General features: G+C 70.2%; 39 protein-coding genes and 2 pseudogenes. 27 read left to right on the top strand and 14 right to left on the bottom strand.

Features of this window, described 5'->3' with window-relative positions:
- Positions 1–571 precede the first annotated feature (571 nt).
- From ACIA8D_RS30265 to ACIA8D_RS30250, 4 genes are all read left to right on the top strand, one after another.
- Complete coding sequence (locus ACIA8D_RS30265; protein ID WP_399237261.1) at positions 572–2977, top strand: Helicase associated domain protein; 2406 nt, start codon at positions 572–574, stop codon at positions 2975–2977.
- Positions 2978–3034: 57 nt separating this feature from the next.
- Positions 3035–5125 carry a telomere-associated protein Tap gene (tap, locus tag ACIA8D_RS30260; protein WP_399237260.1) on the top strand — a complete coding sequence of 697 codons (2091 nt, stop codon included), beginning with the start codon at positions 3035–3037 and terminating at the stop codon, positions 5123–5125.
- Between the two features lie 3 nt (positions 5126–5128).
- Positions 5129–5689 (top strand): telomere-protecting terminal protein Tpg, encoded by a 561-nt coding sequence (tpg, locus tag ACIA8D_RS30255; protein WP_399237258.1) that lies wholly within the window; start codon positions 5129–5131, stop codon positions 5687–5689.
- Between the two features lie 70 nt (positions 5690–5759).
- Positions 5760–8984, top strand: a complete 3225-nt coding sequence (locus tag ACIA8D_RS30250; RefSeq protein ID WP_399237256.1) for a Helicase associated domain protein — start codon at positions 5760–5762, stop codon at positions 8982–8984.
- Between the two features lie 108 nt (positions 8985–9092).
- Here the strand turns inward: ACIA8D_RS30250 and ACIA8D_RS30245 are convergent, their stop codons facing one another.
- Entirely contained in the window at positions 9093–9833 is a 741-nt protein-coding gene (locus ACIA8D_RS30245; RefSeq protein WP_399237254.1) for a TIGR02391 family protein, read from the bottom strand.
- 152 nt (positions 9834–9985) lie between these two features.
- On the opposite strand from ACIA8D_RS30245, the gene ACIA8D_RS30240 reads away from it, so the two are divergent.
- The 11 genes and pseudogenes from ACIA8D_RS30240 to ACIA8D_RS30190 all read left to right on the top strand — a co-directional run bounded on the left by ACIA8D_RS30240 (position 9986) and on the right by ACIA8D_RS30190 (position 23574).
- Complete coding sequence (locus tag ACIA8D_RS30240) at positions 9986–12388, top strand: hypothetical protein (protein ID WP_399237252.1); 2403 nt, start codon at positions 9986–9988, stop codon at positions 12386–12388.
- A gap of 194 nt (positions 12389–12582) precedes the next feature.
- The gene (locus tag ACIA8D_RS30235) at positions 12583–14007 is read left to right on the top strand and encodes a DNA-binding protein (protein ID WP_399237250.1); all 1425 of its coding nucleotides are present in this window, start codon (positions 12583–12585) and stop codon (positions 14005–14007) included.
- A 155-nt stretch (positions 14008–14162) separates the two neighbouring features.
- Complete coding sequence (locus ACIA8D_RS30230; protein WP_399237248.1) at positions 14163–14927, top strand: TnsA-like heteromeric transposase endonuclease subunit; 765 nt, start codon at positions 14163–14165, stop codon at positions 14925–14927.
- Positions 14924–17026 carry a Mu transposase C-terminal domain-containing protein gene (locus ACIA8D_RS30225; RefSeq protein WP_399237246.1) on the top strand — a complete coding sequence of 701 codons (2103 nt, stop codon included), beginning with the start codon at positions 14924–14926 and terminating at the stop codon, positions 17024–17026. The genes ACIA8D_RS30230 and ACIA8D_RS30225 overlap by 4 nt, the downstream gene beginning before the upstream one ends.
- A 74-nt stretch (positions 17027–17100) precedes the next feature.
- The gene (locus ACIA8D_RS30220) at positions 17101–18069 is read left to right on the top strand and encodes a TniB family NTP-binding protein (protein ID WP_399237269.1); all 969 of its coding nucleotides are present in this window, start codon (positions 17101–17103) and stop codon (positions 18067–18069) included.
- A 183-nt stretch (positions 18070–18252) separates the two neighbouring features.
- Positions 18253–19104: pseudogene (locus tag ACIA8D_RS30215) on the top strand (P-loop NTPase fold protein); the annotation flags it as partial.
- 121 nt (positions 19105–19225) lie between these two features.
- Positions 19226–20242: a hypothetical protein gene (locus ACIA8D_RS30210; protein ID WP_399237271.1), complete on the top strand. Its 1017-nt coding sequence runs from the start codon at positions 19226–19228 to the stop codon at positions 20240–20242.
- Positions 20243–20956 carry a hypothetical protein gene (locus tag ACIA8D_RS30205; protein WP_399237244.1) on the top strand — a complete coding sequence of 238 codons (714 nt, stop codon included), beginning with the start codon at positions 20243–20245 and terminating at the stop codon, positions 20954–20956.
- On the top strand, positions 20953–22293 hold the full coding sequence (gene qatC, locus ACIA8D_RS30200; RefSeq protein WP_399237242.1) for a Qat anti-phage system QueC-like protein QatC: 1341 nt from the start codon (positions 20953–20955) through the stop codon (positions 22291–22293). Before ACIA8D_RS30205 ends, qatC begins: the two co-directional genes overlap by 4 nt.
- Positions 22290–23036: a TatD family hydrolase gene (locus ACIA8D_RS30195; protein WP_399237240.1), complete on the top strand. Its 747-nt coding sequence runs from the start codon at positions 22290–22292 to the stop codon at positions 23034–23036. Before qatC ends, ACIA8D_RS30195 begins: the two co-directional genes overlap by 4 nt.
- A 391-nt stretch (positions 23037–23427) precedes the next feature.
- A complete protein-coding gene (locus tag ACIA8D_RS30190; RefSeq protein ID WP_399237238.1) occupies positions 23428–23574 on the top strand; it encodes a hypothetical protein in 147 nt (48 codons plus the stop codon).
- Positions 23575–23727: 153 nt separating this feature from the next.
- Here the strand turns inward: ACIA8D_RS30190 and ACIA8D_RS30185 are convergent, their stop codons facing one another.
- Entirely contained in the window at positions 23728–24834 is a 1107-nt protein-coding gene (locus tag ACIA8D_RS30185; protein ID WP_399237236.1) for a DUF2993 domain-containing protein, read from the bottom strand.
- 311 nt (positions 24835–25145) lie between these two features.
- Here ACIA8D_RS30185 and ACIA8D_RS30180 point away from each other — a divergent pair, with 311 nt between their 5' ends.
- Positions 25146–25460 (top strand): hypothetical protein, encoded by a 315-nt coding sequence (locus ACIA8D_RS30180; protein WP_399237234.1) that lies wholly within the window; start codon positions 25146–25148, stop codon positions 25458–25460.
- A 22-nt stretch (positions 25461–25482) separates the two neighbouring features.
- Here ACIA8D_RS30180 and ACIA8D_RS30175 read toward each other — a convergent pair whose 3' ends face one another.
- The 4 genes from ACIA8D_RS30175 to ACIA8D_RS30160 form a co-directional block, all read right to left on the bottom strand.
- Positions 25483–26943 carry an MFS transporter gene (locus ACIA8D_RS30175; protein ID WP_399237232.1) on the bottom strand — a complete coding sequence of 487 codons (1461 nt, stop codon included), beginning with the start codon at positions 26941–26943 and terminating at the stop codon, positions 25483–25485.
- 190 nt (positions 26944–27133) lie between these two features.
- Entirely contained in the window at positions 27134–27595 is a 462-nt protein-coding gene (locus ACIA8D_RS30170) for a hypothetical protein (protein WP_399237230.1), read from the bottom strand.
- Positions 27596–27698: 103 nt separating this feature from the next.
- Entirely contained in the window at positions 27699–28802 is a 1104-nt protein-coding gene (locus ACIA8D_RS30165; protein ID WP_399237228.1) for a DUF4037 domain-containing protein, read from the bottom strand.
- A gap of 148 nt (positions 28803–28950) precedes the next feature.
- Positions 28951–29367, bottom strand: coding sequence for a hypothetical protein (locus ACIA8D_RS30160; protein ID WP_399237226.1), 417 nt, complete (start codon positions 29365–29367; stop codon positions 28951–28953).
- Between the two features lie 333 nt (positions 29368–29700).
- On the opposite strand from ACIA8D_RS30160, the gene ACIA8D_RS30155 reads away from it, so the two are divergent.
- Both ACIA8D_RS30155 and ACIA8D_RS30150 read left to right on the top strand, forming a co-directional pair.
- Positions 29701–30810 (top strand): twin-arginine translocation signal domain-containing protein, encoded by a 1110-nt coding sequence (locus tag ACIA8D_RS30155; RefSeq protein ID WP_399237224.1) that lies wholly within the window; start codon positions 29701–29703, stop codon positions 30808–30810.
- Positions 30811–30954: 144 nt separating this feature from the next.
- Positions 30955–31107 (top strand): hypothetical protein, encoded by a 153-nt coding sequence (locus tag ACIA8D_RS30150; protein ID WP_399237223.1) that lies wholly within the window; start codon positions 30955–30957, stop codon positions 31105–31107.
- Between the two features lie 18 nt (positions 31108–31125).
- On the opposite strand, the gene ACIA8D_RS30145 is transcribed toward ACIA8D_RS30150, so the two are convergent.
- The 4 genes and pseudogenes from ACIA8D_RS30145 to ACIA8D_RS30130 form a co-directional block, all read right to left on the bottom strand.
- Positions 31126–31323 carry a hypothetical protein gene (locus ACIA8D_RS30145; protein WP_399237222.1) on the bottom strand — a complete coding sequence of 66 codons (198 nt, stop codon included), beginning with the start codon at positions 31321–31323 and terminating at the stop codon, positions 31126–31128.
- Between the two features lie 126 nt (positions 31324–31449).
- The gene (locus ACIA8D_RS30140; protein ID WP_399237220.1) at positions 31450–32652 is read right to left on the bottom strand and encodes a Gfo/Idh/MocA family protein; all 1203 of its coding nucleotides are present in this window, start codon (positions 32650–32652) and stop codon (positions 31450–31452) included.
- Between the two features lie 32 nt (positions 32653–32684).
- Positions 32685–32831: pseudogene (locus ACIA8D_RS30135) on the bottom strand (sugar ABC transporter substrate-binding protein); the annotation flags it as partial.
- A gap of 30 nt (positions 32832–32861) precedes the next feature.
- Entirely contained in the window at positions 32862–33806 is a 945-nt protein-coding gene (locus ACIA8D_RS30130; RefSeq protein ID WP_399237218.1) for a carbohydrate ABC transporter permease, read from the bottom strand.
- Between the two features lie 166 nt (positions 33807–33972).
- On the opposite strand from ACIA8D_RS30130, the gene ACIA8D_RS30125 reads away from it, so the two are divergent.
- The 4 genes from ACIA8D_RS30125 (at position 33973) to ACIA8D_RS30110 (ending at position 38149) form a co-directional block, all read left to right on the top strand.
- Entirely contained in the window at positions 33973–35181 is a 1209-nt protein-coding gene (locus ACIA8D_RS30125) for an ROK family protein (RefSeq protein WP_399237216.1), read from the top strand.
- Between the two features lie 30 nt (positions 35182–35211).
- Positions 35212–36777 (top strand): purine-cytosine permease family protein, encoded by a 1566-nt coding sequence (locus ACIA8D_RS30120; RefSeq protein ID WP_399237214.1) that lies wholly within the window; start codon positions 35212–35214, stop codon positions 36775–36777.
- Positions 36778–36822: 45 nt separating this feature from the next.
- Positions 36823–37608, top strand: coding sequence for an SAM-dependent methyltransferase (locus ACIA8D_RS30115; RefSeq protein WP_399237212.1), 786 nt, complete (start codon positions 36823–36825; stop codon positions 37606–37608).
- A gap of 64 nt (positions 37609–37672) precedes the next feature.
- The gene (locus ACIA8D_RS30110) at positions 37673–38149 is read left to right on the top strand and encodes a nucleoside deaminase (RefSeq protein WP_399237210.1); all 477 of its coding nucleotides are present in this window, start codon (positions 37673–37675) and stop codon (positions 38147–38149) included.
- 18 nt (positions 38150–38167) lie between these two features.
- Here ACIA8D_RS30110 and ACIA8D_RS30105 read toward each other — a convergent pair whose 3' ends face one another.
- Complete coding sequence (locus ACIA8D_RS30105) at positions 38168–39214, bottom strand: enoyl-CoA hydratase/isomerase family protein (protein ID WP_399237208.1); 1047 nt, start codon at positions 39212–39214, stop codon at positions 38168–38170.
- A 170-nt stretch (positions 39215–39384) separates the two neighbouring features.
- Between ACIA8D_RS30105 and ACIA8D_RS30100 the strand changes: the two genes are divergently transcribed.
- From ACIA8D_RS30100 to ACIA8D_RS30080, 5 genes are all read left to right on the top strand, one after another.
- Complete coding sequence (locus ACIA8D_RS30100) at positions 39385–40257, top strand: MurR/RpiR family transcriptional regulator (protein ID WP_399237206.1); 873 nt, start codon at positions 39385–39387, stop codon at positions 40255–40257.
- Between the two features lie 62 nt (positions 40258–40319).
- Positions 40320–41189: an NAD(P)-dependent oxidoreductase gene (locus ACIA8D_RS30095; protein WP_399237204.1), complete on the top strand. Its 870-nt coding sequence runs from the start codon at positions 40320–40322 to the stop codon at positions 41187–41189.
- 13 nt (positions 41190–41202) lie between these two features.
- Complete coding sequence (locus ACIA8D_RS30090) at positions 41203–42759, top strand: aldehyde dehydrogenase family protein (RefSeq protein ID WP_399237202.1); 1557 nt, start codon at positions 41203–41205, stop codon at positions 42757–42759.
- 10 nt (positions 42760–42769) lie between these two features.
- Positions 42770–43987, top strand: a complete 1218-nt coding sequence (locus ACIA8D_RS30085) for a M20 family metallopeptidase (protein WP_399237200.1) — start codon at positions 42770–42772, stop codon at positions 43985–43987.
- 4 nt (positions 43988–43991) lie between these two features.
- The gene (locus ACIA8D_RS30080) at positions 43992–45338 is read left to right on the top strand and encodes a DUF3100 domain-containing protein (RefSeq protein WP_399237198.1); all 1347 of its coding nucleotides are present in this window, start codon (positions 43992–43994) and stop codon (positions 45336–45338) included.
- A 6-nt stretch (positions 45339–45344) separates the two neighbouring features.
- On the opposite strand, the gene ACIA8D_RS30075 is transcribed toward ACIA8D_RS30080, so the two are convergent.
- The 3 genes from ACIA8D_RS30075 to ACIA8D_RS30065 all read right to left on the bottom strand — a co-directional run bounded on the left by ACIA8D_RS30075 (position 45345) and on the right by ACIA8D_RS30065 (position 49011).
- A complete protein-coding gene (locus ACIA8D_RS30075; RefSeq protein WP_399237196.1) occupies positions 45345–45671 on the bottom strand; it encodes a WhiB family transcriptional regulator in 327 nt (108 codons plus the stop codon).
- A gap of 187 nt (positions 45672–45858) precedes the next feature.
- Positions 45859–47577 (bottom strand): adenine deaminase C-terminal domain-containing protein, encoded by a 1719-nt coding sequence (locus ACIA8D_RS30070; RefSeq protein ID WP_399237194.1) that lies wholly within the window; start codon positions 47575–47577, stop codon positions 45859–45861.
- 66 nt (positions 47578–47643) lie between these two features.
- Positions 47644–49011: an NCS2 family permease gene (locus ACIA8D_RS30065; RefSeq protein ID WP_399237192.1), complete on the bottom strand. Its 1368-nt coding sequence runs from the start codon at positions 49009–49011 to the stop codon at positions 47644–47646.
- Between the last annotated feature and the right edge of the window lie 50 nt (positions 49012–49061).

Raw genomic sequence — 49061 nt, 5'->3', positions numbered from 1 at the left:
CCCGCGGAGCGGGTAATGCTCCGGCAAGCCGGAGCATAGAACGGCGCGGTGCGCAAGCGCACCGCGGATTCCCGCGCAAGCGCGGGAATGAATTCCGCAAGCGGAATTCTGTAAGCGGCACTATTCGCGCAAGCGCGAATAGTGGGTGATCGCGCAAGCGCGATCACTGAAGGCTGGCTACAGGAACAGGTGCATCACGTGCGGATCTGTGTAGGGTTTGGGGTTCCCAGCCAGTGCCCGGGCACGAGGCTTGACGAGTCATCAGGTTCAAAGGGTGCCGACCCCTGCAGTGACGGGTTCCGCTGCGCTCCACCCGCTCCTCTCCCCCGGTTCGTGTAGCACCGTTACAGAGTTCCTGGAGCACTCGGATAGTGTATACGGTGAAGCGTCTCTGCGGGCGCTATTCGGCAATATGCTACCCAGTAGTGCACATCTTCAGTCGAGGCTGATGCATCGTAGTGATGCACTGTGTAGAGTCTAGGGTCAGACACCACACCCCGAGCTGCTAGTACGGATCGGGGAAATCCCTTTCAGATTTCGCGTCGGTTCTGCGAAAAGGAGAGTCCGGGAAATGGCCGTCAAGCTGCGAGACCATCAGATAGAAGCGGTTGCCGCCATCGTACGCGGCCTCGATATCCCGCCGGGAGGAATTCCCGCGGACGGCTTGCGCGGGCAGGTCCACGCGGCGTGCGGGACCGGAAAGACCATCATTGCCGCCGCGGCGGCCCACCGGCTTGTGCCCAAGGGTCGCGTCCTGGTGCTTGTCCCGACGCTCGATCTCCTGGCCCAGACGATCAAGGCGTGGGCCGCAGTGGGGCACAAGGGGCCGGCGGTCGCGGTGTGCGGGCCGCTGGATGACCCGGAGTTGTGGGACCTGGGTGTGCGGGGCACCACGAACCCGGTGCAGCTGGCGCTGTGGCACGGTACGGGACCGGTCACCCTCTACGCGACGTACGCCTCGCTCGGTGTGCTGGCGGAGGCCTTCGAGGGCCTCTACGGCCAGCAACTCGCCCCGCTCGACCTGGCTGTGGTCGACGAGGCGCACCGCACCTCGGGGTCGATGGGCAAGGCGTGGGCCGCGATCCACGATCAGGCGGTGATTCCGGCGCGGCGCCGGCTGTATATGACGGCGACGCCGCGCATCTGGCAGGAGCGGCCGCCGAGTTGGGAGGTGTCGGAGGGGGTTCGGGATCCGCTCCCCGAGGAGATGGCGGCCTCCATGGACGATGAGACCGTGTTCGGGCCGGTGCTGTACAAGCTGACGCTGGCCTCGGCGGTCTCCCGGGGGTTGCTGGCTCGCTACCAGATCATCGTGCTGGAGCTGCGGGACCCTCAGGTCACCCCGGAGCGGCTGATGGGTGAGGACCGGCATGGCGAGGAGGTGCGCGGGCAGCGCCTCGGGGCCCTGCAGGCGGCGCTGTTGCACACGATGGCGCAGAACGACTTGAACACCTGCATCACCTTCCATCACCGCACGATGGAGGCCGAGGCGTACGCGAAGGGTCTGGGCAAGGTCGCAAACAGGCTGCACGCGGACCAGCCGGAGACGTATCCGGCGAAGATCTGGGCCGACTGGCTGTGCGGGGACCACGTCCCCGAGGAACGACGGAGAGTCCTCGGCTCGTTCGGCACCACCGCGCGGCGGGCCGTGCTCTCCAACTGCAAGGTTCTGGGCGAGGGCGTCGACATCAGAAGCGTGGACTGCGTGGCCCTCCTCGATCCGAAGGGCGCGCCGCACGACATCGTCCAGGCGATCGGACGGGCGCTGCGGCAGAAGCCCGGCGAGAAGAAGCTGGCGTCGCTGATCGTGCCGGTGTTCCTCTCGCCAGGTGAGCAGCCGGAGGACATGTTCACCTCCGGCTCGTACCGGCCGTTGGTCAAGGTATTGCAGGGGCTTAGGGCCCACGATGAAGAGGCCGTGGAACTGCTGGCCATTCCGCAGGAGCCACAGAAGGAGATCGTGGCCCCTTCTGTTCATATCGGTGACGAGGAAGAGGAAGATTCCGGGGAGGAAACTCGTCTGCTGCTCCGTTTCGCGGCACCATGTGATCCGGTGATGGTCGCGGAGTGGGTCTCCTTCAACGTGATCGACACCGAACGCCAGGACTGGGCCCGCGGCTGGGCGAAGTTGAAGACGTACGTCGAGCGGGTTGGGAACGCCAGGGTGCCCTACGGACACCGCGAGGGCGCGACACCGCTTGGGCAGTGGGTGGCGGAACAACGACGCGCCTACGCAGCCGGGCAGATGACCGGCCAGCGCGCCCAGCGCCTGGAGAGGCTCGGCATGGTGTGGAGCATTGCTGATGGACGCTTTCAAGAGAACCTGGAGGCCGTGAAGGCGTACTACGCGGACCACTGGACCCTCTGTGCTCCGAGGTCCGCCGTGGCCCTGGACAGGCCGGTAGGGCAGTGGTTGAGCAACCTCCGCCGCGCGGGCGCGCTGGAGGGTCATCCGGAGTGGGAGACCGCGCTGAGGGAGATCGACGAGGACTGGAACCCGCCATGGCCTGCGGCGTGGCAGCGGCACTACGCCGCTCTGCGCGAGCTGGTCCGCGACGAGGAGGGCCAGGCCGAGGTATTGCCCGGCGTCACGGTCCACGGCATGGACATCGGGAAGTGGCTGGCCCAGCAGCGCAAGCCGGAGGTCTGGCAGGCCCTGGCAGACGGGCAGCGTGAGCGTCTGGAGCAGCTCGGCATCGCGCCGGTGGTGCCTCAGCAGACCGCGCCTGCTAAGGCGCCCAGGGCCCCCTCTGGCGCCTTCGAGAAGGGCGCTCTGGCCCTGGCTCAGTACACGGCGCGCACGGGCTCTGTGACGGTACCCAGGGGTCACGTAGAGGCGATCGTCGTCGACGGCCAGGAGCACGAGATCAGGCTTGGGGTCTGGGTCATGAACCAGAAGAGCCGACGCGCCAAGCTCGGCGCCGGCCAGCTCGCGGCGCTCGAAGCGCTGGGGTTGAAGTGGGCACGGAAGGGTTAAGTGTTGGGGTAAGTTTATGGTTAAGCCGCTTCGATTCCTGGCATGAAGGTGCAGGTTATGGCATCTGAGGAAGAGCTGTTCGCGAACGTCGATGCGTTGCTGGAGGAGGAGCCGCATCTCCCGCCTCCGGCGGAGCGTGCCCGGCTGCGTGAGGCCGCCGGGATAACGCAGGCTCGCCTCGCCACCGCGTTGAAGACGACGACCCAGTCGGTGAAGAACTGGGAGAACGGCCGCTCGGAGCCGAAGTCGCCACGTCTGGACGCCTACCAGCGGCTGCTGGACGGGTGGGCGGCGAAGCATTCCGCATACGGTGCAGGCTCGGTTGCCGCAACGACACCGGCGGTGGCGTCGAGTGAACCGGTCGCGTGTGAGGCGGAGTTGGCGGACGCCACGCAGGTTGCCGCCGTTCCTGCACGTCCCGCCGCTCGGCCAGCTGCGGCATCGCATCGTCCGGTCGCGAGGAAAACAGCTCAGCCCGCCGTCGATCCGCGGTTCCCGCACGGTCCGCTCACTGTCCTCGACGGTGACGGCTCCGCGTACGGCGTCGACGGCATCGTCCTCGACTGCCCCGCCACCACGGTCGTGGAGCTCGTGGAGTGGACGCTGCGCGAGTCCGGCCTCGGTGCGGCGAAGCTCAACCGTTACGGCAAGGACTCCGATCCGCTGGTCGTGCTCACCGCGGCCGCGGCCGTGAAGCTGGGACTGCCGGAGCGCCTGGAGGGGCACGAGCAGCGCCGTTCCCTGCGGCTGCCCGAGGACCACCCGGTCGTGAAGCAGGTGGCAAAGGCCAAGTGGCAGCTCACGCAGCGTGGGTTCGGCCCGTGGGCGCGGATCTACCGCAAGGCCCAGGGCCGCGAGCGGCAGTGCGTGCAGCTGGCGATCCTGTCGTGGGACGCCCTCGACGAGCGCGCCTGGCCCGGAGTTGCCGAGATGCACCCGGCCGACATCGCCCGCGTCCTGGGCGTGTACGCCCAGCGGGTTATCACCCCGCGCGGGTCCACGGCCGTGTCGGGCCTGGAGCTGATGACGGCGATGCGGCCGCCGACGAAGCCGGAGCGCGATCCGCAGACCGGGAACTGGATCTCCGGCCACAACCCCGGCTCCCTGGATACGGAGCCGATGGACCCGGCGCCGCCGGAGGCCACGGCCGAGCATCCCGTCGTCGTGAACTCCGGCTGGACGGGCGGCTTCCTCAACGAAGAGGCCTATCAGTGGGTGCGGCCGGTGGACTCGCTCAGCGATGAGGAGTGCATGCTGCCCTTCGCGGTCGGCCTGGACCTCAACACGGCGTTCCTCGCGGCCGCGGCCCGCCTGGTCGTCGGCCTCAGCGCGCCGGACCACTTCCACGCCCCGACGTTCAACCCGAAGATTCCTGGCTCGTGGCTGGTCGACCTGTCCCCCATCGAGCTGGACCCGCGCCTGCCCAGCCCGTTCACTCCGGACGGCTCCCGCCCGACGGGACCTGCCTGGTACCAGACCCACACCGTCGCCTACGCCCAAGAACTCGGATGCGACGTGGCTCCGATCGAGGCGTACCTGCGCCGCGAGAGGGGCGCGTACCTGGACCCGTGGCACGACCGGCTCAAGACCGCCTACGTCGACACCCTCGCCGACCTCGGCGTCACCAAGGACCTGGACGACCAGTCGTTCCTCGCCGCGATGGAGCAGCACAAGCAGACCGACCCGGCGATGGCTGCAGTGCTCGCAGCCATCAAGGCGACCGTGAAGGGTGGCGTCGGCAAGCTGCGCGAGCGCCCGCAAGGCAAGCACTACAGGGAGGGTGAGCGGTGGCCGGCTCTGGAGCGGCCGACCTGGCGTCCCGACATTCGTGCCGCCGTGATCTCCAAGGCCCGGGTCAACATGCACCGCAAGCTGCTGAACATGTCGAGGATGACCGGGCTGTTCCCGCTCGCCGTGCTGTCCGACTGCGTCGTCTACCCGAGCCCCGGCGAGAGCCCGCTCGACTTCCTGCCGTACGCGGCGTCCGGCAAGCCCCAGCCCGGCGGCTTCCGGCTCGGGCCCACACCCGGGCTGGCGAAGCTGGAGGGCGTCCAGTCGATGCTGTGGGCCGTCGACCTGATGGAGCAGGGCCTCAACCCGGCCCGCCACATCAAGGGCGGCGACGCCGTCCTCGAGGACGGGGAGTAGACCATGGGCGAGATCGACGACGCGATCGAGCGTGCCGACCGGGAGAGCTTCACCCGCGAGCCGCCCAAGACGCTCAAGGGCCGCATCAACTACCTGCTCAAGCAGTTGGGCAGTGCCAAGGCTGTCGCCGAAGAGATCGGCGTGACCGCCGACTCCGTCAACCGCTACCGCCGCGGCGCCCGCAAGCACGCGCGCCCCGACGTCGCCGCGGCGATCGAGGACGCGGTGCGGTCCCGCTGGCAGCCGCAGGTCCGCAAGCGCCGCCAGCGCCAGGCGGCCGCCACCGGCGGCGGAATCACGGTCGAGACCCGGGCGCAGTTCGGGTACACCTCGTCGGCCGGCTCGACCGACGACGGGCGCTTCAGGCGACTCACCGTGCGCCTCCCTGAGGAGTACGCACAGCGCCTCTTCGACGCCCGCAGCGCTGGCGCCAATGATCGGGAGATGCGAAGGATCATCGCCGAGGGATTCAAGGAGATCTACTTCCAAGACGGCGGAAGCCGCGCCATGGGACTCTCCGACGTCACCCTCAACGACATCGACTACCTCGACCTCGACTACTGACCTGACGCCGGCCGCAGGCCCGGCATCTGCTTGCCGAGTCGACGTACGATCACTGTCACAAGCGGGCGGGATGGGTGGGGAATTGTCGCTGGCCGCAGGCGCCTTTCGAGCGACTCCCCTGCCGGGTGAGATGACGCTGTCGTTCCTGCAACGGGTCGCAGACAGGTACGGCCTGACAGTGCGGAGTCTGCTGTCGGCGATTACCGAAGTGGATGGCCAGCAGGACGTCAGCGGGGCTCTACGGGGCGACGGTGAGGTGTTCTTGAACGCTGCTGCCCGGGACCGCGTCGCGGTGCTGTGTCGTGTGTCGCAGGGGGACTTGCGCCGTGCGTTGCCGGCCTGGACGCGGGAGGAGCCGTTGGGCCCGGCGAAGGAGAAGCCGGCAGCGCGGCTTTGCAACGGGGTGGAGACAGTTGCTGCCTGGGGTCCAGCGTGCCCGGGCTGTGTGGCTGCGCGGACCGGTCGCGTGGCACCAGCCCGGGTGTACCTGGCGGCGCACCAGCGCGTTTGCGCACGCCACCGGTGCTGGCTGATGGGCGTGCCTGGCAGCGCGGGACGTGTCGTCGGATTGGCCAGATGTCCGGAGGTGGTCCAAGCGCAGGAGGATCACCTCAGGCTGCTGCGCCGCTCCCCCGTCGCTGGTTCGGCGTTCGAGGTTGCTGAGGCGGTCACCGCCTGGTGGTGGGCGCAGAAGTGGCCCGAGGAGCGCCTGTGGCCGATGCGGCTGGAGGCGACCATGCCCGCGGGGGAGGATGTGCAGCGGTGGCGGGTCCTGGCGCGGGATCTGGTCACCTACCCCGAGACCGTCTCCCTCGCCACGCTTCTGGCCAGCCCGGTCTGGCGGCTCCGCGTCGCTGCTGACGGTGGTGGTCACCTCCCCTACCGGTTGGCTGATGTGCCCTGCGTGCCCAGCGAGCTGGGCGATCGCTTGCGGCGACCGTGGCTCACTGAGCATCTGGCCGCCTGCACCCACGGACCGCTGTTTGCCTGGACGTGCCAGTGCATCCGTGCCCTGGGCGGCAGTGAAGACGACGAACAGCGGCTGTGGCAGGTCCCCTTGGCGCTCCGGCCCCGTCCTCTCGCCGACGTTCTCGCGGGCTACCAACGTCGGCAGACCGTGGGCGCAGAGGGTTGGCCGGCTCAGAAACGGCTGCGAGGCCACAGCGTGCACGCCGAGGCGGCCTTCGCCGCCGGCCTGGCCCACGCGCGCACCTACGCCGCCCAGCACGGCCACCTCGCCACCCAACGCGACACCCGAGTCGGTTCCTTCGCCCTGGGGAAATGGGTGCACAACCAGCAGACCCACGCCCTGACCCTGCCTGAAGAGAAAGCCGCCGCCCTCAAGGAGGTGGACCCGTGGTGGAACATCCCCTGGTCGGTGAAGTGGCAGCGCTCCTACTACCGCGCCCGCGACCACGTCAGGCGCCACGGCCCCCTCAACGCCGCCGACGGCTTCCCCGACACCCACGTACTGACCGGGGAATGGCTGTATCTGCAGTGCACCAACTACAGCTCGCTCCACCCCGAACAGCGCCGCCTGCTGGCCGACATCGGCCTCACGGCCCAGGCCGCCAGTAGCGCACGCCCGCGCCGAACGAGCCGGACAACGAGCATCGATACGGCTGTTGCCTGTGCGAGCGCCTTCGTCGCCGAACACGGATGCCTGGCCCTGGCCACCAAGAACGTCTCGTACCAGGGGTTTCCGCTCGGGAAGTGGCTCAATGCCCAGCGTGTCCTCGCCCGCCGCCAGGACGAACCAGCGCACCTTCAGGTGCTCGACGCGATCGACGTGTGGTGGAACCCGCCGTGGCCTTTGGCGTGGCAGCGCACCTGGCACCGGATCCGCGCTCATGCCCGCGACCGGCGCCACAGGGCCGCGGAAGGGGGCTGGCCGGACGGCAGTGACGGCTGGGCCACGTGGCTGTCCGTGCAGTGCACCGGCTACCAGCAGTTGCATCGGTCGCAGCAGTGTCTGCTGGCGGAGATCGGGATCACCGCCGAGGCCGCCGCCACCCGCCCCCACGAGGTCATCGCCCAGTTCTGCGGTACGGGCCCCGGGCTGGCTCACGCGCGTACGTACGCTGCTGCACACGGCCACCTCGCCGCGCCCCTGAAGGCTTGTCCTGAGGGGTTCTTGCTGGGGCGATGGCTGAGCGAACAGCGGCACCAGGCGCGGGAGCACCATCGCAGTACAGGCGAGACCTGGCCGGTCAGCACGCTCCTTGCAGCGCTCGACCCGTGGTGGAACCCGAGCTGGTCCTTGGAATGGCAACGCAATTGGAGCCGCGTACGCGAGCGGTCAGAGTCCTCGTCCATAGTCGATGGCGGTGGTAGTGCCGGCATTCCGGACCTTGAAAAGGAGCTGGCCAGCTGGCTGAGGCGTCAGTGCACCGACTACGGGACACTCCACTCCGAACAGCAGCGCCTGCTGGCCAAGATCGGCATCACCGCCGAAACAGCCCGCGCTGCCCAACCACCGGCTTCCCGCGCCGAGCTCGACCTCGTGGACACCGCGCTCACACAAGCTCGCGCCTACGCGGCCGAATACGGCAACCTCGCCGCGCCCGTCAGCACCGTCCTCGACGGGTTCCCGCTGGGGAAGTGGCTGGCTTCGCAACGACAACGCGCCCGTCAGGGGCGCCTATCTCCTGCCCGGGCCAAAGCCCTGGCCATGATCGATCCTTGGTGGAATCCGGCCTGGCCCCTGCCGTGGCAGCAGGCCTACCGCCGCCTGTGCACGGCAGCTACGGGTGCCGACGGCGTACCGCCCACGAACCTCTCTCAAGGCCTTTACCGCTGGATCCGTGTCCAGCAGGGGTCCTGGGATCGTCTCCACCCCGGCCAGCAGGATCTCCTGACCGCCCTCGGCATCACGCCCCACACTCCTGTAGGCGAACGCCCCGCCCCGGCCACACGCTCCTACCCCGTCAGCCCCGGACTCGGCCACGCGCGCGCCTACGCCGCCCAGCACGGCCACCTCACCTCGGGCAAACACACCCGACAAGACGGCTTCCCCCTCGGCATATGGCTGGGACAGCAACGCCGCAAACAACGCGCCGGCACCCTCTCCACCGCCACTGTTGAGGCGCTCACTGCCCTGGACCCGTGGTGGAACCCACCCTGGCCTTACACCTGGCACCGCACCTGGCAGCAATACCGCACCACGATCAGCGGGAACGAACCCCTCCCCGACACACTCCAACAGTGGGCCAACGCCCAACGCAGCCAATGGAGCACCCTCCACCCCGGCCAACAGCACCTATTGACCGCTGCTGGCATCACTACTGCTCCGTGACACAAGCGGAGAGCACTCGATGCGTGTGGGGCTGGAGTCAGGTTGTCGGCGTAGCGGCGCTCGCCTCTGGCGTGGAGAACGCCGCTCTCGGGGAGCATAGTTCGGCTCTCACCTGGCATTCTCCACTGCGGCGGTGTCCACCCATCTCGCCAAGATACTGAAGGCGGCCAGCTGCTCCAGTGCCTCGTTCTCTTCCAGTTCCTCATCCTCTTCGTGGGCGATGGGGTTGCGGATGGCTGAGTAGACACCCCTTGCGAAGTTTCCTGCACCGTCGTGGCGGTTTCTGAATGTGTCGCTCCCGTCGTTCTCGCTGAGACGCAAGCGGGGGTGCCCCGGGGCAGGTTGATTGGTGGAGAAAGCATCGGAGAGGAGCTTGGCCTCGGAGGCGTCTCGTCGTCCAAGCTTCGCCTGGGATTGCACATTCACTGCCCTGGCGGCAGCGCCGACCGCCTCGCGGAAGTGGCCGCTGCTCCACAGGCCCTGCACGCTGCCCCAGACCCATGGGTGCAGCGTGGCTGCGTCGAGCTGGGGCGCGCCACTGCCGAGATTCTCCTGCAATTCCTGTTCTGCCTCCAGGAAGGCGACCGCGCGGTGAGCCGCCTCCCGGTGGCGCCACATCGGTTGCCCTTTGGCTTCTTCCCAGTCTGCAGTTCGCCAGTCAGGGATCACCCGGTCCAAGATCTGCTCCGCGATGTGCGCAGCAGCCTGCGCCTCTGGCTTCGAAGCATTCTTAAACTTGAAGCTCCCAGCACTCACCATGCCGTGTGGTGGCGCAACCCACTCGACTGCTGCGGTGTGGAGGAAACCCTTGAGCTTCTCGATCGCCCACTCTCTGTTCATCTGCGTCATGCTCTGATGCTGCCTCACATCACTGACATCGCCGTCCTATACGCCAGGTCAAGCTGACAGTCGCTGGCTGGTGTCTGCGGATCCAGGCGCGACCCTGCCGTGGACCCGGCATGATCTGTTGAGGAACGCAGACGGACTTCGGGGGCCTCGGAATGCAAAACGTTCTGAACCGGATTGCCACGCAGGGAACGGTATTGGCGCGCCGCCATGTGCGACCGTTTAGACGTGCCTTTCTGATTCGCGACGACGACTACGCAGGCCTGCTGCGAGTGATCGAGCGTGCCTGCCAGGTGTGGGGCGGGGTCGGCGACCTCATTGTTCCGGTGGCTGCTGACGGTAGCGTCAGCGACTTGTACCGGACGATGCTGCTGCGCAGCGAGCTCGACTACCTTACGGTCGTCGTCCCTGATACCGAGTCACGGGCATGGCAGCAGCGATGCCGCGAACTGGGCGAGGCGATGCGGCTGCCGACGGTGCGGGGCGAAGAAATACCGGTTCTCATGATTGCCGGGGCGCGGGACGCTGAGAGTCTCCGTACGGTGACCGTGACAGACACACCGGCGGACGATCCCTGGGAGCTGGTGTACAGCGTCATGCTGGGGCGCTTGCCGCACCGGCCTGACGAGGACCTGCTTGCGTACTCAAAAGCCCGCGATGATCTGCAGTTCTCCGATGTCTTGACCCTCGAGCGGCAAACACCCGAAAGCTTGGGGGTGAATGACCTGCTGACGCGGTGCCGGCAGGTCACGCCCGTGGGACTGAGCCGGATGTCCCTGACGCCCCGTCCCGTGTGGGTGGGCACCAACGGTGTTGACGACTGGCTGCAGGAAGCCGGAGCGGCAGCCCGCGACCTGGGCCGCAACGTCTACGTCCTCTGCGAGCACAAGAGCGTCGCGGACGCCGCCCTGTTGTGGAACCTGCGGGCCCTGCACGGTTGGTCCCACATCGTGCCGATCGGCCTGCCGGTGTCGCGTACCCCGGCTGGGGAACTGGACGCCGCCGAAGCGGAAGCGAGGATCGAAACCGTCGCTCGTCAGCCGTTCTGGGTGACCGGCGCGGCGCCCATGATGGTGCTCACCTCGGCCACACTGCCGCAGGAGGAGCTTGAGGCTGTGGGGCGTGCTCTGCCCCACCGTCCGGTTTACGCCCTCAGCCCTTCCGATGTATTGGTCGCCACTCCCGCGCTCCTGGCCCGGAGTTCCAGCATGCCGCTGACCTTCGCCGCCGGCCGCGCGCTGGCGCCGACACTGACCGAGGACGACCGGGAGATACTGGCTCTGGTGAACACGGACCAGTCGGTCCGTGTCACGGTCGAGGTCGACCGGCAGCCGCTGCCTTCGTTGGTACCGCTACGCGGTGGGCGCTGGTCCGTGTACCCGGCGTACGGCGGAGGCGGCGCGATCGTCAGTGCTTCAGCGACGGGCGTTGCCGAAGTGCAGTGGCCGCAGGCGTGGTCTCTCTTGGAGGCGGCCGCGCGTGAACACGGCCTGACGGTACGGGAGTCCGTCCCCGGACAGCACGCCCTCGCGCTGGCCGAACTCGCTGGCGGTGCGCACGGGGTTCGCTGGCTGGCTCATCGCGGCCTGCTCTCACTGCTGTACTCCACTGCGGCAAGCACATCCATGAGCTGGTTCAAGGCGCGGGCGGATCGTCTGGCCAGGCAGGTAGCCGCAGCTCAGGAAGATCCCGACGCCGCAATGGCGCAGTTCTCCGAACTGCTCGCGGACATCAACGTCAGCCATGACGCCGAGACCTCGGGCGCATTCGATCTCAGCTCCCTCAGCAAAGCGCTGGGCGGGAAACGCTCGGTCGCGGAAGCCTGGCTGCGGTGGGCACTGCAGCGGCGCCTCGTCCTGCGTGTCGTCCAGCTCATCTGTGATCACTGCGGCTTCAAAGTCCTGCGCCCGGTGGAGCAGACCGGCAACGCCGGCTGCCCACGATGCGGCCGCACCATGGTGGACCCGTTCGCCCTGACGTCGCTGACGTTCCGATACCGCCTGGCCGAACCCCTGCGACGGTCCATCGACGACGATTCCGTCTACCACGCCTTGATCATGCGCTGGCTGATCGCGGCCCTGGCGAACCGGCCCGGCTACCTGGTGGGCGCGCACCCCGGAGTCGAGTTCTACCGCGGGAAGCAGCAGATCGGTGAGGCCGACATCGCCCTGCTCATGGCGGACGGCACCATCATTCCCGCCGAGGTGAAACGGCACGGCCGCCAGCTGACCGAGGGCGAGGTGGACAAGGTCCGCTCGATCGCCGACGCGCTGCAGTCCCCCACCGTGCTGCTTGGCGCGGGTGACAGCAGCGACGACTGCCCTCAGGCCCTCACACATGACCGCGACGACGGCACCGCCCGCGTCATCACCAGCGACTACTGGCTCACCCCGATCCCCCGGCCCGCCATCGACGGCTCAGGCCTGCCCCGCTGGAACAGAGACAACAACCGTCCCCCCGGCACCCTGCACGACCACGAAGAAGCCTTCTGCACACTCATCGAGGACGCCAGCGCCCGCGCCTTCGGCACATACGACCCCGTCCGAGACCTGTTCTGACACTGCGATGTGTCCCAGGAACATGCTGGTCAGAAAGCGACGTCGATCCAGGGGCATCGGCTTTCGTCTGCATCTGCGTCAGCCACCGCGCGGTCTCCAGCACAGACCCGAGCGCCGCGCCCACCCAGACCTGCGGCGCAGCGGCTGCGGACAGCCGGATCCGCCAAGAACAGAGAGCGAGGAATGAAGCCGCCATGGCTAACACCGACGGGGCTGTCCCGGGCGGCAGTCTCCCGCCCGGGATCTTCCGTGTCGCGCCCTTCGCCGGAGAGACAACGGCGTCGCTGATATGCCGCACCGCCAGCCGCTACGGGATGGAGGCGAAGGTGCTGCGGGCCTGCTGGAAGTGGCGCAACTACCCGGCCCGGCACGAGGGCGGGGGCGCGCGGGCCGATACCGAGGTGCTGCTGAACGCGGCTGGACGGCAGGTCTTGGCAGGCCTGTGCGGCGTGGAGGAAGACGTCCTGGCGCGGGCGTTGCCGTCCTGGGCGCAAGAGAGTGCCAAGCTCCGCGCCGAGGCCGGCGATCCGGTGGGGCTGTGGCGCATCGGTGGCGAGGTCGCCGGGCCGGTGGCTTTCGGCTGCCGTCTGTGCACGGTCCGGCGTACAGGGGCGGCCGTGCGGGTGGTGCGGTACACGCCGCGGTGGGAGCGGGTGTGCGCGCGGCATGGGCGGTGGCTGTTGGACGCGGACGCCAACCAGCCGCTGGAACACCTCGACGTGCGCGGCCTGCCCGAGGTCGTCGCGGCGCAGCGGCGGTGGACGGGTGTGGCGCGGCGGGCGGTACGGGCCGGGGCCGAGCCGGAGCGGGTGTTCGCCTTGGCGCATGCGGTGGTGGCCCGGTGGTGGGAGCAGGCTCTGCAGTGGGAGCGGGAGACGATCTGGCCGCGGCGGCTGCACCGGGTCGCGGGCGGGGATGCCGGGGGCGATCTGGAGCGGTGGCGGATCGTGGGGCGGGACGCGGTCGTCTTCCCCGAGGTGGTGGCGGTCGCCGACGCGCTGCTGGATCCGCGCATGGCCGAGCTGGTGTGGACGGACAGTGGTGCAGGGCGGCCGCGGCCGCTGCCCGCCGACGGCATGTTCTGCCACCGGCTCGGCCAGCGGGTGGGGCGCACGTGGCTAGGTCCGCCTGCGGCGACGGACCACGGCGGTCCGCTGATCGCCTGGATGGGCAGCGTCATCAGCCGGCGCCGCGGAGCCGGCGGCCCGCCGGGGTACGCAAACGATCCCTGGTGGGTGCGCCAGGAACATCAGCCGGCCACCATGGCCGGGCAGTTGCGGGTGCTCGGCAAGGAAAGACGGGCGCCGGGCTCGGGGACGATGTGGCGGACGGTGGTCCCGCCCGAGCAGCGGACACGGATCGGCCATCTCATCGACAGCACGCAGGAACAGCTGCTGCAGCTGCGCGGCGTGCAGAGCGGCGCGACCGCCGACGTCGCCCGGCAACTGCTGCGCGGTCTCGGGCACAGTGCCGGTCAGATCGAGCATGCGCGCAAGCGGACCGCAGTGGCGGCAATCAACGGCGGAGTACCGCTTGAGGAAGTGGCCCAGTGGGCGGGCCTGCCCGCCCAGGAGCTCGCCGGGATGCTGTTGGCAGGCGAGCAGGAGGACGGCATCTGAGTGCGGCAGAGCCGGGCAGGACGTCAGTAGTTAGCTGACAGAGCACTCGTTTGTGGCAGGAATCCTGAAAGTGGCAGCCTCTGTGGGCTTCGGCGGCTTGGCTGACGCAGGTGAACAGCGCAGGAGCAGTACGGCCCGGGGGCCGGGCAGGGCGAGTGGCCGAGGATCGTGGGAGCGGGTTCGAGGCAGTGTTCCTCGACCCGGTGGGGCAGGCGGTCCAGCAGCGGTGGGCGGATGCCGCCATGACCGTGGCGTTCGAGGAGTTGCCGCCGGTGTCGGCGTTCCCGGCGGTCCCGGGGCGGCGCTGGGGGCCAGGCCTGTGGTGGTCGGCGACGACCGGGCGGCACGTGGTGGCGGCGTCGAACGCGATGCGTACCCAGCTGATGGTCCTGGACCGCGATGCGCGGGTGACGGGGCTGGCGGGGCGGCCGGTACGGCTGCTGTGGCGCAATCCCCGGGGGCAGGTCCGCTCGTGGGTGCCGCAGCTGTTCGCCCGCTACAGCGACGGCGCCGCCCTGCTGGCCGACTGCCCCAGCCATGCGGGCGCCGGCGGCGAGCGCGCCCTCAGCGCCGCGGACGCGGTAGCCCAGGCCTGCGCGCACATCGGCTGGACCTACCGGCGCCTGGAACCGCTCGATGACGTGCCGGCCGCCAACCTGAAGTGGCTGGCCGGTTACCGTCATCCGCGCAACGCGGGCCGCCCGGGGCTGACGGCGGCCGTCCTGGAGGCGTTCGCCACGCCCCGGCCGCTGATCGCGGGTGCCGAAGCGGTCGGCGATCCGATCGAGGTTCTTCCCGTCGTCTTCCATGCCCTGTGGCACGGGCAGTTGACGGCCGATCTGGATGCGGCCCTGCACGAGCGCGTTCTTGTCGGCCCGCCCGGCTGGAGCGGCCCCGGGAAAACGGGAGGGGACAAGTGAGCGCGCGGCGTCCGGCCCGGCCGGCGGTGAAGGTCGGCTGCCATGTCCGCTTCCGGGGCGTGAGCTGGCAGGTGGTCGCCCTGTCGGGGCAGGACATCCGTCTCGTCGGCCCGGACGGCGGCGGCCAGTCGGTGCTCGCCGGGCACCTGTTCGCCGACCCGGACTTCCGCGTGATTGGCGCCGACGTGCCCCAGGCGGCCCCGCAGTGGGGCCTGTTCGAGACCGCGCCCGCCGCGGCGCGGGAGAAGGCGCTGGCCTGGCAGCGCCATGTCCGGGAGGTCGAGTGCGGCCTGCCCGACGGCCCCGGCAGCGAAGGGGGCGTGCGGCCGCAGTACGACCCGCAGGCGCACACGCTGGCCGAGCGGGAGCAGGCCAAGGCGGTGGAGTTGACCGCGCTCGGCTTCGGGCGGGTGTCGCGCACCACGGTGCAGCGCATGCGCCTGGCCTACCGCAAACAGGGGCTGTGGGGGCTGCTCGACCATCGCACCACCCGCGCCGCCAGCCCCACCGGGCGGGCCGACGACCGGGTCGTCGCCGCCGTCCGCGACGCGCTGCGCCGTCGGCGCGGACGCTCCAAGGGCACCATCAGCGGCCTGTTCCCGCTGATCAACCAGATCCTCACCGACCGGCACGGCCCTGGTGCGGTGCCGGTGCCGTCGCAGGCCACGCTGTACCGTCTGGTCACCTCACTGGCCCGCCCCGGCGAACTGCCCACCGGACCCGTGAGGCAGGTGCCGGCGAGCTTCGAGGGGCGGGCCTTCACCCCCGCCACGGCGCTGCGGCCCGGCGAGCAGGTCCAGGTCGACACCACCCGCCTGGACGTCCTGGCCCTCTTCGACGACGGCCGTCTGGCCCGGCCCGAACTCACCATCGCCATCGATGTCGCCACCCGCGCCATCCTGGCCGCCGTGCTGTGCCCGAGCGCGACCAAGGCCGTGGACGCGGCCCTGCTGCTGGCGGAGATGGCCGTCCCGCACCCCGCCCGGCCCGCCTGGCCGGACATCCTGCGCATGGACCGTGCCCGCGCCCTCCCCCACCACCGGCTGGCAACGCTGGACGAGCGCCTCGCCGGCGCCGCGGCCCGGCCCGTCGTCCTGCCCGAAACGATCGTCGTCGACCGGGGCAAGGTCTTCGTCTCCGCCGCGTTCACCGCCGCCTGCGAGACCCTCGGCATCAGCGTCCAGCCCGCGCCGCCCCACGCCCCCACCGCCAAAGGCATCGTCGAGCGGACCTTCGGTTCGATCAACGCGCTGTTCTGCCAGCACCTGCCCGGCTACACCGGACCCGACGTCACCCGCCGCGGCCCCGACGCCGAGAAAGAGGCCTGCTACAGCGTCGCCCAGCTGCAGGACCTCCTGGACGAATGGCTGGTGCACTACCACCACCGGCCCCACGAAGGCCTGCGCCACCCGATGATGCCGAAGAAGGCCCTCGCCCCGAACCAGATGTGGGCCGCGCTCGTCGCCATCACCGGACACGTCCCCGTCCCGCTGACCGGCCGCGACTACCTCGAACTGCTGCCCGTGCGCTGGCAGGCCATCACCGCCGCCGGCATCCGCATCCACCACCGCACCTACGACACCGACCTCCTGGCCCCCTACCGCGGCCAGCCCTCCCCCGTCGCCGGACGCGGCGGGAAATGGGAAATCCACTACAACCCCCACGACGTACGCCAGATCTGGATTCGGCTGCCCGACGGAGAACTCACCGAAATCCCGTGGATCCACCGCGACCACGTCCACCAGCCGTTCAACGACCGCACCTGGCAGCACATCCGCACCCTCGCCGTGCACAGCAACCACCACGACGCCGACAGCCATGAAGCCGACCTCGCCGACGCCCTCGACCAGCTCATGCGCCGCGTCCACGCCGGCCACGCCACCCAGACCGAACAGACCCTCATGGCCCGCACTCCGATCCCCACAGCCCGGCAGGCAGGCCACGACACCGAAGCACCCGCCGACCACCCGGCACACCCGGCCCCCGACGCGGACGACAGCATCGACGACCTCGACGACCTGCCCGACGACGCCTCAAGCCCCGCCCCGGCCACCGGATTCGGGCTCTACGACGCACACGAGGAAGCCGGCCACTGGTGACCTTGAACCCGCCAGAAGCGAGCAGCACACCCCACGACGCCGAGGGCAGCTATGCGGGCGAGCCGTCCTGGCCCCTGACCACCTGGCAGGGCTGGCACCGCTTCGCCGCCACCGCCCCGCCCACACCGCCCCAGCCCGGCGACCCACCCCGCACAACAGAACAACGCCTGGCCTACCACTCCGCGTTCGTCACCATCCGCACCCCCGCCATCAGCCAACTCGCCACCCAGATCCGCACCCTGATGATCCTCGGCCGCCACCAACAGACCACCGCCCGGCCCTCACTGATCGTCACCGGCCCCGCCGCCGCCGGAAAAACAACCGCCCTCCTGAACGTCGGCCGCACCTGCCACCTCGCCCACACCCGCAAAAACCCGCCACCACCCGGAACAGCCCACACAGCCGTCCCCGTCGCCTACGTCCTCGTCCCGCCCGGCGCCACCGCGAAAACCCTCGTCACCGAATTCGCCCGCTACCTCGGCATCCCCGTCACCACCCGCATGACCCAGACCCAGATCACCGACGCCGTCTGCCACACCTACACCACCGCCGGCATCCAACTCGTCCTCATCGACGAAATCCACCGCCTCAACCCCCGCACCACCACCGGCGCCCAAACCGCCGACCTCCTCAAAGACCTCACCGAACGCCTCCCCGCCACCTTCGTCTACGCCGGCATCAACGTCACCGACACCCCCCTGTTCAGCGGGGTGCGCGGCGCCCAACTCGCCGGACGCGCCACCCTCGTCGACTGCGGCCCCCTCCCCGCCCGCCACGGCACCCGCCACCCCTTCCGCGAGGTCATCACCGACATCGAAAACGCCCTCGACCTCCCCCACCACACACCCGGCACCCTGAACCGCCACGCCCCCTACCTCCACCAACGCACCGCCGGCCGCATCGGATCCCTCGCCCGACTCATCCGCCAAGCCGCCATCACCGCCATCTGCGACGGCACCGAACGCATCACCAAGCAATCACTCGACGCCATCCGCCTCGACCACCTCGCCGAGCAACACAGCCGCCCCCACCAGCACAAATAGCCCCACCAGCCGCCAACACAAACAGACCCGCCCCGTCGGGTACGCGCGCCTTGAGAGAAAATGCGCGTTCCGTGAAGGGAGTCTCGGTGGGGGCTCGTATGCTCAACGCACGGGTCTCACTCGGGCCCCTGGCACAGTGGCGTGCCCGGGGCCGGGAGCGGTCGGAAGTTGAGGTAGCGCGGCATGTGGTCGGACAACGAAGCCGATGTGGATCTCCTCGGTTTCGACTTCCTCGTGGACGAGTTGATGGTGGCGCTGACGCGGCCTCGGCTGCTGCCTTTGACGGTGGGCCTGCTCGGTGAATGGGGATCAGGTAAGAGCAGCCTTCTCAAGATCGTGGCGGCTCGCATCGAAGCGGAGCCGCCTGTGGACGGCGGGCACTACGTGGTGGTGCCGTTTAGCCCGTGGCAGTTCGAGGGCTATGACGACATCAAGATCGCCTTGATGGACGCTGTCCTGAAACGGCTCCAGGACGAGGCTGCGTCCAACGTCCCGGCATCACAGGAGATCGGGGTCCTGCGAAGGTGCCTCAACCGGCTTCGGCGTCCGGCGGTCTTCGCCGGACGAGCCGCCCTCTCGGGCGTGGGGCCTGCCGCCCAACTGGCCGCGACCCATTACCAACCGGATCTGGCTCCCCTTGCCCAAGCCGTCGCCCAGCAGACAGCCGTCATGGGAAACGCGGCCCTCGACCGTGCGGAGCAGGCGACGTCCGCAGCAGCTGCCGCTCCGGCGACCGACGGCGACGTCCTGGCCGATGTCGCATCTTTCCGGTCCCGCTTCGAGGCGCTCGTGGAGACGCTGGAAGATGTGACGGCGGTCGTCGTCCTCGTCGACGACCTCGACCGCTGCCTGCCAGGCACGATTGTCGACACCTTCGAAGGCATCCGGATCTTCCTTCACACAAAGAAGAGCGCTTACGTTATCGCCGCGCACCCTCAAGTGGTCCAGGCGGCGATCGACAGGTTCTATCCCAGCACGGACCAGCCCGGCGCGACCGGTCTGGGCGCCGAGTACCTGGAAAAAATGCTGCAGGTCAAAATCACGATTCCCGCGCTCTCCGCCCCGGAGGCGGAGACCTACATGCAGCTCCTTCTCGCCCAACTACACCTAGGGAATGACGAGTTCACGACTGTCCTGAACGATGGTGCAGCGCCGGATGCGCAGTGCCCTGGCGGTCTCGCTCAACCAAGGGCTGGCCGTGGACAGTCTGGGCCGCGAGCGCATGCCGTCGACCCTGTTCACCGACATGGGTTGGGCTGGCTCCATCGCGCCGATCCTCGGTACCGCCCTGCGCGGCAACCCGCGCCAGCTGAAGCGCTTCATGAACTCGGTGATCATGCGCCAGGGCAGCGCGCAGCGCCGAGGAACAGACCTGGACGCGGCCGTGCTGGCCAAGCTCATGGTCCTGGAGGAGCTGCACCTGACCGACTTCCAACGTTTGTTCGATTGGCAGGTGCGAGGTGAGGGCGGCACGGTTGCCGAGCTGGCGGCGGCGGAGCAGCGCGCACTCGCCGCGGCCTTCCCTCGGCCCGCGCCCGGACGGGGGCGGCGGCGCGCTTCCTCGGACTCGGGTGGAGCTGGCGGCCGCGCGGAGGAGACCGAGTCGGCCGAGGAGAGCGAGCTTCCGGATCCGGAGGTCGTGTCCTGGGCCGACCAGCCGCACATCGCCCGATGGCTACGGCTGGAGCCTGCGCTGGGTGGAACCGACCTGGGCCCGTACTTCACCTACGCACGCGCGAAGCTGACCGTCACCGCCGGTGCTGCGCGCCTCCCGGCCGCGCTGCAGGATCTTCTGATCCGATTGCAGTCCGACGTCGTCGGCACTCGACGCCCCGCGGCTCAGTCCGTTGGCGAAACAGTGCAGGCCGAGAATCTGCCGTTGCTGATGGACCAGTTGCTCGCACGTGTACTGCGCGACCCGGACAGCGGCGCATGGGACAGCGCAGTGGAGATCGCCGAGAGGGTACCGGACACGGTGGCCGCGGTGTGCCACACGCTGAGCAGTATTCCGTTGGACGGGATCCCTCGGGCGAAGCTGTCGTCCGCCGTGCGTAGGCTTCCCCGGGACCGCCAGGAGGTCGCGGCCCTTCTGGACGGCTGGCAGAGCAGCGGCCACGGCATCAGCCCCGTCGTCGCCAGGCTTCGCGCCTTTGGCAGAGGGCGGTCGGTGTAGGTGGGGACCTCGACCGACCGCACCAGCGGCACCGGCGGCGCGTGGACTGACCTCAAGTACGCCGCCACCTCGTACTTCCGCGGCACCGGGCAAGGAGGCACAGGCTCCGGATCCGCCAAGTTGCTGCTGGCCCGGCATGTCCCGGTCCTCGGCGGAGCAGCTGCCGCGGCCACGGGTGCCGTAGCAGGCCGCACCAGCGTCCAACGGCTCGGTGGTCTGCTCGCCGGTATCGGCACGAACGGGCTGGGCGAGGCGCTGCGCGAGGCGTCGCTCGGCGACCTAGTGGGCCGGGACCGGTTCGAAATCGTCGACGAGCTGGTCACCACGCTGTCCGGTGACGGCAGCGGCCTGGACGCTGCAGCGGCCCGCGACGCGATGTGTGACGTGCTGGAAGAACTGTTCGGCGAAGCCGACACATGGGAGGAACTGCAGCAGGCCCGGGCAACTCGCGACGACATCGAACGGTTGCTGCACCTGTTCCTGACGAACTACCTCTACAACCGCATCCCAGTGATCGCCGAACGGCTCGGGCGCATCACCGACCCGGCAGCCGCGCTCCGCGCGGACCGGCAGATGCGTCAGGTCATCGAGGACTGTGTCGTCATCAACCTGCCGTCCGACCCCCTGTCCGTTGACTGGAACGGCCCGCAGGGCCGCGACATCGCCGACCAGGCCATGCAGGTCGCCTACGCCACATTGGAGAGCCTGGCATGAGCGTGTTCCGTGTACGCCTTCTGCCGTCCGCCGACGCCCCGACGCCCGGGGAGACGCTCCTGGACTTCGCCCCCGGCTCCGCCGCGGCTACCGTGCAGGCGAACGCCACCTTCTTCTCCAACGTCGCTCCCCCGTCGCCGGCGGCCGACCTGCTGCTGCTGGGCATCGCCGCCTATTGCGCCGACCGCGTCACCCCTCGGCGCGAGACCGTCGACGCGTGGACCCGGGACATCAGCCTCCGGCTGCCGGTCCACGCCCCCGATACCTGGCCAAGCGAAGACGCCGAGCGGACACTGGTCTTCCTGACCGGCGACCGGTGGGACATCCGCACCCGCCCCCGCTCCGGGACGCGAACGAACGCGCCGTACAGTCCGGTGGAGCGCGAGTCGCCGCAAGCGGACGCCGTATGTCTGTTCTCCGGCGGGCTGGATTCACTGTGCGGGGCCATCGACCTCCTCGAGGGGGACTCCGAACGGCGCCTGCTGCTGCTGTCCCACTACGAAGGCGGACAGACACCCAACGCACAGGCCCGGCTGTTCCAACGACTGCGTGCGCACTACGGGCACAGGGTGCGGCGCCAGCCCCTGTTCCTGAGGCCGGCTCCGCACCACCTCGCCCAGGATCAGCCGCTGCCTCCCGAGCGTGAGACCACCAGCCGCTCGCGGTCACTGCTCTTCCTGACCTCCGCGCTGGCCCTGGCATCGTCCATTGGCCCCGCCGTCCCGGTCTACCTACCCGAAAACGGCTACATCGGGGTCAACGTCCCACTCACCCCAGCACGTTCGGGAAGCTTCAGCACCCGCACCACCCACCCCCACTTCCTGTCGCTGCTCCAACAAACCGCCCGGGCCGTCGGCATCAACAACCCGCTGGTCAACCCCTACCGGCTCATGACCAAGGGCGAGATGCTGGAGTCCAGCCGCAACCCGGAACTGCTGCGCGATCTGTCCCGCCTGAGCGTCTCCTGCTCCCACCCGGAAGTCGCCCGCTACGCCCGCCGCCCACAGGGCAACTGCGGCTACTGCTTCCCCTGCCTCATCCGCAGGGCATCCATGGCCCGTACCGGATGGGACAGCGCGGACGACTATTCATGGGACGCGCTGAGCGATCCCGCCCTGCTCGATACGGATTCCGATCGCAGCGCCGACCTGCGCGCCGTCGTCATCGGCACCCGGCCAGGACGCCCGGACCGGGACGTCCTGCGCAACGGGCCGCTGCCCGCCGGGGAACGGCGAGCGTTCCTGGACGTATGGCGACGCGGCAGCACGGAAGTACGGTCATGGCTCACCACCGGGGCGACCGGGGCCCTCACCGAGCAGTTGGAGAGGACCGCGTGAGCGCCCTCTGGGACACGCACTGCCACCTGACCGGCTACGACCGGCCGACCGATGTGATGGCCGAGGCCGCCGAGGCCGGTGTCGCCATCGTCGCCGTGTCCGAAGACCCAGGCCAGTACCGGATGCTGCGCACACGCCTCGGCCGCCGCCCCGGCGTCGTATCCGCCCTCGGCATGCACCCCCTACACGCCGCCTCGTTCGCCCCCTCTGACCTCGCCCGGTTCCTGCGCCTCCTGCCCGACGCACCCTGGATCGGCGAGATCGGCCTGGATTTCTCCCCCGTCGGCCGGGCATCCCGACGCGCCCAACTCCGCATCTTCGAAGCGATCCTGTCCGACCCGCGTACAACCGCACTCCCCCTGACAATCCACAGCCGCGGCGCCGAACTCGAGACCATCGAGCGGCTGGCACAGGCCGGTGCCTCACGCGCGATCCTGCACTGGTACACCGGACCGCTGGGACTGCTGGACCAAGCCGTGAACGCTGGCCTGTGGTTCTCGGTCAACCCCGCCATGATCGTCTCCACACGAGCCCAACGACTGTTGCAGGAGATCCCGCCCGATCGCGTACTCCTGGAAACCGACGGCCCCTTCACCCGCCACAACAGCAAACCGAGCCGCCCATCCGACCTCCCCGACCTCCTACCACGACTGGCCGCATTGTGGTCCACGGACAAATACGGCGCACGGAACCAGCTCAACGCCAACCAGACGGTCTTCCTCTCACCGCCGACCACGCCCTGAAAGCCTGCATCCGCTCCTCGACACCGCCCTGACCAGCACAAATACACATCTACCCTTTACGCCCTACCACCGCCTACAACAAACCAGAAACCCCTCCACGCAGAACCCATAACCCCAGCTCAAACACTCTGAACTCCCCACTCAAACAGCCAATTCAACCTCTCACCCAATCAGCAACACTCCAGTTCAGTCGTCATCCAGTACACCAACAAACCCCCCTCTGAGCGTCACCGTCCCCGTCCGCTACACCGACCAGCACGGCCGGACACGAACCGGGAAGGCCAACGTCGAGCCGTCCCTGTCGGCCGGCACCACGGTCCGGGTCTGGACCGGCGCCGACGGCGCCCTCACCGATCCGCCCCTGACCACGGAACAGGTCCGCAACCACACCATGGGCTGGGCCCTGCTCGCCTTCTTCTCCGTTCCCCTCACCGGCCTCGCGGCCCACAGCGCCGCCACCCGCCTGATCCACCGCCACAACCTCAGCCAATGGGACAACGCCTGGGCCCGCACCGCTCCCCACTGGACCGCACGCTGAACACCGTGGTTCGCGGCGGATGCCGATGCCGCCGCCGACAGACCAACCGCTACCGGTACCGGCGAAACAAAGTCGCCCGCAGCGCAGGAAATCAGCGCCACGGGCGACCGTGTTCAACGTGCGTCGGTGTACGTCGACGTACGCGGGCGTGCGTCAGGTTCCGAACGGCACGTCCTTGCCGGACAGTTCGGCGCGGATGCCGTCGTCCGCGACGGAGATGTCGCGCAGCCGCAGGTCCCCCGGCAGGTCCTCGGGCAGCTGCGCCGAGAACTCCATCTTCTGCGCCACCTTCGGCTCCTGCAGCTTCTGCAGGCCCTCGATCAGCGACGAGTCGATGCCGGCGGGCTTGAGCAGCTCGGGATGGTCGGCCAGCGCGTCCAGCGCGCCGCCCCGCACGAGCCTGCCGGGCGCGAGCCGCTGTCCCGTGGCCTGTTCGGCCTCGCGCTCATCCATCTTGCCGATGGCGGGCCCGGCCAGCTGGAGGCCGCCGCCCTTGCCCGGCGTGTAGGTGAGCAGGCCCGGAACCACCACCTTGGTGTCCTCGACGGACAGCGAGAGACCTCGTTCCCCGGTCCGCACCAACTGCGCCCGGCCCTGAACCGTTGCCTTCTTACCGGCCACCGGCAGGCCGCCCCGGGCCTCCACTGTGTTCGGCTGCTTGCCGGGGGCCAACTTCACCTGCGACGCACCGACTTCACGGTTCAGGTCGTCGAAGGACAGCAACACATCGCCCCGTACCTTACTCAGCACCGCACCCTTGACGGAGGTCGGGACGCTGCCCAGGATCCGGATGTCGTCGACGGAACCCTTCACCTGCGCGATCGACACCGGCCCCGCGGGCACGTGGGGCACGTTGACCTCCACGTGGTCGATGTCGCCCATGAGGGCCTGCCCCAGGAAGGGGAAGCTGTCGATGTGCACCTCGGGCTCCGCGTGCAGCTTCAGCGCCTCCTGCACCTTCTTCGCCGCCATGTTCTCCGCGAAGAGCACCGCCCAGCGATCGCCCAGCGCGAGGAAGCCGAGCACGACGACCAGGGTGATGACCACCTTCCCCGTCGTGCGCGCGGGAGAGCGGAGCACCCTGCGCGCCTCACGCCGACGAGCCCTGCGCGCCTTGCGGTCCAAGGGTGCGTCCGGGGCCGGCGCGTGCTCGGGCGACGGGGCGCCTTGGGGCTCGTCGTCCCCGTCCTTGGCGCCGGGTGCCGTACGGGTGCCCGGGATCCGGGCCGTGGAGTCTTCGGAAGGGCCGTTCTCAATCACCGCCTCATACGAACACAGGACCCCGCCCCAGCCCAAGTCCCGGCGTCCACCCCCGTGGGACCTGCGCAGATGTGCATGCCCGCCGTACGTCGACGTACATCAACTTCCCTGAACGGAGGGCCCGTTAGCCACATCGGTCACGGCGGCCACCACCACATGCACGCCGGCTTGGAGACCCGTGCCCCAGCGGTGAAGATTGCGTATCGACCCCGCGTTCGACGGGAATGCCCTCAGTGCACGGTGCTTACCTGCGAGGGACGGCCGACCAGCCGACACAGCACCGATCGATCGCCGGAACGGGGAACCGCGCCATGGCCAATCTCCATCTGAAGACACTCAAGTGCGTCGAGACCGAGGACTGGCTCCGTCACGACGACCCCAAGCTCGCCGTGAACGGCCAGAACATCCTGCTCCCGAGCATGAGCGGGGGCCAGAAGTACGCCATCGACGAGTACCACGCCTTCGACGGCGAGGTCACCATCACGCTCCACGAAGCCGATGGTCTCCCGGGCGACGGCGACGACCTCCTCGGCTCGCACACGCTGTCCGAGGAGGGCAGCGGCATCCTGAACTTCACCAAGGACGGCGCCAACTACCAGCTGTCCTACACGCTCACCCAGGCCTGACGCCTCCAGCACACGTCACGCGTCACACACGGGCCTCCGCCGCCGGCGCGGGCGCGACGAGGCGGCGGCCCCGCTGCGCGCGGTGCCCCGTGTCCGTGAGCAGGCGGCCGTTCGTCTCCGGCGCCCAGGCGTACGCGGTCACACCCCCGATGAGGGAGACCACACCCATGGTGGCCATGCACCAGCCCAGGCCGAGGTGTTCCAGGCCGAGGGGCAGGAGGAAGGTGCCGATGGCCGCGCCGATCCTGCTCGCGGCGGAAGCGAGGCCCACGCCCGAGGTGCGGATCGCGGTGGGGAAGACCTCTTCGGGGTAGACGCCCGGCAGGATGCTCATGATCCCGTACGAGAAGAGGTAGCCGAAGAAGCAGGCGGTGCCCGCCCACAGCGGCAGCCGGTGGCCGAGGGCGACCAGGAAGAGGGCGAGCGCACAGCCGAACATCGGCCAGATCAGGATATTGCGGCGGCCCACCTTGTCGACCAGGTACCAGCCGGTGACGGCCCCGACGAGCGCGATGATCGTCCCGAGCAGCGCCCCGGCAAGGGCCGACTTGCCCATGCCGATCGCGGTGAGGACGGTCGGCTGGAAGAAGGTCAGGGCGAAGTACGGCAGCACGATGCAGATCCAGAACGTGCACACGAAGACGGTGCGCAGGATGTAGTCCCGGGAGAAGAGCATCGAATAACGGGTGTCCTCGGCCTGTTCGGCGTGGATGTCGGCCGTGTCGGCGTCGAGCTCGTGAGCGTCCGGCCCATGGGACTGCGCGGTCTCCGCGGCGGGTGCTCGCTGCGCGCCGAAGGACTCGTTCAGGACCTCCAGTGCCTCCTCGCGGCGGCCCTTCGACATCAGCCAGCGCGGGGATTCCGGCAGTCCGTGGCGCAGCATCAGGCAGATCACCGCGGGCACGGCGCTCGCGGCGAGCGTGATGTTCCAGGCGGACGGCCAGAGGCTGTTGATGAGGTAGCCGATGAGGTACGCGACCACGTAGCCCACGTTCCACAGGATCTCGAGGACGCCGAGATAGTTGCCGCGGCGCGCGCGTGGCGCGAACTCCGCGAGCAGCGGGGAGCCGATCGAGTAGTCGGCGCCCACCGCGAGGCCCATCACCAGGCCGAGGACCATCACCTGCCAGGGGGCGGTCACGAACAGCATGAGGACTGCGCTGGCGAGGAACACCGACAGGTCGATCGTGAACATGGGGCGGCGGCCGACCCGGTCGGTCAGATAGCCGAGGAAGAGGCCGCCGAAGAAGGTGCCGACGAGGGTCGACGACGAGATCAGCGTGGCCCAGGTGAGGGTGACGCCGATCTCGCGGGACATCGCGCTGCCGGCGAGCGCGGAGGCGACGGAGGCGAACACGAACCCGTCGATGAACATGCCGCCGCCGGTGGCCGCGGTCAGCCGCCACAGGAAGCGGCGGGGGTCACGGCTGCCGCCTTTGGGGCGGGGGAACTTCTCGGCTGTGTGCGCGGCTGGGGACGACAAGACGGCGTGGGTCCTTCCCTGTGCGGTCGCCGGGTCGGCCCGGCCACCCATTTATGTGTAGGACGCACGTGCCCGGAAGCCGCGGGGGCATTCCTGGGCTTCACCGGATCTCCCCGCGGCGGTCGCCAACCCGCCCGGCGGAGCGGGGCACTTGAGGGCGAATCCCCCTCGGGGCACCCGGGGCGCGGGCTCAGCCCGCGTCCGTCAGCTCCAGCATCAGCCGCGAGACCACCGAGTCCGCGAGGGCCCGCGCGGCGTCCTCCCCGAGCCGCGCCGCGTGCGCGTGGGCGCGTACCAGGTGGCGTACGGCGTCGAGTTGGGCCGCGGAGAGACAGCGGAGCTCGGGAGGGGGCTGGGGCGAACGGCGGAACAGCTGGTGCAGAAGTGGCCTGCGGCGGGCGGGGCGGCAGTCGTCGGTCGGGCAGGTGGTGCTGCGGGCCGCCTCGTCCAGCGCCAGCCACAGCACCGGGGTGACCGGCGCGGTGACGTCGACATGGCCGCATTCGAGCGGTTGCGTGTCCTCGACGCTCCGCGAGAACAGGCGGGTCAACCGGCCTTCGTCCAGGTTCGCCAGTTTGTCCAGCAGCAGGACCTCGTCCGGCGCCACCTCGGCGACCACGTCCCGCACCACGTCACGCACCCTCGTGCCCACGACGGCCCTCCCGTACGACCACCGGACCATCGTGCCCGGCCGCCCGGGGCTCGCACAGGGCCAGATCACGCCGCTCCTGTGCGGGCTCCGGCCACCCGGGTGTTCAGCGGAGCGCTTGCCCCGCGGCGCGTACGGCCCGGGGCCGGTGCAGCAGGTCGGTGCTGTCCGCCCACTGGTCCACGCCTCCCACCAGGGGCCGTCCGCGAAGGGACGGGTGTGTGAGGGTGCCGGCCAGTGCCTGGGCGAAGCGTTCGGCGTGCAGCACCAGGAAGGGGCGGGAGTGGTACGGGCGTCGGGTCGGGTCCTGCGGGGTGGCCAGTCCTGTCGCGTTCTGCACCGTGGCCACCACCTCGTAGGCGTCGCACAAGTGCCCTTCCCGGGTGGCGTAGTCGGGAGCCGTGAGCGCGCCGCGCAGCGACGGGCCGAGTACCTCCGCCGTCGGCAGCCGGCCGAAGGCGCTGCCGAGCCACTTGCCGTACGGGGCATAGCGCCGGTCCAGGAGCAGGCACAGGCGCATCAGGTCGCGCACGAGGCGGCCCGCGACCACGGCCGATCCGATGTCGTCGCCGCTCTCGGCGCAGCGTCCCACGAACGCCTCCTCCTGGGAGATGCGCTGCCATTGGCACGCGAGCAGGTAGCGCCACACCTGGTCCGGGTACCAGGCCAGAGTGTGTCGCAGGGCGGTGAGGGTGCCGGGCTCGTCGTGGAAGACGGTGCCTGCGGTGGTCTCCAGGAGGCGTTGCTGGGGCATCGCCAGCCAGTCGTCCACGTCCGGTTCCGCGGCGGCGGAATCCAGCCCGAAGTGCTCGGCAGCCCAGTCGTCCACCGTGTGCACGTCGACGCGGTGGTTGACCGGTCCTTCGGTGGCCCGCATGCGGCCGACCGGGTCCAGCGGGTCCTCGCTCTCCTGGAAGTGCGTGGGCCAGCCGCGTACGTGCTTGGGCAGTCGCTGGGCGAGGACGTCGTGGATGTGGGCACCGTGCTCCGCCCGGTCCTCGGGTGAGAGGAACAGGTTCAGGCGCGGTCCCCACTCGTGGTCCGCGGAGCGTGGTGTGTCGAAGCCCAGTGCCTCGGAGCCGCTGCCGATGCGGGCGGCCGCGTGGCGCAGTCCCGGGAACGTCTCCCGCAGGATCGGGCGCACCGCCTCTTCGTACAGGGCCCTGGACAGTTCGATGCCGGGGATGAACCGGGTGTCGGAGTGCGTCATGGGACCACTGTGCTGCACGGTCGTGACGGCCGATGCCCGGTCGGCACGGTCCGGGGGGGGCGCCGGGGTACCGAGGTTGCCAGGGTGATCGGGGTCGCCGGGGCTATCGGGACGGCCAGGGCGACCGGGGCTGCCAGGGTGATCGGGGTTATCGCAGCGCGGAGCCCGATCCCGCGTCCGCGTCCCGGTCGCCCAGGGTGTCGGGCGACCAGCGCGCGACCTCTTCGAGGGCGGCGGCGACATCGTCGTGCACCCCCAGGGGCAGCTCGCCCGCCCCGGCCTCGCGCAGCACGGACTGCTCGGCGGTGTCCGCGACGACGGCCAGTGCACCGCCGCCCGCCGCCATGGCCAGGCCCGCCTCGACGAACGGCCGTGCCCCGTCGGCGCCGCAGTGTTCGGCGTCCTTGAAGTCCACCACCAGGCCGGACTGGCCCGTGGCGTCCAGGCGCCCCATCAGGGCAGCCAACTCCGTCGCGGCATCGGCATCGAACCGGCCCACGACCTGTACGACCAGGACACCTCCGCCCTCCCAGCGCACAGGGAACCGCACCCGAGCCTGCCCCATAACCGTCCCTTCAGCCGACGAGGCGCCATTTCCGCACGCAGCGCCCTGGCGGCGCACCTACCCCCTCCCCGTCACTCCACGCATGCCGAAGACCGGCCCTGCGCAGCTCCCCCGGCACACCCGCCCCATGATGCCCGCGCCGGTGCGTTTTCGCGCGTATCGGGATGTACGGGACCTTCGCGTTCCGGTTGGCCACGACCAGGCGGTGACCGGTCGGTGGGGCCGGGGCGCGCAGTGCACGAGTGGTGTAGACCCTTGTGCCGTCCCCGTGGCGCTGCCAGGATCGGCCGGGCTCGAGACCCGTCCTGAGTCGTCCGAGACAGGAGTGTCCGAATGCCGTCCTTTGCACCGCTGTCCCGCCGCGGATTTCTGGGCGCCGCCGGAGCGATCGGGGCCGCCGCGGCCTTCGCGGCGCCTGGTCCCGCCACAGCCGCAGACAACGATGTCAGTCCCATCGACTGGAGACGCCTGGGTTCCTACCCCGGCGCGGACGCCGCCGGGAAGCGGGTCAAGACGATCCTCGCCGGGAGCTCCCGTTACCTCATCGGCCCCTGGTACGCGGCGACGTACACGCGCTATCTCCCCGACGGGTACATCGACCTGAAGGGCACCGACGAGCGGGCGGTGCGGCTGCCCGCGATGGCCGCCGTGGCCGCCGCCACCGCGCTGACCACCCGCACCTACGACGAGCGGACGCTGTCCGCCGCCAACGCCACCGTCCGGACCCGGAACCTGATCCGTACGCTCGCCGCCCGGCACCGGGCCAACAATCCGGACACGGCGACGCGTTGGGGAGGTGACTGGCAGACCGCGCTGTGGGCGTACTACGCGGCGCTCGCGGGGTGGCTGATGTGGGACGCGCTCGACGCCACCGAGCGCGGCCAGGTAGCGGCGATGCTGGTCTGGGAGGCCGACCGGCTGACCACGGGAAACGACCTCTACCTCGTCGGCACGAGCGGCCACCAGCTCTATATGACCCGCACGGACGGCACCGTCGTCTCCCCCGGCGACAGCAAGGCCGAGGAGAACAACTGGAGCGCCGCCGCGCTGTCCCTCGCCGCCGTGATGCTGCCCGGCCACCCCCACCGCACCCGCTGGACCCGCCGCAACGTCGAACTGCTGCTGGCCGCCGCGGCCTGTCCCGCGGACCTCGCAGGCGACGAGACGATCAACGGGATCCGGCTGTCGAGCTGGCTTCGGGGCACGAACATCGCCGACGACGGCACGCTGCAGAACCACTCCCGTCTGCACCCGCTGTACATGGTCGCCTTCGACCAGAGCCTCTACCAGGGCTTCGTGTTCGGCCTCGCCGGCCGGGCCGCCCCGCGCGCCGCGCTGCACAACATCGACCGCACGTACGCGGCGCTGGTCGACAAGCCGTTCCCACTGCCCGACGGCGGCACCAGCACCATCTACCGCGCGAACTCGCCGGAGATCTACTAGCCGGAGGGCAACGACTGGGGCACCCACTTCCCCTTCTACTTCGGCAACTTCGACCTGCTCGTCTCCCTCACCGGCCAGGACACCGGCATCGACCCCGCCGCCGCCAAGTGGGAACGCCTGCACGACCAGGACCAGTTGGCCCTGATGTCCCGCTTCACGGACGGGCGCACCTACGGCGCGAACGCGGAGAACACCTACTACGGCCGCGAGCACCGCATCGGCGCCATGGCCGGCCAGGCTTATCTCACCCTGTTCCTCGCCCGCAACACGACGGGCAACCGGCTGCGGTGGAGGTGACGGCTCGCCGTCGCTCCGTCAGCTGCCGTGTTCCGGCGCCTTCTTGACTTTGGGTACACGGCCCAGCGTCGGCTTCAGGACGGGCGCATGGCGGGCCAGGAAGTCCCACAGCTGGTCGGCGATGGAGAGCAGGCTTCCGTTGCGCAGCTCGGCCTCGATCGTGAACCGCGGCACGCGCCCCCACGCCATGCCGTGCAGGATCAGCTCCTTCTTCATGAGGTGGTCCGGAACGGAGGTTGTGGGCGCGCCCTCGACCAGGAAATGGCCTGTGCCGTGGACGTGTCTCACCGACCCCGAGGGGCTCGACTTCTGCGTCCTCGGGCGCGGCTGACCGCCGCGGCCTCAGGCTTCGGGCGCGTCCCCGAAGTCCGGGATCTCCAGGCGCTTTCCGCCCTTGCGCGCCGAGTCGTGGGCCACGATGCCCGGCAGGGTGTAGCGCGCGGCCACCCACGCGTTCACCGAGGGCAGCGTGCGGGTGTTGACCGCGGTCACGAAGTCGTCCACCAGGAAGTGGTGGCTGCCCTCGTGACCGTTGGGCATGTCGTCGTAGACGCGGGGCAGCCGGGAGCGGTCGTGGACGGGGGCCGAGCCCGAGGTGAACGCGGCGCGCAGGGCGGGCGCGATCTTCTCGAGCGACGGGTCGTCCGGGCTGAGCGACGGCTTGGGTTCGAGGAGTTCGGTGATGTCCTGCACGCCCTTCTTGTCCTGCCAGAAGCTGACCGTGGCGAGCTGCTCCATACTGGCGTCGGTGCCGAAGAACCGGAAGCGTGACTCCCTGATGTGCGAGGGGTAGCCGACCCGCCGGAACTCGTTCGTACGGAACGAGCCGCCGCCGGCGACCTCGAAGAGTGCGGTGGCGTTGGAGATGTCGTTGCCGAACTGGCTGACCTCGGTGTCGAAGACGCCGTCGCCGCGCTCGTCCTTCACACCGATCGCCGAGACGCTGACCGCGTGGGTCCGCCATGCTCCGAGCACGCCGCCGACCGCGTGCGTGGGGTAGAGCAGCGGCGGGTAGCTGGCGGTCTCCTTCCAGCGTTCGCCGCCGCTGTACTGGTAGGCCTCGTAGAAGCCGAGGTCCATGTCGTGGACGTAGTCGCCCTCCGCGTAGAAGAGCCGTCCGAAGGCGCCGTCGGCGATCTGGTTGCGGGCGTGCACGGTGGCCGGGTTGTACTCGCTGGTCTCGCCCATCATGTAGGTGAGGCCGGTGCGGCGGACCGCGTCGATGATCGCCGCGATCTCGTCGCGCGTGATCGCCATGGGGACGGCCGAGTAGACGTGTTTGCCGGCTTCAAGGCCTTGCAGGACGAGCGGGCCGTGGGTCCAGCGCTGCGTGAAGATCGCCACGGCGTCGATGTCGGGGGACTCCAGCATCGCCTCGTACGAGGGGAAGGTGCCGGCGAGGCTCTCCTTGGCGGCCAGTTGCTCCGCCCGTTCCGGCAGCAGGTCGGTGACGTGGACGGCGTCGACGCCAGGGTGGGCGAGGAACAGCTTGGCGAAGCCGCCGGCGAACTGTCCGGCGCCGACGATGCCGAGGGTGAACGTCATGTGCGCATGCCTTTCGGTACGTGCTGCGGGGATCACTGTGCGAGCAGGAGGTTGATCTGGTCGTTGGTCTCGTCGAGGCGGCTCGCGGGCGCCCCGTTGCCGAAGACGTCCTGCATGGCCGGGTGCATCAGGGCGTACACGTCGGCGGCGTAGTTGGCGATCGGGAAGGAGAAGGTGCGGTGGTGGTGGCCATGCGGGGGCTCCTCTCGTCAGCCGAGGTCGGTCTGTCCGGCCCGGGTGATCCGGTACTGGACGATGGTGATCGCGCTGAGGACGACCAGGAGGGCCACGGACATCGCGGAGGCGTAGCCGAACTGGAAGCGGCCGAACGCCGAGCCGTAGATGTAGAACTGCAGCACGTTGGTGGCGTTGGCGGGGCCTCCGGCCGTGGTCACGGCGACGGTGTCGAAGACCTGGAAGGAGCCGATCACGGTCATGATGAGGACGACCGCGAGGACCGGCCGCAGCAGCGGCATGGTGATGCGGGTGAACATCCGCCACTCGCTCGCGCCGTCGACACGGGCGGCCTCGTACATGTCGTGGGGTATCGCCTGGAGTCCCGCGAAGAGGAGCAGCGCAGTGTGGCCGACGTGCCACCACACGCTGATGAGGGCGATGGTGGGGATCGCCCAGGTCTCGGCGGCCAGGAGCGGGATGCGGTCGAGGCCGACGGCGGCGATGATCTCGTTGCCGATGCCGAGCTGGGTGTCGAGCATCCAGAGCCAGACGATGCCGGCGACGACGTTGGACATCAGATACGGCGTGAGGACGATGCCGCGCAGCAGGGAGGACTGGGTGAGCCGGTGCAGCAGGACGGCGATGGCGAGCGCCGACACCGTCTGCACGCCGATGTTGACGACGACGTACTCGACGGTGACCTTCAGCGAGTCCCAGAAGATGGGGTCGGCGAGCATGCGCCGGTAGTTGGCGAGTCCGACCCACTCGGGCGAGGTGAGGAGGTTGAAGCGGGTGAAGCTCAGCCAGATCCCGCGCAGGGTGGGCCACAGCAGGAAGACGGCGAAGCCGAGCATGGCCGGGGCGACGAAGGGTGCGGCGATGGCGCCGTCGCTGAGGGGGCGTTTGCGTTTCTTCTCCCGCGGGGCGCTGTCGGCGAGCGGAAGGTGTCTTGGCGGGCTGCTGGAGGCGACGGTCATCGGGCACTCCCTCGTCTGGGGTTCGGCCTCGTCCTCGGCTCGATTACTTTTGTGGCAGAACTTTCGAACCGTCAAGACGCGTGCAACAACTACCTGAAAGGGCCTGCCGCCACTTAGGGTGGCGGTATTCCTTTCGCAACAGAAGGAATGAGGAGAAGAGTTGGCGATGAGCGCGGAGGCTGACACCTGGGTACCGCTGAGTTCCGGTGAGCGCGCCGTGGCGCTCGAGGTGCTCACGCGGGGGCCGCTGTCGCGCAGCGAACTGGCGCGTCGGCTCGACCTGTCCGCGGGCAGTCTCACCCGGCTGACCAAGCCGCTGATCGAAGCGGGGCTGCTCATCGAGGCACCGGAGGACCCGGCGCGCGCACCGTCCCGCCAGGGCCGCCCGTCCCGGCCCCTGGACATCGTCGCCGAGTCCCGCACCTTCGCCGGATTCAAGATCACCGAGGACACCGCCCACGGTGTCGTCACCACGCTCAGGAGCGACATCGTGGCCTGCCGCGATGTGTCGCTCGCGAACCGCGAGCCGGGCGATGTCGTCGCGGCCATCGGCGAGTTGACCGATGCGTTCGCCGGTGAGTTCCCTTCGCTGTGCGGTATCGGGATCGGGCTCGGCGGCCGCGCCCAGGACCGTTCCGTCGTCGACGAGTCGGCGTTCCTCGGCTGGCGGGACGTGCCGCTCGCGCGTCTGGTGCGCGAGCGCACCGGGCTGCCGGCGGTCGTCGACAACGATGTGAGCGCCCTCGTCGAGGCCGAGCGCTGGTTCGGGGCGGGCCGGGGCCTGGACCGGTTCGCCGTGCTCACGATCGGCGCGGGGCTCGGGTACGGCCTGGTCAGCGGGGGCCGCCGGGTGGAGACCGCGGAGGACGGGCTCGGGGTGGGCCGCTCCTGGATCGTCGATCCGTCCGGTCCGCTGTCCGCCGACGGACGACGGGGCAGTGCCGTCTCCCTCCTGACGATCCCCGGCATCCGCTCCCAGGTGCGGGCCGCGAGCGGCGAGGACGCAGGTTACGAGGAGATCCTGGCGCGCGCCGTCGAGGGCGAGCCGCTTGCGGCCCGGGTGGTCGAGGAGGCGGCCCGCGCGCTCGGCACGCTCGTCGCGCAGATCGCCAACTTCGCGATGCCGCAGAAGATCCTGCTCGCCGGGGAGGGGGTGGGCCTCGTCGATGTGGCCGCCCCCGTGATCGAGGAGGCGATCCGCGCGAACCGCCATCCGCGGGCCGACCCGGTCAACCTGGAGACGAAGGTCTCCGACTTCCACGACTGGGCACGCGGCGGAGCCGTGCTTGCGATTCAGGTCCTGGTGCTGGGGGCGGCCGATGCGGGACCCGGCGGATCCGTGGCCGCGGGGGCACGGGTACCGTCACCCCGTTGAATTCCGGCAAGATCCAAAAGGCGGTTACGCATGGCCGACGCGGCACCCGAGGCTCCGACGTCCCCCGGCCTCACCGAGGTTGAGACCCATGGTGTCGAGCGGATTCCCGACGCGGACCGCACCGCCGGCCCCCTCGACCTGTTCCGGCTCGCCTTCGGCGGTGCCAACACCTTCGCCACATGTGTGCTCGGCGCGTTCCCGATCCTGTTCGGCCTGTCCTTTTGGCAGGGGCTCGCCGCGACGCTCCTGGGCCTGGTGGCGGGCGCGCTGCTGCTGGCGCCGATGTCGGTCTTCGGCCCGGCCAACGGCACGAACAACGCGGTCTCCTCGTCCGCGCATCTGGGCGTGCACGGCCGCGTCGTGGGCTCGTTCCTGTCGCTGCTCACGGCGATCGCGTTCTTCTCGATCTCCGTGTGGTCGTCGGGCGACGCGCTGATCGGCGCGGCGCACCGGCTGGCGGGCCTGCCCGAGTCGGACGTCTCGTACGGGGTCGCCTACGCGGTGTTCGCGGGGCTCGTCCTGACGGTGTGCGTGTACGGCTTCCGGTTCATGCTGTTCGTGAACAAGATCGCGGTCCTCGCCGCGTCGGCGCTGTTCGTGCTCGGTGTGTTCGCCTTCGCAGGGGACTTCGACCCCGGCTACACCGGCGCGTTCGCCTCCACGTCGACGCCGATGTTCTGGCCGTCGTTCATCGGCTCGGCGCTGATCGTGCTCTCCAACCCGGTGTCCTTCGGCGCGTTCCTCGGCGACTGGTCGCGCTACATTCCGGCGGCCACACCGCGCGGGCGGGTCATGGGCGCGGCGTTCCTCTCGCAGATCGCGACGCTGCTGCCGTTCCTGTTCGGGCTCTGCACGGCGTCGGTGATCGCCGCGAAGGCGGAGACGTACCTGGACGCGGCGGCCCCGAACTACGTGGGCGGGCTGCTCGCCATCTCCCCCGGCTGGTACTTCCTGCCGCTGTGCCTGATCGCGCTGATCGGCGGCATGGCGACGGGCACGACCGCGCTGTACGGCACCGGCCTCGACTTCTCGTCGGTGTTCCCGCGCTTCAGCCGGGTGCAGGCGACCGTCTTCATCGGTTCGCTGGCGATCGCGTTCATCTTCGTCGGCCGGTTCGTCCTCAACCTCGCGCAGTCGATCTCCACGTTCGCCACGCTCATCATCACGTGCACCGCGCCGTGGATGGTCGTCATGGCCCTCGGCTACGTGACCCGGCGCGGCTGGTACGACCCGGAGGCGCTCCAGGTCTTCAACCGGCGCCAGCGCGGCGGGCGTTACTGGTTCACGCACGGCTGGAACTGGCGCGGACTGTCGGCGTGGCTGGTCTCGGCCTGCCTGGCGCTGCTGTTCACGAATCTGCCGGGCCAGTTCGTCGGCCCGCTCGGCCGGCTCGCGGGCGGCACGGACATCTCCCTCCCGGTCGGCCTCGCCCTCGCGGCCGTCGTGTACGTGGCGCTGCTGCTGGTCCTCCCGGAGCCGCGAGCGGTGTACGGGCCGGACGGTCCGCGGCTGGTGCGCGCCTCGCAGGCGGAGGTGCCGACCATCACGGGTGAGGCTCCGGCCGGGGCCAACCCGTCGCAGACGCACGTGAGTTGAGGTGACGTCACCTCGTACGGCCGCGCCCGATGCCATACTCGCGGCATGACGGCAGGGGCCCGCGAGGACCGCATCGACACGAGCAGGCCCCACCCGGCCCGCGTCTACGACTGTCTGCTGGGCGGCAGGGACCACCACCCGGTCGACCGGGTAGTGGTCGAGCGGCTGCCACCCGAGGCGCGCCACAACGCCCTGCGCAATCGCGCCTTCATGCACCGCGCCGCCGCGTGGCTCGCCGGGACCGGCGTCGACCAGTACCTCGACATCGGCACGGGCATCCCGACCGAGCCCAACCTCCACCAGATCGTGCAGGGCATCCTGCCGTCCGCGCGGGTCGCGTACGCCGACAACGATCCGATCGTGCTGCGGCACGCACGGGCACTACTGGTGAGCCACCCGGCGGGCGCCACCGACTACATCGAGGCGGATGTCCGCCGCCCCGCGCTCATCCTCGACCACGCCCGCACGTTCCTGGACTTCTCGCGGCCCGTGGCCCTGTCGATGATCGCGCTGCTGCACTTCATCGGCGACGACGAGGACCCGTACGGCCTGACCAGGACGCTCGTCGACGCCCTGCCCTCCGGCAGCCATCTGGTCCTCTCGCACGGCACCACCGATGAGCACCCGCATCTGGCGAAGTCGGTGACCGACACCTACCGCAAGGGCGAGATCCCGCTGCGGATGCGTACGCGGGCCGAGGTCGAGCCGTTCTTCCAGGGGCTGGAGCTGGTGGCACCCGGACTGGTGACGGCGACCCGCTGGTACCGGTCGGGGCCCGCTCCCGCCGAGGAGCCGAGCGGCTTCTACGTGGGCGTCGCCCGCGTACCGTGATCCGCGTGGTGCCCTGACAGGATGGCCACGACAAGGCCGGTACCCGCAAGCGGAAGAGGCCGTCGTGGAAGAGCGTGAACTGGACCATCTGCGCCGGTGCGTGGAGCTGGCCACCGAGGCGTTGGACTCCGGAGACGAGCCCTTCGGCTCCGTGCTGGTGGACGCTGCCGGGACGGTCCGGGCCGAGGACCGCAACCGGATCGCCGATGGTGACTCGACCCGCCACCCCGAGTTCGAGCTGGCCCGCTGGGCGGCCGAGCACCTGACGCCCGAGGAACGGGCCACCGCCACCGTCTACACCTCCGGCGAGCACTGCCCGATGTGCTCGGCGGCGCACGCCTGGGTCGGCCTCGACCGGATCGTGTACGTGGCCTCCTCGGCCCAGCTCTCGGAGTGGCTGGCCGCGTGGGGGCGGCCCCAGGGCCCGGTGAACGCCCTGCCGATCCAGGAGGTCGCCCCGTCGGTGAAGGTCGAGGGGCCGGTGGACGAGCTGGTGCCGGCCGTGAAGGAGCTGCACCGGCGGCTGGCGCAGGGGGCCTGACACCCCGCCGGGGCGGCTTCAGCCCAGGCCCAGTTCCCGCTCCCCCAGCGGCGCGAAGCAGCGCTCCACGTCGGTGGGTTCGACCCCTGCCAGGGTGGCCGGGGACCACTTGGGGTCGCGGTCCTTGTCGATGATCTGGGCGCGGACACCCTCGGGCAGGTCGTGGGTGTGCAGGGCCGCGCAGCTCACCCGGTAATCCTGGTCGAGGACCTGCTCCAGGGTGTCGAGGCGGGCCGCGCGGCGCAGCGACTCGAGCGTCGCCTTCACGGCCATGGGTGACCGGGACAGGATCAGGTCCGCCGCCTCCTTGGCCGCGACGTCGCCGGTGGCGAAGAGGCGTTCCACGATCTCCTCGACGGTGTCCGCGGCATAGCACGCGTCGATCCAGTCACGCTGCTCGGCGAGGACGCCCCGCGGCGCGTCCTCGGCGTGGTGTGCGATGAGGCGGTCCGGCTGCGCCCCGGTCAGCTCGCGCAGGAGCGCGGGCAGCGCCTCGGACGGTACGTAGTGGTCGGCGAGGCCGCACAGGAGGGCGTCGGCGGCGCCGATCGGCATGCCGGTCAGCGCGAGGTGGGTGCCGAGGTGTCCGGGCGCCCGCGTGAACAGGTAGGTGCCGCCGACGTCGGGGACCAGGCCGATGCCGACCTCGGGCATCGCGATCTTCGAGCGTTCGGTGACGATGCGGATGCCGCCGTGCGCGGACAGGCCGACCCCGCCGCCCATGACGATGCCGTCCATGACGGCGACGTAGGGCTTCGGGTAGTGCGCGATACGGGAGTTGAGGCGGTACTCGTCGCGCAGGAAGGCCTGCGAGGCGCTGTGGTCACCGCTGCGGGCGTCGTCGTGGAAGAGCCGGATGTCGGCCCCCGCGCACAGGGCCCGCTCCCCCGCTCCCTGGAGGACGACGGTCCCGACGGCCGGGTCGTCCGCCCAGGTGTCGAGGGCCTCGGCGATCGACGTCAGCATCGCGTGAGTGAGGGAGTTCAGGGCCCGGGGCCGGTTCAGGGTGAGGTACGCGGCGCGTCCCTCCACGGCCTCCAGCACGGGGGCGGCGTCGGAGCTCAACGGTGGTTCCTTCCGGTGAAGATCACGGCAGGACCATCTCTATCACCTGCGGCAGCGCCCATGGCGTGGTGTACGACGGGCCGAACACGGGGGTTCCCGCAATTGAAATTGCGAGGTACGTTTATGCAATCGCACTTGCAGATTGCTCGTTCTCCCAGAAAGCAACGCCCGTGCCCTCATCTCGCACCCCCAGCACCCCCGGCCAGGCCGACTGGCTGGGCGATGCCCTGCCCGACGTGCCGCTGTCCAAGGCCCAGGCCCGCGTCGTCGATGTCATCGTGCGCAATCCGCAGCTCGCTTCGTACGCCGAGATCGCGCAGATCGCCGAGCGGGCGGACGTGAACAGCTCCACCGTCGTCCGCGCCGCGCAGACGCTCGGCTACCAGGGCTGGCCCGACCTGCAGCGGGAGCTGCGGGCGCGCTACCTGGTGCAGATCTCGACCGAGGACACGCTCACCGAGCACGGCGAGCACCGCAGCCCGCTGCACGACGCCCTGACGCACGACCTGGAGAATCTGCGCCAGACCCTGGAGAGCAATTCCGCGGCGGAGGCCGAGGCCGCCATCTCGGCGCTCGCCGAGGCCCGCTCGATCCTCGTCGTCGGCGTCGGCTCCTTCGCGGGACCCGCCACCGTGATGGCACACCTCGGCTCCACCATGGGCTACCCGATCACGCTGGAGAGCCGGGCTGGCGTGCATCTGGCGTCGGCCGTGAACAGTGTCGGGCCGGGCGATGTGCTCCTGGTCGTCAACATGTGGCGCTCCACGAAACAGGTCATCGCCGCCGCGGAGGCCGCCCACGAGGCCGGGGCCACCGTCGTCGCGATCACCGACATGCGCCGCGGTCGGCTCGCCACGTTCATCGCCGACCACCTCCTCATCGTGCCGTCGGAAGGCATCTCGTTCTTCCAGTCCGTCACCGCCGCCACCTCCGTCGTCTACGGGCTGCTCGCCGGCATGCAGGAGGCGCAGCCCGAGCGCAGCCGCGCCGCAATCCGCCGCACCCAGCAGCTCTGGCGCGACCTGGACATCTATCTCGACTGACCCACCCCGAGCGGCGGGGGCTCCGCATCCCTTCGCCGCCTCCCCTCCCGCAAGGAGCACACATGAGCAAGCACATCGCCGTCGTCGGCCTCGGGTCGATGGGCGGTGCCATGGCCACCGCCCTCGTCGGCGCCGGCTGGCAGGTGCGCGGCTTCGACCCCTCCCCCGCAGCTCGGGCCACCGCCCAACAGGCCGGTGTGGACACCGTCGACACACTCGAACAGCTCGCGGGCACCCCGTACGTGGTGCTGTCGCTGCCCTCGGCCCAGGTCGTCGAGGCGAGCCTGCCCGTCCTGCTGGCGCGGCCGGGCACGGTCGCCGTCGTCGACACCACGACCTCGCAGCCGGACACCTCGACCGCGTGTGCGGCGCTCGCGGCGGGTCATGGTGTGTCCTTCGTCGACGCGCCCGTCTCCGGCGGCCGTACCGGCGCCGTGGCCGGTCGCCTGACCGCGTTCGTCGGCGCCGAGCCGGACGCGCTCGACGCGGCACGGCCCGTGCTCGACGCCCTCACCGGCGGCCAGTTCAGTCACCTCGGCGGTCCCGGCTCGGGCAACGTGGTGAAGCTGCTCAACAACATGCTGGCCGCCGTCAACCTGGTGGCGGTCGGCGAGGCCCTGGCCGTCGCGGAGTCCTACGGCGTCGACCCGGCCGCCGCGTCCGCCGGCATCAGTGACGCGTCCGGGGCCAGCAAGGCGTCCGCCGCCATGTATCCGGACTGGGTGCTCAGCGGCACCTACGACTCCGGGTTCTCGCTCGGGCTGATGGCGCGCGACGCCGCCCTGGCCGTCGAGACCGCGCAGCAGCGCAGCGAGACACCTCAGTTGCTGGCCGCCGCGAGCGAGCGGTGGCAGGAGGCCCTGGCCGAACTGGGCCCGGCCGCCGACTTCTCCGAGATAGCCCGCACCGTCGCCCCGACCCTCACGCGTTAAGGACCGACGCACCATGAACACCACGACCTTCTCGATCGAGTCCGCCACCTCCGGCGCGGACACGGCCCGCGCGGCCCTGGACGCCCACTTCCCGCAGGGGCTCGGCTCGTTCGTCGACGGACATGTCGTCCCCGGCCGCGGCGAGGCCGTCCGCCTCACCTCCGCCGCCACCTCGCAGTGGGTCACCGACTACGCCGACGCCGGTAGGGAGGGCGCCGACACCATCCTGGCGAGCGCCGCCCGCGGGGCCGAGGTGTGGGCCGCCACCGACCCCTTCGAGCGCGCGGCGATCCTGCGCGAGGTCTCCCGTACCGTCGCCGAGCACGTCGAGGAACTCGCCGCGCTGGAGTCCGCCACCACGGGCAAGCCGATCCGTGACACCCGCGGCGAGGCCGCGAAGGTGGCCGAGATGTTCGGCTACTACGCGGGCTGGGCGGACAAGCTGCTCGGACACACCATCCCGGTGCCGGGCAACTGGCACACGTACACCGAGCGGGTCCCGTGGGGTGTCGTCGTCGCCATCACGCCGTGGAACGCGCCGCTGTTCACCGGCGGCTGGAACTCGGCGGCGCCGCTCGCCGCGGGCAACGCGGTCGTCGTCAAGCCCAGCGAGTTCACCCCGGCGTCCACCGTGCGCCTGGCGCAGCTGGCGCATCAGGCGGGCCTGCCGGACGGTGTGTTCAACGTCGCCACCGGGCTCGGCTCGACCGTGGGCGCCACCCTCACCACCGACGCGCGGGTGGGCAAGGTCTCCTTCATCGGGTCGGTGGGCACGGGGCGGCGGGTGGCCGTCGCCGCGGCGGGGGCCGGTATCCCGACGGTGCTGGAGCTCGGCGGCAAGAGCGCCAACATCGTGTTCGCCGACGCGGATCTGGACCGGGCGGCGGACGGGGCCATCTCCGCGATCTTCTCGGGGGCCGGGCAGTCGTGTGTCGCCGGTTCGCGACTGCTGGTGGAGCGGTCGGTGCACGCCGAGTTCGTGGCACGCGTCACGGAGCGGGCGGCCCGGCTGCGGGTCGGCGACCCGCTGGACCCGCGGACCGAGGTCGGCCCCATCATCACGGAGTCGCAGTTCGCGACGGTCACCTCGCTCGTCGCGGCGGGCATCGAGGGCGGAGCGCACCGGGCCACATCGGCGGACCTGCCCGGGCATGTCACCAACTCGCCTCTGGCGGACGGCCGTTGGGTACTGCCCACCGTCCTCGACGGGGTCAGTCCCGCCAATGTGCTGGAGACCACCGAGGTGTTCGGTCCGGTCGTCGGCGTCGACTCCTTCTTCACCGAGTCCGAGGCCATCGAGCGCGCCAATGCCACCACCTTCGGCCTGGCCGGAGCGGTGTGGACCCAGGACGTCGCGCGGGCCCACCATGTGGCTCGCGCGGTGCGGGCAGGTACCTTCTGGATCAACTCGTACAAGACGATCCACGTGGCCGTGCCCTTCGGTGGCTTCGGCGACTCCGGGCACGGCCGGTCCTCCGGCCCCGGCGTGCTGGACGAGTACACCCAGACCAAGGCCGTGTGGACACCCACGCGTGCCGCCGGTTCCCCGTTCCCGTCGCTCAGCTACTGAGGAGTCCTCGATGAGCCAGACACACACCGTCGCCGAAGGCGACCGACTCAAGAAGGACACCTCGGCCGGTGTCACCACATGGGAAGGCAAGGTGCTGTCGCTCGCCCGCGGCCTGCACGCCCACCCCGAGCTCTCCTTCGAGGAGACCGGGTCCGCGGCGGCGATCACCACGCTCCTCGCGGAGGGCGGCCTCACCGTCGAGCACGGCACCGGCGGCCTGCCCACCGCGTTCACGGCGACGGCGGGCAGCGGCGAGCTGGCGGTGGCGCTGTGTGTCGAGTACGACGCGCTGCCCGAGGTCGGCCACGCCTGCGGGCACAACCTCATCGCCGGTGCCTCGGTCGCCGCGGCCCTCGCCCTGGCCCCGTACGCCGACGAGCTGGGCATCACGCTCAAGGCCATCGGCACGCCGGCCGAGGAGCACGGCGGCGGCAAGACGCTGATGCTGGAGGCGGGCGCGTTCGACGGGGTCGGCCTGGCCCTGATGGTGCATCCGGTGCAGGACGGCGTCTCGTACAACCCGGCCGGGACCACCGCGCAGGCGGTCGGCCGCTACCGCGCGGTGTTCACCGGCCGCGCCGCGCACGCCGCGGCCGCGCCCCACCAGGGTGTGAACGCCGCCGACGGTGCCACCATCGCCCAGGTCGCCATCGGCCTGCTGCGCCAGCAGATCCCCGGGGACCATCGCGTGGCCCTGTTCGTGTCCGAGGCCGGTGTGGCCACGAACATCATTCCGGAGCGTGCGGTCGTCGACTTCGAGTGCCGGGCTTTCACCCTGCCCGAGTACGAGTCGCTCCTGACCCGCGTACGGCGCTGCTTCGAAGGCGCGGCCATGGCCAGCGGCACCGAGGTGACCATCGAGCCGACCGAGCCGCTGTACGAACCGCTCGTCCAGGACGACGCGTTGGCCGGGTACTGGACGGCCGCGATGGAGTCGTTCGGGCGTGACACCACGTCCGGCGGCCGGCTCGGCGGCGGGTCGACCGACATGGGCAATGTCAGCCAGGTCATCCCGAGTCTGCACCCCTGGCTGAGCATCCCCGGGGCCGAAGTACCCATCCACTCCCACGGATTCGCCGCCGTCGCCGACACCGACGCGGCGTACGAGGTGATGCTCGAAGCGGCCCGCGCGCTCGCGTGGACCGTCGTCGACGCGGCGGGCGACCCGGAGCAGCGTGCCCGGTTCGTCGAGGCCGCCTTCCACCGTGACACCAGAAGGGCCGGGTGACGACATGTCCACCCTCCTCAAGTCGGACGACCGCGGCACGCGGACCCGTCAGACGCTGCCGATCGCCGGGCTCGCGCTTGTGATCGCGCTGGTCGTGCAGTTCATCGGTGAGCTCGACATCGACCTGGGCATCGGCTCCATCATCATCTTCCCCATGGTGTGGGGCCTGTTGCTGGGCCTGCTGGTGTCGATCCAGAGGTTCCGGCCGCTCGGCATCGATCTGCAGAAGGTGGCGGCCGCGCTCGTCGGCGTCGCCGTGATGATCCTGGTGGCCCGGCTGGCGTTCAACATCGGCCCCAGCCTGCCGACGCTCGCCGACGCCGGTCCCGCGCTGCTGCTCCAGGAAATCGGGCATCTGCTCGGCACGGTCGCCATCGCGCTGCCGCTCGCCGTGCTGCTGCGCATGGGCAAGGCCACAGTGGGCGCCACGTTCTCGCTGGACCGGGAGCCGTCGTTCGCGATGGTCTCGGAGAAGTACGGTCCCGACTCGGACCAGTACCGCGGTGTGCTCGCCATGTATGTGTTCGGCACGATGTTCGGAGCGGTCTTCATCACGCTCCTGACCTCGCTGGTGTCGAACTGGAACATCTTCGATCCGCTGGCCCTGGCGATGGGCGCCGGTGTCGGCTCGGGCTCGATGATGGCCGCGTCCTCCGCGAGCATCGTGGCCGCGTATCCCGGCGACGAGCAGGCGATCCTGGGCATGGCCGCGGTCTCCAACCTGATCACGACGATCCTCGGTGTGTACGTCGGGATCTATCTGGCGCTGCCGCTCGCCGACCGCTTCTACCGGTTCCTGACGCGCCGTGGGCGTACGGAGGCGACGGAGAGCGCGCCCACCGAAGCAGGCGGGACGGAACAGAGCGCGGCGGAGAACCGCGCCTTCCGTGAGCAGGTCGCGGCTGCCGGGGGCGAGATCAAGCTCCCGCTGTGGCTGTCGCTCGGTGTGCTGACGATCCTCGGTCTCGGCACCGCCTCGGTCGCGGCGGGGCACGTCGGCCTGGACATCGTCGGCGGTTACGCCGTGCTGCTCGCCCTGGTCCTTGTCGGGCTCGTGCTCGCCAAGGTCAGCCGAAAGATCTCGGCGATCGTGTGGATCACCACAGTCGGCGCGTACGTGTCCAGCCCGTGGTTCTTCGCCTCGGACACGCTGAACCGCCTGGTGTCGTCGGTGGACTTCCTGTCCATCGCGACCATCATGCTGACGCTGGCGGGGCTCTCCCTCGGCAAGGATCTGCCGCTGCTGCGCCGCATCGGATGGAAGATCGTCCCGGTCGGGCTCGTCGCCATCACAGCGTCGTTCCTGCTCTCGGTCGCCATCGCCGAGTTCACGCTCGGGGCGTGGGGCTGACGCCCCTCACGCCACCCGTACTTCCTGCTCGCGGACAGGCCGCTCGTGCTCGGCGCGGGCGGCCTCCAGCAGCCGCCGCCAGGAGGTGACGGTCGGCCGGCGGCGCAGCAGCGCGCGGCGTTCGCGCTCGGTCATGCCGCCCCACACCCCGTGCTGGATGCGCTGATCCAGCGCGTGGGCCAGGCACTCGGTCTTGATCACGCATCCGGCACAGATGCGTTTGGCGCTGCTCTGCGCGGCTCCCTCGACGAACAGTTCGTCGGGATCCGTCGTGCGGCATGCTGCCCGTTCCCACCCAGAAACCTGCTCGTGACGCACTGCTTCCGCCCCCATTCCCGTATCGCCTCTCAGCGTAGCCGAGTCGTCACTTTAGGCCATACGTGCAGCTCGCGCACCTCACCGCATCTGAACACATGGTCAATTGCGGATTCGAAACGAACAAAAAACGTGTGCTTACAGGCAGTTGGGCGGCCTGAACGGCGGCCAGATCCGGTAACACCGTCCGGCCTGACCGCTCGGGTCAGACCTGCGTCGTCGCCCCCACCGGCTCGCGGCGCACGACGTCCACCAGGGAGCGGTCGGTGATCTTGAGTGCGGGCGACACGGCGAGCGTCAGGGTCGACACGCTCATGAACGGGTTGAGGTGGCGCCAGCCCCAGTTCTCCAGCGCGCCCCGCACCGCGGCCGCCTGGTCGGCGACGTCACCGGCCGGGCGGGCGGACAGCACGCCGCCCACGGGCAGTGGCATACGCGCCGCGATCGACTCCCCCTCGGGTCCGGCCACCACGGCGACGCCTCCCCCGTCCGCGACGACGGTCGCCGCGGCGGCGGCCATCGCGGCTCGGGAGGTCCCGATGGTCAGGAGGTTGTGGCTGTCGTGGGCGTACGTCGAGGCCACGGCGCCGTCGGTCAGTTCGCGGCCGAGCAGCGGCGCGAAGACCGCACCCTCGTGCCCGTAGCGGTTACGGACGCGGACGAGGGTGGCGCGGCCCTCCCACCGCACCTCGCCGTCCCGGACCGGGAGTTGGATCTCCGCCGCTTCGGTGTAGGTGTCCCGCTCGTTGACCCGCATGGCGCGGAACGTGTGCACGCCGTCGGGCAGGTCGATCCTCCAGCGGAACGTGTCGGCGTCCTGGGCTTCGACGTCGATGCGGCTGCCGAGGGGCGCGCCGGCCGCTGCCCCGGTGCCCGCCTCCGAGCGAGGGGGTGCGCCGTCCCGGCCCACGATCCGGCCGCCTGAGAGCACCAACGCCGGTTCGAACGAGGCGAGTTCGCCGCGCAGCAGCACCAGGTCGGCGCGCTTGCCCGGCGAGACGACGCCGCGGTCGTGCAGGCGCAGGCGCTGGGCCGGCGTCCACGTCAGGGCCTTGAGGACGACATGCGGCGGGAAACCGGCGGCCACGGCCACCCGTGCGATGTGGTCGAGGTGGCCCTTGTCGACGATGTGGTCGGCGGCGAGGTCGTCGGTCACCAGGCACAGCGGCGGGAGCTGAGGCAGCGCGAGGAGGGCCTCGGCCACCTCTTCGTTGAGGCACTTCTCCTGAAGCATCATCGTCATGCCCATACGGGCCTTCTCCAGGACCACCTCGGTGCGGTTCTTGGTGTGGTCGGAGTCGACGCCGGTGGCGAGGTAGGCGCTGAGTTCGGCGCCGGTCAGGTTCGGGCAGTGGCCGTCGAGGACGACGTCCTGCGCGCGGGCCGCGGCGGTGATCTCGTGCATCCGCCGGTCCCCCGCGACCACGGCCCGGTAGTCCATGACCTCGCCGAGCGCGATCACTCCGGGCCAGCGCAGCATCTCCGCGATGTCGTCGGCGGACAGCGCCGCCCCGGCGTGCTCCAGGCCCTCAAGGGCGGGTACGCACGACGGAACACCCCACAGCTGGGTCTGGGCGGTCTCCCGGCCCGCGTCGATCATCCAGCGCATGGCGTCCCGCCCGGCGACGTTGACGATCTCGTGCGGGTCGGCGAGCACCGTCGTCGTGCCGCGCGCGAGCGTCACCGCGGCGAACTCCTGCGGTGTCAGGAACGCGCTCTCGATGTGCATGTGCGCGTCGACGAAGCCGGGGACGACCAGCATGCCGGTCGCGTCGACCTCCTCGCGGGCGTCGGCCGGGGTGCCCGGGGGCAGCACCGCGCTGATCGTCTCGCCGCGCACGAGCACGTCGGCGGCGAACTCCTCGCCGGTGAAGGTGGACACCACGCGCCCGCCGCTGATCCGGAGGTCGTGCTGCTCACTCATGGGGTCGTGCTCCTTCAGGAAGGGGGGCGTCACTCGGGGGCGGGGCGGGGCGGTGTGCCGGCGCCGTCAGGGGACGAGTGTGTAGAAGTAGTAGCCCAGCGGGACCATGACGATCCACAGCGGCCAGGGCACTTCGCGGACGCGTCCGGCGACGGTCTTCACCAGGACGTGGGCCGCGAGGCCGACCGCGATGCCGGTGCCGAAGTTGCCGAAGAACAGCGTGGTCGCGACGGTCAGGGCCGCCGGGATCGCGTTGGTCGGGTCCTTGAAGTCGACGTTCTTGAGGGCACCGAGCATGTTAAGGCCGATGTAGATCAGCACAGGCGCGGTGGCCGCCGAGGGGATCAGTGTCGCGAACGGCGTGACGAGCAGCAGCAGTCCGAACCCGCAGGCCGCCCACACGGAGGAGAGGCCGGTCTTGCCACCGGCGTCGGCCGCGGCGGACGACTCCAGATAGGCCGTCATCGAGGGGGCGCCGACGGCCGAACCGCCCATCACGGAGACCGAGTCGACGAGGAAGGGGCGGCGCGAGCCGGGGATGTTGCCGTCCTTGTCGAGCAGCCCGGCGCGCCCCGAGACGGCAAGAAGGGTGCCGGTCATGGAGAAGAACTCGGAGACGAAGAAGGCGAAGATGTACGGGAAGTACTCCGGCTTGAGCGCGCCGAGGATGTCGATGTGGAAGAGCAGGGGCCCGGGCGAGTCGGGGGCGGAGAAGAGGCTGTCGGGGACGTCCGTGACACCGAGCGGGATGCCGACGATCGTGACGGCGGCGATGGTGATGAGGAACGCGCCCGGCACCTTGCGCGCCGCCAGCGCGGTGAGCAGCAGCAGTCCGCCCAGGGCGAGCAGCCCGGCGGGCTTGGACAGGTCGCCGACGGCGAGGGCCGCCTTGTCGGCGTTGCCGACGACGAGGTCGGCGTCGCGGAAGCCGATGAGGGCGATGTAGAGGCCGAGGCCGCCGCTGATGGCGTACTTGAGGTTCATCGGCATCAGGCGCGTGACGAGGTCGCGGATGCCGAGCAGGGTGAGGACCAGGAAGGCGACGCCGGACCAGAACACCATGCCGAGCGCCGTGTCCCAGGGGACGTGGTCCTGGCCGACGATGGTGAAGGCGATCAGGGCCACGCCGCCGAGGCCGGGCGCGACGACGAACGGCAGGTTGGCGATGAGGCCCATGGCCAGGGTCGCGAGCGCGATCGCGATGATGACGGCGGTCGTCGCGGCGCCGTGCGGCACGCCCGCGCCCGCCAGTTGGCCGGGGACCACGACCACGGCGTAGGCGGCGGCCATGAACATCGAGGCGCCGGCGACGAGTTCCGTGCGGGGACTGCTGCCCCGGCCGCGGACGCGGAAGAGCCGCTCGACGAGCGAGGCCGACTCCGGCTCGGGGGTGGCGTCGGCCTGCTCGCCGGAGGGCGGAGCGGTGGTGGACATGGGGACCTCGGCGGGATGAGGGGTGGGCAGGGCGGTCTGCGGCGGCTTTG

This window comes from Streptomyces sp. NPDC051684, from assembly GCF_044453445.1.
In the GTDB taxonomy this organism is placed as follows: Bacteria; Actinomycetota; Actinomycetes; order Streptomycetales; family Streptomycetaceae; genus Streptomyces.
This window is presented reverse-complemented; position numbering and strand designations above follow the sequence as displayed.

What these genes read in the sequence shown, in the direction of transcription:
- ACIA8D_RS30240 (WP_399237252.1), top strand. Translation starts at nt 9,986, where the DNA reads ATGCAAAACGTTCTGAACCGGATTGCCACGCAGGGAACGGTATTGGCG.
- ACIA8D_RS30120 (WP_399237214.1), top strand. Translation starts at nt 35,212, where the DNA reads ATGGCCGACGCGGCACCCGAGGCTCCGACGTCCCCCGGCCTCACCGAG.
- ACIA8D_RS30065 (WP_399237192.1), bottom strand. Translation starts at nt 49,011, where the DNA reads ATGTCCACCACCGCTCCGCCCTCCGGCGAGCAGGCCGACGCCACCCCC.
- ACIA8D_RS30070 (WP_399237194.1), bottom strand. Translation starts at nt 47,577, where the DNA reads ATGAGTGAGCAGCACGACCTCCGGATCAGCGGCGGGCGCGTGGTGTCC.
- qatC (WP_399237242.1), top strand. Translation starts at nt 20,953, where the DNA reads ATGAGCGTGTTCCGTGTACGCCTTCTGCCGTCCGCCGACGCCCCGACG.
- ACIA8D_RS30155 (WP_399237224.1), top strand. Translation starts at nt 29,701, where the DNA reads ATGCCGTCCTTTGCACCGCTGTCCCGCCGCGGATTTCTGGGCGCCGCC.
- tap (WP_399237260.1), top strand. Translation starts at nt 3,035, where the DNA reads ATGGCATCTGAGGAAGAGCTGTTCGCGAACGTCGATGCGTTGCTGGAG.
- ACIA8D_RS30160 (WP_399237226.1), bottom strand. Translation starts at nt 29,367, where the DNA reads ATGGGGCAGGCTCGGGTGCGGTTCCCTGTGCGCTGGGAGGGCGGAGGT.
- ACIA8D_RS30250 (WP_399237256.1), top strand. Translation starts at nt 5,760, where the DNA reads ATGGGTGGGGAATTGTCGCTGGCCGCAGGCGCCTTTCGAGCGACTCCC.
- ACIA8D_RS30090 (WP_399237202.1), top strand. Translation starts at nt 41,203, where the DNA reads ATGAACACCACGACCTTCTCGATCGAGTCCGCCACCTCCGGCGCGGAC.
- ACIA8D_RS30190 (WP_399237238.1), top strand. Translation starts at nt 23,428, where the DNA reads ATGGGCTGGGCCCTGCTCGCCTTCTTCTCCGTTCCCCTCACCGGCCTC.
- ACIA8D_RS30125 (WP_399237216.1), top strand. Translation starts at nt 33,973, where the DNA reads ATGAGCGCGGAGGCTGACACCTGGGTACCGCTGAGTTCCGGTGAGCGC.
- ACIA8D_RS30165 (WP_399237228.1), bottom strand. Translation starts at nt 28,802, where the DNA reads ATGACGCACTCCGACACCCGGTTCATCCCCGGCATCGAACTGTCCAGG.
- tpg (WP_399237258.1), top strand. Translation starts at nt 5,129, where the DNA reads ATGGGCGAGATCGACGACGCGATCGAGCGTGCCGACCGGGAGAGCTTC.
- ACIA8D_RS30265 (WP_399237261.1), top strand. Translation starts at nt 572, where the DNA reads ATGGCCGTCAAGCTGCGAGACCATCAGATAGAAGCGGTTGCCGCCATC.
- ACIA8D_RS30075 (WP_399237196.1), bottom strand. Translation starts at nt 45,671, where the DNA reads ATGGGGGCGGAAGCAGTGCGTCACGAGCAGGTTTCTGGGTGGGAACGG.
- ACIA8D_RS30140 (WP_399237220.1), bottom strand. Translation starts at nt 32,652, where the DNA reads ATGACGTTCACCCTCGGCATCGTCGGCGCCGGACAGTTCGCCGGCGGC.
- ACIA8D_RS30130 (WP_399237218.1), bottom strand. Translation starts at nt 33,806, where the DNA reads ATGACCGTCGCCTCCAGCAGCCCGCCAAGACACCTTCCGCTCGCCGAC.
- ACIA8D_RS30235 (WP_399237250.1), top strand. Translation starts at nt 12,583, where the DNA reads ATGGCTAACACCGACGGGGCTGTCCCGGGCGGCAGTCTCCCGCCCGGG.
- ACIA8D_RS30245 (WP_399237254.1), bottom strand. Translation starts at nt 9,833, where the DNA reads ATGACGCAGATGAACAGAGAGTGGGCGATCGAGAAGCTCAAGGGTTTC.
- ACIA8D_RS30115 (WP_399237212.1), top strand. Translation starts at nt 36,823, where the DNA reads ATGACGGCAGGGGCCCGCGAGGACCGCATCGACACGAGCAGGCCCCAC.
- ACIA8D_RS30150 (WP_399237223.1), top strand. Translation starts at nt 30,955, where the DNA reads ATGTCCCGCTTCACGGACGGGCGCACCTACGGCGCGAACGCGGAGAAC.
- ACIA8D_RS30210 (WP_399237271.1), top strand. Translation starts at nt 19,226, where the DNA reads ATGCGCAGTGCCCTGGCGGTCTCGCTCAACCAAGGGCTGGCCGTGGAC.
- ACIA8D_RS30180 (WP_399237234.1), top strand. Translation starts at nt 25,146, where the DNA reads ATGGCCAATCTCCATCTGAAGACACTCAAGTGCGTCGAGACCGAGGAC.
- ACIA8D_RS30085 (WP_399237200.1), top strand. Translation starts at nt 42,770, where the DNA reads ATGAGCCAGACACACACCGTCGCCGAAGGCGACCGACTCAAGAAGGAC.
- ACIA8D_RS30080 (WP_399237198.1), top strand. Translation starts at nt 43,992, where the DNA reads ATGTCCACCCTCCTCAAGTCGGACGACCGCGGCACGCGGACCCGTCAG.
- ACIA8D_RS30145 (WP_399237222.1), bottom strand. Translation starts at nt 31,323, where the DNA reads ATGAAGAAGGAGCTGATCCTGCACGGCATGGCGTGGGGGCGCGTGCCG.
- ACIA8D_RS30095 (WP_399237204.1), top strand. Translation starts at nt 40,320, where the DNA reads ATGAGCAAGCACATCGCCGTCGTCGGCCTCGGGTCGATGGGCGGTGCC.